Here is a 43,836-nt window from a genome sequence, read left to right as displayed (position 1 = left end):
ACGCCCGCCGAGCTGGCCGAGTGGCCGCGCCGGTGCGCGGACTTCGTCCGGGCGGTGGAGGCGGACCGGGGGGCCGGTTCGCCCGGCTGATCCGCGAAGGTCCGCAGGGGTCCGCCGGGGCCTCGCCGGGGCCTCGCCGGGGCCGGCGGGTCAGAGCCGGCGGCCGGCGGTGAGGGAGGCGGACATGAACTCGGCGACGACCTGCTGGGAGATGGCCACGTCGAGGACGAAGACGCCCTCGTCGTGGGTGGCCAGCCAGTCGGTGAGCGCGGTGAGGTCGGCCAGGGTGTGCGCCTTGGCCCCGGCCGCGCCCATCGCCCGGCCCACGGCGGCGAAGTCGACCTCGTCGATGAGCATCGCGGTGGGGTCCAGGCCCTTGGACGCGTACTGGTGCAGCTCGGCGCCGTAGGCGGAGTCGTTGAGCACCACGATCACCCCGCGCTTCGTGGCGCGCAGGAACGTCTCGAGGTCGGCCAGGCCCATCAGCCCGCCGCCGTCGCCGGTGACGAACACGGTGGTGCGGTCGGGGCGGGCCACCGAGACCCCGGAGGCGGAGCCGAAGCCGAGGCCGATGGACTGGAAGGCGGTGCCGACCAGGACCATGGCCTGCGGGTCCGGCACGGTCAGGTACATCGGGGCCCAGCCGATGAAGTGGCCGCCGTCCATCACCACGGAGCGCTCGGCGGGGAGGACGTGCTCGAGGGCGGCGACGACGGCGCGGGGGTTGAGCCGGCCGTCCGGGCCGAACTCGGCCGGGTCCTCGACCGGGGCGGAGCCGCGGAAGGCGTCGGTGGCGACCTCCGGGGCGGCCGCCCGCCAGGTGTTCTCCGGGGCGGCGGCGGAGATCCGGCCGGTGAGTCCCTGGAGGAACGGTCCCAGGTCCGCGCGCACGTAGTCGGTGACCGGGGGCGTGCGGTCCTCGGGCTCGTTGTCGATGCGGATCACCCGGGTGCCCTCGGCGAAGAGCGTGCCGTAGCGCAGCTGGAAGGCGTTCAGCGATGCCCCGGCGACCAGCACGACGTCGGCCTGCCGGGCGAGCTCCAGACGGTGGGCGCGGGTGAAGCCCCCGGCGATGCCCAGGTCCCACGGGGAGCCGAAGACCCCGGTGGCCATGGCGGAGGTCATGAACAGCGCCCCGAGCCGGTCCCCGATCTCGGTGAGCGGGGTGGTGGCCCCGGCCAGGAGCACTCCGCGCCCGGCGAGGATCAGGGGCCTGCTCGCGGCGCGCAGCAGCCCGGCGATGCGGTCGAGGTCCTCGGTGGAGGCGGTGAAGGTGGGCTTGACCGGCAGCGGCTCCAGGACGGTCTGCTCGGTGAGGGGGGCGGTGGCGTGGTCGTAGGGGAGGGCCAGCACCACCGGCTGCACGGTCTGGGCGGCGAGGTCGAAGGCCCGGTGGGTGATCGCGGTCGCGTTGTCCGGGGCCGCGACCAGGGTGGTGACCCCGGCGGCGGCGGCCGCGGTGGTCTGGTCGACGTCGAAGGCCCGCCGCCCGGTGGTCGGGGCGTCGCCGACGACCAGGACCAGGGGGATCCGGGCCAGCCGCGCCTCGGCCAGGGCGGTGTAGGTGTTGGTGAACCCGGCACCGTAGGTGGTCGTGGCGGCCCCGGTCCGCCCGGTGGCCCGGTGGTAGGCGTCGGCCATGGCAACGGTGGCGGACTCGTGCCGGGCGGAGGTGAAGCCGAAGCCGCGGGAGGTCAGCGAGCTGATCAGGTGCGCGTTGCCGTTGCCCATCAGGCCGAACAGGTGGTCGGTGCGCTCGGCGAGCACGTCGGCCACGGCCGTCGAGACCGTGGGGAGCAGGAGGCCGGTGGTCATGGAGGAGTCCTTTCGGCGGGGCTCCGGTGGGAGCCCGGGGTGGGAGCGGGGTGTGCTCGGGGTGCCCGCACGAGCGGAGCCGCCCGCCGGCACCCGTGGGTGCCGGCGGGCGGCTCGGTCCTCGGCCGGGGCGGCGCTCAGTCGCGCTGCTTCTCGGCGGCCTGGGCGGCCGCGAGGATCTCGGCGGCCTCGGGGTGCTCGGCGACGTAGTCCTCGTGCACCTCCTCGACGTGCAGGTCGATCTCCTGGATGTCCTTCGGCACCATCGAGACGGCGATGAAGGAGACGATCGCGATGCCGGCGATGTAGACGCCGATCGTCCAGGACATCCCGGTCTCGTTGAGCAGCAGCTGCGCGATCATCGGGGCGAACGCGCCGCCGATGATGGAGCCGAACGCGTAGCCGATCGAGACGCCCGAGTAGCGCACGCGGGCCGGGAACATCTCGGCGTAGAGCGCCGACTGCGGGCCGTAGGACGGGCCGAGTCCCACGGTGAGGATCACGATCGCCAGGGCGAACAGCGGCAGGGACGCGGTGTCCAGCAGGAACCACATCGGCACGGCCCACAGGATGATGATGGCGTAGCCGATCTGGAAGGTGCGCACGCGCCCGATCCGGTCCGAGATCCAGCCGCCGAACATCGTGAAGACGAGCCAGCCCACGCCGCCGATCAGGGAGGCGATGAGGGTCTGCGAGCGCGGCATGCCCAGCACGTTGGAGCCGTAGGAGGCGAAGAACGCGATCACCAGGTAGCCGGCGGCGTTGTTGGCGGCGAAGATCAGGGCCGCGAGGGTGACCGGCTTCTTGTGGTGCTTGAACAGCTGGCCCAGGGGAGCGGAGGACTCCTTCTTGCGCAGCTGCATCTCCTTGAAGACCGGGGACTCGTCGACGGTCTTGCGGATCAGGTAGCCGACCACGATCAGCACCACGGAGGACAGGAACGGGATGCGCCAGCCCCAGGCCTGGAAGTCCTCGGGGGACATCATCGAGGTGAGGGCGAACATGAAGGACGTGGCGAGCAGCATGCCCAGCGGCACGCCGATCTGCGGGTAGGCGCCGAAGAGCCCGCGCTTGTTCCGCGGGGCGTGCTCCACGGACATCAGGGCCGCGCCGCCCCACTCGCCGCCGGCCGAGAAGCCCTGCATGATGCGCAGGAGCACCAGGAAGATCGGGGCCCAGATGCCGATCGTCGCGTAGGTGGGGAGCATGCCGATCAGCATCGTCGCGGCACCCATGCCCACCAGGGTGAGGACCAGGACGATCTTGCGGCCGTACTTGTCGCCGAGGTGGCCGGCGACCACCGCGCCCAGCGGGCGGAAGAGGAAGCTGATGCCCAGGGAGGCCCACGCGACCACCTGGGCGAGGCCGGCGTTCTCCTCGGACAGCGGCGCGAAGTACAGCGGCGCCAGGACGAAGGCCGCGGCCTGGGCGTAGATGAAGAAGTCGTACCACTCGATGGTGGTGCCCACGAGGGTGCCGGCGAGGACCTTGCGCTCCTCGCGCGACATCTCGTGCCGCCCGGCCGGGGCGGAGGATGGGTGCGCCATGGGATCTCCAGGGAATCGGGGACGGCGACGTCCGCGGCGGAACCGAACGCATCATGACCGAACGTTCGGTATTGCATTGCGATACTACGGGCGGAAGTGACGCCTGTCACCCTCCGTGCGGAATAATCAAACCATGTATCACTAATGTGACACAGACCACCGGGGATGGAAACCGCCGGGCCCGGCCCTCGCAGGAGGACCGGGCCCGGCGGCGCGGCAGGGGCGTCGGGGACGCCGGGATGCGGCTCAGCGGTAGAGCCGCTCCGTGGCCAGGCGCGCTCCCTCGACGAGGGACTCGAGCTTGGCCCAGGCGATCTGCGGGTGCAGGCGCCCGCCCAGACCGCAGTCTGTCGACGCGACGACGTTCTCGCGGCCCACGACCGAGGCGAACTGCTCGATCCGGTCGGCCACCAGCTCCGGGTGCTCCACCACGTTCGTCGAGTGGGAGACCACGCCCGGGATGATCACGCGACCCTCGGGCAGCGCGTGGTCCTTCCAGACCTTCCACTCGTGGGCGTGCCGGGCGGAGGCGCCCTCGAAGGTGTAGCCGCCGGCGTTGATGGTCAGCATCAGGTCCACGAGGTGCTTCAGCTCGAGGTCCGTGGTGTGCGGGCCGTGCCAGGAGCCCCAGCACAGGTGGAAGCGGACCTGCTCCTCGGGGATCCCCCGCAGCGCGTGGTTGAGCGCCTCGACGCGCAGCCGCGTGAACGCCAGGTAGTCCTCGACCGTGGGCTCGGGGTTGATCTGGTCCCAGGACTCCGCGATGGACGGGTCGTCGATCTGCACGGTCAGCCCGGCGTCCGTGATCGCCAGGTACTCCTCGCGCATCGCGTCGGCGCACGCGTAGACGAGCTCCTCGTCGGTCCTGTAGTACTCGTTCGTCACGCGCGCGGCGGAGCCGGGGGAGAGGGCGGCCACGAACCCGGTCTGCGCCCCGGTGGCCGCCATGGCCGCCCGGAGGTTGCGGACGTCCGAGGCCACGGCCTCCTGTCCCGTGTAGGTCAGCGGCCCGGTGATCTTGGGCTGCGTGGTCGAGGAGCGCCCGGTGAGGATGCCCGACGCCGGGTCCTCGTACGCCTCCCGGAAGCGCTCGCGGTCCCGGCGGTCCGGGAAGCTCGTGAGCACGATGTGGCCGGGCGAGGAGCGCCTCTTCTCCGTGGACGCCCACCGGTCCTCGTCGGTCGGGGTGAGCCCGCCGAGGCGGGAGAAGGAGTAGTTCCACCACGCGCCGTAGTCGACCGCGCTGGACATCGTGTGCCCGTACTCGCCGTCGTTGACCACGTCCACGCCGATCTCGCGCTGCCGGCGCACCACGTCCTCGACGCCCACGGCGAGCTCGTCGGTGAGCTGCTCGAACGTGATGGCGCCCTCGGCGTGCCGCTGGTTGGCCTCGAGCAGCCGCGGGGTCCGCGGCAGGGAGCCCACGTGGGTGGTCTGCACGTGGTCGGTGTTCTGCATGGTCATGCGTGTCCTCCTGAGGGTCTGCGGGAAGGTCGGGGGCCGGTCAGGACCAGAGCCGGCGGGAGGCGAGCTCGGCCCCGCGGGCGAGGGTCTCGAGCTTCGCCGCGGCGATCTGCGGGTGGATCCGCCCGCCCAGGCCGCAGTCGGTCGAGGCGATCACGTTCTCGCGGCCCACCTGGCGGGCGAAGCGCTCGATCCGGTCGGCCACCAGCTCCGGGTGCTCCACCACGTTGGTGGCGTGGGAGACGATCCCCGGGATGATGATCTTGCCCTCGGGCAGCTCGTGGTCCTGCCAGACCTTCCACTCGTGCTCGTGCCGGGCGTTGGCGGCCTCGAAGCTGTAGCCGCCGGCCCTGATGGAGAGCATGAGCTCCACCAGGTGCTCGAACCCGAGGTCCGTGGTGTGCGGGCCGTGCCAGGAGCCCCAGCACAGGTGGAAGCGGACCTGCTCCTCCGGGATGCCCTCGAGGGCGTAGTTGAGGGCCTCGACCCGCTTGCGGGTGAACGCGAGGTAGTCCTCCACGCCGGGCTCGGGATTGACCTGGTCCCAGTTCTCCGCGATGGACGGGTCGTCGATCTGCACGATCAGCCCGGCGTCGGTGATCGCCCGGTACTCCTCGCGCATCACCTCGGCGCAGGCGGTCAGCACCTCGTCCTCGTCCGCGTAGTGGGTGTTCTCCAGCCGCGCGCACGAGCCCGGGGACAGCGCGGCGAGGTAGCCCTCGCTCGCGCCCGTGGCCTGCAGCCCGGCCTTGAGGTTGCGGATGTCCGCCTCCAGCGCCGCGTGGCCCGTGTACTCCAGCTTCCCGGTGATCTTCGGGAACGGCGCCTGCTTGCCCGTGGTGATGCCCGAGGAGGGGTCCGTGTACGCCTCGTGGAAGAGCCGGCGGTCCCGGCGGTCCCCGAAGCTCGTCAGGACCACCCTGCCGGGCGAGGAGCGCTGCGGCTCCTGCTCCCACAGGTCCACGTCGCCGGGGGTGAGGCCCGAGATCCGGGCGAAGACGTAGTGCCACCACGCGCCGTAGTCGACCTTCGCGGCCATGACGTGGCCGTACTCGCCGTCGTTGACCACGTCGATCCCGAGCTCGCGCTGTCGGCGGACCACGTCGACCACCGAGTCCTGCAGGAGCCGGTCGTACTCCGCCTCCGGGACGGCCCCCTTCGCCCGGTTGGCCTCGAGCAGCGCCGGGGTGCGCGGGAGGGACCCGGCGTGGGTCGTGCGGATGCGGTCGGCGCTTCGCAGCATGGGTCGTGCGTCCTTTCCATCGGTCCTGGCGGTAGCACCGGAGGCGGGACGGGGATGCCGTCGCCCGGGTTGCTGCGGCGTCGTCGAGCCAGATCTCTCGGCCGCTCTGGATGGTGACCCTGTCATCCAAGCGCACCCGTGCGCGCTGCGCCATTCGGCGCCCGGATGACGGACATGACGCCGTGTGACGCGACCCGGCGCGCACTCCCGGGAGGAGCTGTCCTTCGCGAACATGGCCTGGATCACATACCGTGGCGGTGATCCGTGCCCCTCACCCCGCGGGCACGACGGACCAGAGGAAGGACCCCCATGTCCCAGATGCCCCAGCAGCAGGACCTCGAGGGCCGCACGGCGCTCGTCACCGGTGGCGCGAGCGGCATCGGCCTGGCCGCCGCCCGGGCCCTCGCCGGCTCCGGCGCGCACGTGGTCGTGGCCGACGTCGACGAGGCCGGGGCGCAGCGCGTCGCGGACGAGCTCGGCGGCCGCGCGTGGGCCGTCGACCTGCTCGACACCGCGGCGCTCGCCGAGCTGAGCCTCGAGGTCGACGTGCTGGTCAACAACGCCGGCATCCAGAAGGTCGCCCCCCTCCAGGAGTTCGACCCCGCGGACTTCCACCGGATCCTGGTGCTGATGCTGGAGTCCCCGTTCCTGCTGGTGCGCGCCGCGCTGCCGCACATGTACGAGCGGGGCTGGGGGCGCGTCATCAACGTCTCCTCCGTGCACGGGCTGCGGGCGTCCCCCTACAAGAGCGCCTACGTCTCGGCGAAGCACGGCCTGGAGGGGCTGTCCAAGACCGTCGCGGTGGAGGGCGCGGCCCACGGGGTGACGAGCAACTGCATCAACCCCGGCTACGTGCGCACCCCGCTCGTCGAGAAGCAGATCGCCGACCAGGCGAGGGTGCACGGGATCCCCGAGTCCGAGGTGGTGGAGCGGATCATGCTCGGCGAGACGCCGATCAAGAAGCTCGTGGACCCGGAGGACGTCGGCAGCCTGGTCGCGTGGCTGGCCGGACCGCACGCGTCCATGGTCACCGGGGCCTCCTACACGATGGACGGCGGCTGGACGGCGCGCTGAGCCCGCCCCGGGCCGCTCAGCGGTGACCCAGCTCCCGGGAGAGCCGGTGGGCCTCCGTGAGCAGGGCCCGGCCCAGCAGCTGCCGGCGCTCGCCGCTGAACCGGGGCTCGATGCCCGTGAGGCTCAGCGCGTAGACCGGCGCGCCCGTCGCGTCGAAGACCGCGGCGGCCATGCCCCAGCTGCCCTCGACGATCAGCCCCGGGTTCACGGCGAAGCCCTCCCGCCGGACGTCCGCGAGCAGCTCCCGGATCCGCTCGGGCGTGTGCAGCGGGCCCCACTCGGCGCGGGCCCCGGCCGTGGCCGCGAGGACCCGGTCCACCTCCGCGTCCGGGAGGTGGGCCAGGACCGCCAGCCCCGCCGAGGCCACGCCGAGCGGCAGCCGCAGCCCCTCGTAGAGGACGTGGGAGCGGATGGGGAAGGCGCCCTCCACGCGCGCCAGGCAGACGGTCTCCAGCCCGCGGCGGACCGAGAGGAACGCACTCTCGCCGGTGGCCTCCGCGAGCCGGCGCAGCGAGGGCCCGGCCAGCTCCCGGATCGGATAGCGGTGGGCCGCCACCGCGCCCAGCACGTACAGCTCGGGGCCCAGCTGCCAGGCCCCGGTCCCGGCGTCGCGGTCCACGAAGCCCTCCTCGGCCAGTCCCGTGAGCAGCCGGTGCACGGTGGGGCGAGTCAGCCCGGTCTCGGCGGCGAGCTCCGCCACCGTGCTGCCCCGTTCCCGCCCCGCCACGGCCCGCAGCAGCTGCCCCACCCGGTGGACCACCTGGGTCCCCTGGCCCGTCGTCCGCTCCTGTCCCATGACTCCACTATATGGACAGTCGGGGGACGAATGGCCGGATGCTGATGAGAAGCGCCGTCGTGCCGCCGGATCTGTTGACCGGCATGTGGAGGCTCCCTAGATTGAGTGCTGGGTCACAGTCCGACGAGAGGAAGGGACAAGGGTGTCCAAGGTCAGAGACAACGCCGCCGAGCTGCTGGCGGAGAGCCTGCGGGACGGCATGACGCTCGCCGTGGGCGGGTTCGGGCTGAGCGGGATCCCCCGGGATCTCATCGACGCGGTGCGGGACTCCGGGGTCACGGACCTCACGGTGGTCTCCAACAACATGGGCGTGGACGGCAAGGGCCTCGGGGTCCTGCTCGAGAACCGCCAGGTGAAGAAGGTCCTCGCCTCCTACGTGGGCGAGAACAAGCTGTTCGCCCAGCAGTACCTGGACGGCGAGCTCGAGGTCGAGTTCAACCCCCAGGGCACCCTCGCCGAGCGGCTCCGGGCCGGCGGCGCGGGCATCCCCGCCTTCTACACGAAGACCGGGGTCGGCACCCTCGTGGCCGAGGGCAAGCCGCACGCCGAGTTCGACGGCGAGACCTACGTGCAGGAGCGCGGCATCGTCGCCGACATCGCCCTGGTCCACGCCCACACCGGGGACGCCGACGGCAACCTCGTCTACCGCTACACCGCGCGCAACTTCAACCCGATCGTCGCGACCGCCGGGAAGGTCACCTTCGCCGAGGTCGAGCACGTCGTGGCGGTCGGCGAGATCCACCCCGACCACATCGTGACCCCGGGCGTCTACGTCCAGCACGTCGCGCAGTACAGCGGCGCGCCCAAGGACATCGAGCAGCGCACCGTCCGCCCCCGCCCCGCCGGGCGGGCCGCCCAGCAGAACGGAGACCAGGCATGAGCTGGACCCGCGACGAGATGGCGGCGATCGCCGCCGTCGAGCTCTCCGACGGCGACTACGTCAACCTCGGCATCGGCATCCCCACCCTCGTGGCCAACAACCTGCCCGAGGGCGTCGACGTGGTGCTGCAGTCCGAGAACGGCGTGCTCGGCATGGGCCCGTTCCCCTACGAGGGCGACGAGGACCCGGACCTCATCAACGCCGGCAAGCAGACCATCACACTGCTGCCCGGGGCCTCCATCTTCGACTCCGCCACGTCCTTCGGGATGATCCGCGGCGGCCACGTCAAGATCGCGATCCTCGGCGCCATGCAGGTCTCCGGCACCGGTGACCTCGCCAACTGGATGATCCCCGGCAAGATGGTCAAGGGGATGGGCGGCGCCATGGACCTGGTGGCCGGCACCCCGCGCGTCGTCGTGCTGACCGAGCACGTCACCAAGGACGGCTCCGCCAAGATCAAGACCGAGTGCGATCTCCCGCTCACCGGGGTGCGCGTGGTCGACCGCATCGTCACTGACCTGTGCGTGTTCGACGTCGAGGACGGCGGGCTCGTGCTGCGCAGCCTCGCCCCCGGGGTCACCGAGGACGAGATCCGCGAGAAGACCGAGGCGTCCTTCCGCACGGACCTGCAGGACGTCACCCCCGACACCGTCCCCACCGAGACCGCCGCCGCCGGCGGCGCTGAGGAGAACCGATGAGCACCGCCACCGACGTCGTCGTCCTGTCCGGCGCCCGCACGCCCCAGGGCAAGATCCTGGGCCACCTGGCGTCCTTCACCGCGGCCGAGCTGGGCGCCCACGCCATCCGGGCCGCGCTCGAGCGCGGCGGGATCGCCCCCGAGCAGGTGGACTACGTGCTCATGGGCCACGTCCTGCAGGCCGGCGCCGGGCAGAACCCGGCCCGCCAGGCGGCCGTCACCGCGGGCATCCCGCTGAGCGTGCCCGCCGAGACCGTCAACAAGGTCTGCCTCTCCGGGCTCGTGGCCATCACCAACGCCGCCCGGATGATCCGCGCGGGCGAGGCCGAGATCGTCGTGGCCGGCGGCCAGGAGTCCATGACCAACGCCCCGCACCTCGCGATGGGCGTGCGGCAGGGCAAGAGCTACGGCGACCTCAAGCTCGAGGACGCGGTGGCCAAGGACGGGCTCGTCGACGTCGCCGCGTGCGTGTCCATGGGCTCGCTCACCGAGTCCGGCAACAGCGAGCGCTCGATCTCCCGCGAGGAGCAGGACCAGGTCGCCGCCCTGAGCCACCAGCGCGCGGCCCGCGCCGCGGAGGAGGGCGTCTTCCGCGACGAGATCGCCCCCGTGTCCGTCCCGCAGCGCAAGGGCGACCCGCTCGTCGTCGACACCGACCAGGGCGTGCGCCCCGACTCCAGCGCGGAGTCCATGGCGAGGCTGCGCCCCGCGTTCGCGAAGGACGGCACGATCACCGCCGGCAACTCCTCGCCGCTCTCGGACGGCGCGGCCGCCGTGGTCCTGACCAGCCGGGAGTACGCCGAGCGCCACGGCCTCGAGTACCTGGCCGTGGTCGGTGCCCCGGGCCAGGTGGCCGGCCCCGACACCTCGCTGCACTCCCAGCCGTCCCGGGCGATCGAGGCCGCGCTCGAGCGGGCCGGCTGGTCCGTGCAGGACCTGGACTTCATCGAGATCAACGAGGCGTTCGCGTCCGTGCTGATCCAGTCCCTGCGCGACCTCGACTACTCGGTGGAGAAGGCCAACATCCACGGCGGCGCTGTGGCCGTCGGGCACCCGATCGGCGCCTCCGGGGCCCGGTTGGCGCTGCACGCGGTGTTCGAGCTCTCTCGCCGGGGCTCCGGCCGGGCCGCGGTCTCGCTGTGCGGCGGCGGCGGCCAGGGCGAGGCGCTGCTGCTCTACCGCGACTGACCCCCGCCCCCTCCGCTGACCCGCGGGGGCCCGGGTGACCACGAAAAATCGTGGTCACCCGGGCCCCCGCGGGTCATTCGATGATCCTGCGGTCACGCGCGGCGAGCTCCCTACGCACGAGAGCCACCAGGTCGTCCGGCCGGTGCACCACGGTGGCCCAGTCCGTCCGCAGGATCCGCCACCCGGCGTTGGCGAGGTCCTTCTCCCGCCGCCGCTCCTGCACGAGGACCCGGTCGGTGGGGCCGTGGTCGTAGTACTTGGTGTCGCCGTCGAACTCCAGGAGCAGGCGCTGCGCCCGCCACCCGAAGTCCCCGCGATACAGGCCGCGCGGCGTCCGGATGCGCACCTGCAGCTCCGGCCGGGGGAGTCGCGCGCGAAGCAGCACCAGCCGGGTCAGCGTCTCGCCGGGCGACTCGGAGCGACCGTCGGCGAGGTCGAGCACCCGCCGGGCCCGGCGGCACCCCGGCGCGCCGGCCCGACGCTCGAGCAGGGCGAGCAGCTCCGCGCGCTCGGTGCCCCGGCGGAGGGCGTGGTCGGCGGTCACCACCGCCTCGCGGAGGGGCAGGGTGGACGCGCAGTCCAGCACGGTGCGGGGCACGGACGTGGCCAGCAGCCCGCCCACTCGGACGACGTGCTCCGGCGGCAGCTCGGCCCAGTGGCGGACGCAGGTCCGGTTGTTCCGGGAACCGCGGCCGGGCGGAGAGACGACGTGCGGTGCCGCCGGTCGGTGCAGCAGGTCCAGGCCGTGGAGCAGGGCCGCCGAGGAGTGCCCGAACACCGGGGCACTGGCGGCGCGCAGGGCCAGGGCGGCGTGCATCTGCCGCAGCCGTCCCTCCGCTCCCAGGTCCCGCCACCAGGACGGTGTCGCGTACACCCCCTGCCTGATCCGGAGGAGGTCGCCCCGGCGGACGGCCCGGGTGACGGTGGACGGCGAGAGGCCGAGGTCCTGCAGCGCTTCAAGGGTCAGGAGCCGGCCGGGCAGCGTGGTCATGGGGGTCAGGCTCACCGCGGCGGGGCCCGCCCGTCCGAGGTCCGGCCCGGCACGGGGACGGTGCCCGGGAGGGGGATGTGTGAGCGTCCGGCGTGCAGTGCGGACGGAGCTCGACGCGCCTGACCCCGGAATGACCCGATGACCCGCTGGGGCCCGCGTGACCACGGAAAATCGTGGTCACCCGGGCCCCAGCGGGTCATCCGGCGAGGGGGTGATCTGCGGTCCCGGCGGTGCTCCGCCCGCGGGGCTACTTGCGGGCGCGGGCGCCGATCCGCTCGCGCTGCTCCATGAGCTTCTCCAGCAGCGTCACGAGCGTGTGCTGCTCCTCCTCGGTGAGGGCCTCGGCCCACTGGCTCTCCCGGTCGTTCTGCGCCCGGAACGCCGTGCGGATCTTCTCCTGCCCGGCCTCGGTGAGGTGCAGGGTCACGGACCGGCCGTCGGCGGCAGAGGCCTCGCGCCGGAGCAGGTCCTTGCCGACCAGCGTGCCCGTCAGGTTGGAGACCGCCGCGCGGCTCATCCCCGTGAGGCGGGCGGCCTCGTGGGGGTTGAGGGGACCGGCCACCCAGAGGGCCAGGAGCAGCCGGAAGCTCGACCAGGTCCCGCCGGCGGGGCGGTGGATCGACGACTCGAAGTCGTAGACCGCGGTGGACGAGGACCGGTTGAGCGAGAGGAACACCCGGTTGGCCGCGAGGTCGGCGTCGGGAAACTCCTCGGAGATCCGGCGCTGGGCGGCCTGGACGAAGGACCAGTAGTCGGGCAGCGCGGCGGCGGAGGGCGTCGCGGTGGACGCCTCGGTGGACGCCCGGGTGGGCGTCGCGGGGGGCTCGGTGCGGTCGGCGAGGGGCATGGCGTCGATTCTAGGGGAGGGGTTGCCCCATATAATACAACGCTTTACTATCTGGGGGAGAGCTGGATCACAGACCGCCACACGCAAGGAGACGGCCATGGCCTACTACCGGCAGCTGGGCCCGGTGCCCCGGCAGCGTCACACCCTGTTCAAGGACGACGAGGGCAGGATCCTCTACGAGGAGCTCATGGGCGAGGAGGGCTTCTCCTCCGACTCGTCGCTGCTCTACCACCGGCACATCCCCTCGGCGATCGTCGGGACCCGCGGCTGGGAGCTGCCCGACCAGACCCTGACCCCCAACGACCCCCTGCTGCCGCGGCACCTGAAGCTGCACGAGCTGTTCACCGAGGAGCAGGCCGCCGGGACCGACGCGGTGACCGGCCGCCGGCTGGTGATGGGCAACGCGGACGTGCGGCTCTCCTACGCCTGGGTGGGGAAGACCTCCCCGCTGTACAAGAACGCCGTGGGCGACGAGTGCGTCTACGTGGAGCGCGGCTCCGCCCTGGTGGAGACCCAGTTCGGCCCGCTCGAGGCCGTCGAGGGCGACTACGTCATGATCCCGCGCGCCACGATCCACCGCTGGGTGCTGCGGGAGGGCGAGACGGCCCGGCTCTACTTCGTGGAGGCGAACTCCCACATCACCCCGCCGCACCGCTACCTCTCCAAGTACGGGCAGCTGCTCGAGCACGCCCCCTACTGCGAGCGCGACCTGCACGGTCCCACCGGCGTGCTCCTGCGGGACGAGACCGACGTGGACGTCTACGTCAAGCACCGCGGCCGCGGCCCCTCGGGCCTGGACGGGACGGTCCACGTCCTGCCGCAGCACCCCTTCGACGTGGTGGGCTGGGACGGGTGCCTCTACCCGTACACCTTCAACATCAAGGACTACATGCCGATCACCGGCAAGGTGCACCAGCCGCCGCCCGTGCACCAGGTCTTCGAGGGGCGCAACTTCGTGATCTGCAACTTCGTGCCGCGGAAGGTCGACTACCACGAGCTGGCCGTCCCGGTGCCCTACTACCACTCGAACGTGGACTCGGACGAGGTCATGTTCTACGTGGACGGGGACTACGAGGCGCGCAAGGGCTCGGGCATCGGCAGGGGCTCGATCTCCCTGCACCCGGGCGGGCACCCGCACGGCCCGCAGCCCGGGGCGATCGAGAAGTCCCTGGGCGTGGAGTACTTCGACGAGACCGCCGTCATGGTCGACACCTTCGCCCCGCTGGAGCTGGGCGAGGCAGGCCTGGCCGGCGACGACGGCAAGTACGTCACGTCCTGGACCCCCGGCCGGGAGTGGACCGGCGGGCTCTGGTCGAACTCGTGAGCGCCGCCCCGACCACGGAGACCGCCGAGCGGCGCGTCCCGGCCCAGTTCGTTGCGTTCTTCGACGACGCCGCGACCTTCCCGCCGGGACTCGCCCCGCTGGAGAAGGCGGTCACGGACCACGTGGCGCGGTGGGCGGACCCGCTCGTCGCCGCCGTGGGTCCGGCCGTGCTGAAGCTCGACGACCTGCCGGAGGCCCGGCGCATCGCCGCCGGCCTGGACCGCGGCGGCCGGGCGGTCGAGGTCTCCGTCGTGACGCCAACCGGGCAGCTGCAGGCCGCACTGGACGCCGTCGAGCAGACCGGGCCCGAGTTGCGGGTCGTCTCGGTCGAGCTCAGGACCGACCCGTCGGACACCGACGCCTGGCAGGCGCAGATCACCGAGGCGGCCCGGGTGCAGGACGTCCCGGTCTACGTGGAGCTGACCGCGGACCAGGTCCGCGGCGGGGCGCTGGAGCTGCTGGAGGGCACCGGGCTGCGCCTCAAGCACCGCACCGGCGGGATCGAGGCGCACCTGTTCCCCAGCCCCGAGCAGCTGGCCGCGGTGCTCACCGAGGCCGTGGCCGCCCGGATCCCGTTCAAGCTCACCGCCGGCCTGCACGAGGCCGTGCGGTACACGAACCCCGCCACGGGGTTCACCCACCACGGCTTCCTCAACATCGCGATGGCCACCGAGGCCGCCCGCGACCACGAGCCCGCCGAGCGGGTGGCCCGGCTGCTCACCGAGACCGACCCGGCACCGCTCGTCGAGCTCGCCCGGGCCTCCGACGGGTCCTGGCGCGGGTCCTTCACGTCCTTCGGGACGTGCAGCGTGGGCGAGCCCGCCGCGAGCCTCGAGCGCCTCGGCCTCTTCCCGCACGGCCTCACCTGACACGGCGCCCTCCCGCCCCGGGACCACCGGGGCGGGAGGGCGCCGCCGTCGCCACCGTCCCCCCACGTCCAAGGAGATCCACCCCGTGAGCACCGCCGCCGACCGTTTCGCCGCCGAGGGCTTCGGCCCCGAGAACCTGCCCTACGCCTCCTTCTCGCCCACCGGCGGGGACCCGCGCCTGGGGGTGCGCCTGGGGGACCGGGCGATCGACGTCGCCGCCCTGGCCGCCACGGTGGAGGGGCTCGACGACGCCGCGCGCACGGCGGTGTCGGCCCTGAACCTGGACGCGCTGCTCGCGGCCGGCCACGGGACCTGGACCGCGCTGCGGGCCTGGCTCGTCGAGGTCGTGACCGCCGACGGGCTCGCGGACACGGTGGAGCAGGCTTCCCATCCGGTGGACGGGATCGCCCTGCACATGCCGTTCACGGTGGCCGACTACGTCGACTACTACGCCTCCGAGCACCACGCCTCCAACGTGGGGAGGATGTTCCGTCCGGACCAGGCCCCGCTGCTGCCCAACTGGAAGCACCTGCCCGTGGGCTACCACGGCCGGGTCGGCACCGTGATCCCCTCCGGCAAGGACTTCCCCCGGCCCAAGGGCCTGCGCCCCGAGCAGGACGGGCCGCCCAGCTTCGGCCCCTCCCGCCGCCTGGACATCGAGGCGGAGCTCGGCTTCGTCCTCGGCGGGGCGGCCCCGGCCGGGGAGGTCTCCCTGGAGCAGGCGGCGGCAGAGCACCTCTTCGGGGTGGTGCTGTTCAACGACTGGTCCGCCCGCGACATCCAGGCCTACGAGTACGTCCCCCTGGGCCCCTACCTGGGCAAGTCCTTCGCGTCCTCGATCTCGCTGTGGGTCGTGCCCTGGCAGGCCCTGACCGCGGCCCGCGTGGCGCCCCCGGCGCGCGAGCACGAGCTCGTCCCCTACCTCGACGACGAGGGCAAGGAGCCGTGGGGACTGGACATCACCCTGGGCGTGAGCGTGGACGGCCGGACCGTCTCGCACCCCCCGGCGTCCACCCTGTACTGGACCGCACCCCAGATGGTCGCGCACATGAGCGTCAACGGCGCGTCCCTGCGCCCGGGGGACTTCTTCGGCTCCGGCACCGTCTCCGGCCCGGAGAAGGACCAGCGCGGGTCCTTCCTGGAGCTCTCCTGGGGCGGCAAGGAGCCGTTCGCCCTGCCCGGGGGCACCGAGATGACGTTCCTGGCCGACGGCCAGAGCGTGACCCTCACCGGCACCGCGCCCGGCCCCGGCGGCTCCGTCATCGACTTCGGCGAGTGCACCGCCACGATCCTGCCCGCCACCTGAATACTGGTCCCGTCCCCCGCCGGTGATCACGATCACCCCCGCCGACCCCGCCGCGCCGCGGCCGGCGGGGGAGGGCGTGGCCGCCCGCGCGCCCGCCGACAGCAGGAGTCCCCGCCATGAGCACCGGCACCCGTGAACCCGCGATCGCCCGGGCGATGCGGCCCGTCAACTCGGTCGTCGAGAAGTACATCCCGTCCGCGCTCAACTTCGCCATCCTGCTGAGCGTCGCCGTCGGGCTCATGGCCCTGCTGCTCACCGACGCCGGACCCGCCGACGTGCTGCGCGGCTGGGGCGAGGGGCTCGCCGGGCTGCTCGCGTTCATGACGCAGATGGCGCTGATCCTGCTGCTGGGCCACGCCCTCGCCAACACCCGTCCCGTGCGCCGGCTGCTCGGCGCCCTGGCGCAGGTGCCCCGGACGCCCCTCCAGGCGTACGTGTTCGTGTTCCTGGTGGCGGCGGTCGCCTCCCTCATCACGTGGGGGCTCGGCCTCGTCGTCGGCGCCCTGCTCGCCCGCGACGTCGCCGCCGCGGGGGACCGACGCGGCCTGGAGCTGAGCTTCCCGATGCTCGTGGCCTCCGGCTTCTCCGGGTTCGTGGTCTGGCACATGGGCTACTCCGGGTCCGGGCCGCTCACCGCGGCCACCCCCGGCTCCTTCATCGAGGAGCAGCTCGGACGCACCGTGCCCATCACCGAGACCACGTTCTCCGCCTGGAACCTCACCGCCGTCGTCGCCACCGTGGCCCTCGTCGCGCTGGCCCTGTGGCTCATCGCGCCCCGGGCCGTGGACCCCGCCCACCGGATGACCGCCGCCGCCCTCGCCGCCTCGGAGCAGACGGTCACCGAGGAGGAGGTCGTCACCCCCGCCGACCGGCTCGATGCCAGCCGGGTCCCCACCCTGGTCGTGGGACTGGCGCTCGCCGGCTACCTGGTGCTGCACTTCGCCGAGGGCGGGACGGTGACGCTCGACGTCGTGAACTGGATGTTCCTGGGCCTGATCTTCCTGCTCGCGCGCAACGCCTTCGAGGTCATGGCGCTGGTCAAGAACGCCGCCGCGAACGTGGGCGACATCCTCCTGCAGTTCCCGCTCTACGCCGGGATCATGGGGATGATGGCGGCGACCGGCCTGATCCAGGTGCTCTCCGACTCGGTCGTGGCCGTCGCCACGCCCCAGACGCTGGGGCTGCTCGCCTTCCTCTCGGCGGGGCTCGTGAACTTCTTCGTCCCCTCCGGCGGCGGGCAGGTGGCCGTGCAGGCCCCGATCCTGCTGGACGCCGGCGCCCGCCTCGACGTGGACCCGGCCGTGGTGATCATGGCGATCTCCTACGGCGACCAGTGGACCAACATGATCCAGCCGTTCTGGGCGCTGCCGCTGCTGGCCATCGCCGGGCTCAAGATCCGCGACATCCTGGGCTACACCACCGTGGTGCTCGTGGTCTCGGGCCTGGTGTTCGGGGCGACCCTGCTGCTCGTCGGCGCGGGCTGAGCGGGCCTCGGCCCGCGCCGCCGGCTCCGTGCCGCTGGATCCGTGCCGCGGCGGCCGGGGAGCGTGTGCTCAGGCGGTGCGCTCCGGGGCGCCGCGGCCGGTGCCGTGGCGCAGGAAGTCGGCGCTCGAGGGCACGCGCGGGTGGTACCGGCGGTCGAGGAGGGTGTTGGCCGCCCAGCTCAGCAGGTCCCGCTCGCGGACCGGCAGGTCCAGGCACTGGTGCAGGTACGCGCTGACCTCGAGCTCGTCGGCCGTCCCGCCCAGGTACAGGTAGCGGACCCAGAGCCGGCGGTGCCCGATCGACGCCCGCTCGAGCGCCTGGTGCAGTCCGACGGCCTGTTCCCGGCCCAGGGAGTCCTCCATCGTGGTTCCTTCCGTGCGGTGCGGGGTGCGGGGTGCGGGGTGCGGGGGTAGGGGGTGCGGAAGCAGGGTGCCCGAGCTCCGGAGGGAGCACGCACCCGCATCCACAGGCTCCACGGTAGGAAAGCGGCCGTGCCGGGACCACGGTATTAGCGGAGGTACACCATTGTGTCCGAGTGTGAGGGAACACCCGGCCGGCACCCAGGCGACGCCAAGCCGCCCGGCCGGGTCAGGAGCCGACGACCGCCCCGTAGAGCTCCTCGAAGCGGGCGCGCGCGGTGCGGTAGTGCTCCGCGCGTCCGGGCACCGGCCGGTGCTCCGGCCCGCAGGGCGGGGAGGCCCGCTCCACGTCCGGGGCGAGGCTCTCGAGGGCGAGCAGGGCGGTGCCGCGCAGGGTCGCCCGCTTGAACTCGGCCCGCGCCACCGGCTTGCCGAGGGCGTCGGCGAGCAGCTGCAGCAGCTCCGGCACGTCCTGCGACGCGCTGCCGGAGGCCACCACGCGGTCCACGCCGCCGGCGGCGTCCTCGAGCTGCTCGGCCACCCGGGCGTAGGAGACCGCGACGCCCTCGAGCACCCCGCGGGCCAGGTCGGCCCCGGTGCTGGAGGCCGAGACGCCGGCGAACACCGCCCGGGCGCCGCCGGCCCAGCCCGTCGAGCGCTCGCCCGTGAAGAACGGCAGGACCACGGGGGTGGATCCGGACACGTCCGCGGCGGCGACGTCCGCGAGCGTGGTTCCCTCCGGCAGGGCCACCGTGCGCTCGAGCCAGGCGAGCGCCCGGCCGACGTCGTTGAGGGCCCCGCCCAGCAGGCACCGTGCCCCGTCCACGCGGTAGCACCACAGCCCCGGCGGCACCCGCTCGGGGATCCGGTGCAGCAGCACGCGCGCGGCCCCCGAGGTGGCGGTGGAGACGACCATCGTCGAGGCGTCGGAGCCGCCCGTGCCGAGGTTCGCGCTCAGCCCGTCGGCCACCGGCGCGAACCACGCCGCGCCCTCGAGGACCGGCCAGCGCTCGGCCACGGACGCGGCGACGTCCGGGATCGGCTCGTGCGGGTCGGCGAGCGGGTTGAACTGCTCCGCGTCCAGCCCGCAGGCCAGGAGCAGGGGCTCGTCCCACCGGCCCGTGCGGCGGTCCAGCATCCCGGTCCACGCGGCCGTGGCGGTCCCGGCGCGCGCGGTGCCCAGCAGGCGCAGGTGCACGTACTCGCCCAGGGACATCCACCGCCGGGCCCGCCCCCACGCCTCCGGGTCCGTCTCCCGGAGCCACCGCAGCCGCGGGGCCAGGTACGAGGTGTGCAGGCGGGCGCCCGTGCGCTGCAGGGCGGCGGGCTCGTCGAGCTCGCCGCGCAGCCCGGCCAGCTGCTCGGCGCACCGGGAGTCGGCGTAGGTGAAGCACGTGGTGACCGCGGCGCCGTCGGTCCCGACGCCGACCAGTGAGGACGCGAAGGTGTCCAGGGCGACGCCCGCGACCCGGCCGGCCAGTGCGGGGTCGGCCAGGACGAGGTCGAGGACCGCCGCGAGCTCCTCCGTCACCTGGTCGGGGTCGATCACGGAGGTCCCGTCCGCCGCGGTGGTGAACTCGTGCTCGATCTTGTGCCGGTAGCCCCGCACGGGGGTCCCCGTGGCGTCGTGCAGACCGCCCCGGCTGCCCGTGGAGCCGACGTCCAGGGCCATCACCAGCGGGTCGAGGGCCTCGCGCAGGTCCACGCTGAACGCGGCGCCGTCGTCCGGCCGTGGGGGCGTCGGGTGGTGGCTCATGGTCGGCTCCTCCTGGGGGCTGCGCGGCTGGCCCCAGTGTAGGAGGCGGCGCGGCGCGACGGTCACATCGTGAGACGCGAGTCCGCCCACCAGGACGTTGCGGTCGAAAAGCGTATTCTGGACGGCGGACCGCCGGCGGCCGGCCCGGGTGCCCCACGGCCCGTGCGCCGCCCGCCCCGCCACCGGACATCCCCGACCGAGGAGACCCAGCTCCGCCATGCCCCACCTCCGCTCCCGCACCTCGACCCACGGCCGCAACATGGCCGGCGCCCGCGCCCTGTGGCGCGCCACCGGCATGGGCGACGACGACTTCGGGAAGCCGATCGTCGCGATCGCGAACTCCTACACGCAGTTCGTGCCGGGTCACGTGCACCTCAAGGACATGGGCGACCTCGTGGCCTCCGCGATCCGGGAGGCGGGGGGCGTGGCCAAGGAGTTCAACACCATCGCGGTCGACGACGGCATCGCGATGGGCCACGACGGGATGCTCTACTCCCTGCCCTCCCGCGACATCATCGCGGACTCCGTGGAGTACATGGTCAACGCCCACCGGGCCGACGCTTTGGTCTGCATCTCCAACTGCGACAAGATCACGCCGGGCATGCTGCTGGCCGCGCTGCGGCTGAACATCCCGGTGGTCTTCGTCTCCGGCGGGCCCATGGAGTCCGGCGAGGCCGTCGAGGGCGTCGTGGAGCACCGTCTGGACCTCGTGGACGCGATGTCCATGGCCGTCGACGAGTCCGTCACCGACGAGCAGCTGGGCCAGATCGAGCGCAACGCCTGCCCCACCTGCGGGTCCTGCTCGGGCATGTTCACCGCCAACTCCATGAACTGCCTCACCGAGGCCCTCGGCCTGTCCCTGCCCGGCAACGGCACCACGCTGGCCACCCAGGTGGCCCGCAAGGAGCTCTTCCTCGAGGCCGGCCGCCGGGTGGTGGACCTGTGCTGCCGGTACTACGAGCAGGACGACGAGGCCGTGCTCCCGCGCAACATCGCCACCAAGGCCGCGTTCGAGAACGCCATGGCCCTGGACATCGCCATGGGCGGGTCCACCAACACGATCCTGCACATCCTCGCCGCGGCCCAGGAGGGCGAGGTCGACTTCACCCTCCCGGACATCGACGCCCTGTCCCGCCGGGTGCCCTGCCTGTGCAAGGTCGCGCCGAACTCCACCCGGTTCCACATCGAGCACGTGCACCGCGCCGGCGGGATCCCCGCGCTCCTCGGCGAGCTGCGCCGCGCGGGCCTGCTCAACGAGGACGTGCACGCGGTGCACGCCCCGGACCTGGCCACCTGGCTGGACGAGTGGGACGTCCGCAGCGGCCGGTCCTCGGAGCGCGCCCGGGCGCTCTTCCACGCCGCGCCCGGCGGCGTGCGCACCACGCAGGCGTTCTCCACGGCCAACACGTTCGAGTCCCTCGACCTCGACGGCGAGGACGGCTGCATCCGCTCGGTGGAGCACGCCTACACGCGGGACGGCGGCCTGGCGATCCTCTACGGCAACATCGCCGAGGACGGGGCGGTCATCAAGACCGCCGGCATCGACGAGGAGCTGTTCCACTTCGTGGGGAGGGCCTTCGTGGTCGAGTCCCAGGACGAGGCCGTCTTCGAGATCCTGTCCAAGAACGTGGAGCCCGGCGACATCGTGGTCATCACCCACGAGGGCCCCAAGGGCGGTCCGGGCATGCAGGAGATGCTCTACCCGACCTCCTACCTCAAGGGCCTCGGCCTCGGCCGGGAGTGCGCGCTCATCACCGACGGCCGCTTCTCCGGCGGCACCTCCGGCCTCTCGATCGGGCACATCTCCCCGGAGGCCGCCGCCGGCGGCGCCGTGGGCCTCATCGAGACCGGCGACGAGATCGAGATCGACGTCGCCCGGCGCGTGCTGCGCGTGAACGTGGACGACGCGACGCTGGCCGCCCGGCGGCAGGCCAGGGGGCCGGCCCCGTGGTACCCCACGAAGCCGCGCGAGCGCCAGGTCTCCAAGGCCCTGCGCGCCTACGCCTCGATGGTCACCTCCGCGGACAAGGGCGCCGTGCGCGTGATCTGACCCGCTCCGGCCGTGATTCCGGCGCCCGCAGGACACCGAGACGCGGGTCACTTCCACTAGAGTTCCGTCGGGGCGCGCAACCGCTGCGCCCGGTCTTTCACGCGGGCCCCGCAGACCCCACGCCGGGGACCCGCGTCCGTCACAGTTCGGAGCTGCAATGGAACTCGTCACCGATCTCGTGGGCACCCTCGGCGGCTGGGTGTGGAACGTGGTCTTCGCCATCCTCATCGGGGTGGGCCTCTACCTGACCGTCCGCACCGGCGTGGTGCAGCTGCGGCTGGTCCCGGAGATGTTCCGGGTGCTCAACGACAAGCCTGGTCTGGCTGAGGACGGCCAGAAGGGCATCTCCGCGTTCCGTGCCTTCACCGTCTCCGCCGCGTCCCGGGTGGGCACCGGCAACATCGCCGGCGTCGCGATCGCCATCAGCCTGGGCGGGCCGGGCGCCGTGTTCTGGATGTGGGTGATCGCCGGCATCGGCGCGGCCAGCGCGTTCACGGAGTCCCTGCTGGGCCAGCTCTACAAGATCAAGGCGCCCACCGGCTACGTGGGCGGGCCCGCCTACTACATGGAGCGCGGCCTCGGCGCCCGCTGGATGGGGCTGCTCTTCGCGGTCGTCATCACCTTTACCTACGGGTTCGTGTTCAACTCCGTGCAGTCCAACTCGATCGTGGACGCGCTCGGCGGCTCCCTGGGCGTGGACATCGCGGCGGCGGAGGCCCTGTGGTTCCGGATCCTGGTCGGCGCCGTGCTCGTGGGGCTGACCGCCGCGATCATCTTCGGCGGCATCCGCCGGATCTCCGCGGTCTCCGAGATCGTCGTCCCGATCATGGCGGTGCTCTACCTCCTGCTGGGCCTGCTCGTGGTCTTCCTGAACCTCGGCGAGGTCCCCGCCGTGCTCGGCCAGATCCTCGAGGGGGCCTTCGGCATCCGCGAGTTCGTCACCGGCGGGCTGATCGGCGTCATCATCCAGGGCATGAAGCGCGGCCTGTTCTCCAACGAGGCCGGCATGGGGTCGGCCCCCAACGCCGGCGCCACCGCGTCCGTGTCCCACCCGGCGAAGCAGGGCTTCCTGCAGGCGCTCGGCGTGTACTTCGACACCTGGCTGATCTGCTCGATCACCGCGTTCATCGTGCTCCTCTCCAACCCCGAGTTCGGCGGCCGGGAGGGCGCGTCCCTGACCCAGTCCGCGCTGGCCCTGCAGCTGGGCAACTGGGCGGTGCACTTCCTGACCGTGGCGATCTTCCTGTTCGCGTTCACCTCCGTGATCGGCAACTACTACTACGGCGAGTCCAACGTCCGCTTCCTCACGGGCTCGCCCGCGGCGATGACCGCCTACCGCGTGCTCGTGCTGGTGTTCGTCTTCGGCGGCGCCGTGCTGGCCCTGGACCTCGTCTGGTCCCTGGCCGACCTGTTCATGGCGGTCATGGCCACCATCAACCTGGTGGCCCTGGTGCTGCTCGCCGGCGTGGCCGTCCGGGTGCTCCGGAACTACGAGGCCCAGCGCAAGCAGGGCCTCGAGCCGATCTTCCACAGCGGCGACGTCCCGGGCCTGTCCGGGCTCGGCGCGTGGGACGGCACCGACGTGGTGACCACCCGCGGCTACTGGGACGAGCTGGCGCAGAAGCCCACGAGGACCCGCTGACGGGCACGGAGCAGCAGGCCGGGGCCGGGACCGCGTGGCGGCCCCGGCCCCGGCCCCTCTACAGTGAAGTCATGGAATCTCGTACGGACATCGACGCCTCGGCCCTGCGGCAGCTGCAGGCCCCCCTCAAGGAACGCTACCGGGAGCACCCCGAGGAGGCCCGCACACCCCTGCACGCCCGCGGCGACTTCCGCGATCCCGGGCTCACGACCACCGTCGACTCGTGGGCCGGGCCGGTGCGGGCCGGCCTGCACGCCGCCACCGGCGGTGACGGCAGCGACGCCTGCTCCGGGGACATGCTCCTCGACGCGCTCGCGGCCTGCGCGGGCGTGACCCTGCGCAGCGTGGCGACGGCCATGGGCGTGCCGATCCGGTCGGCCGAGCTCCGCGCGGAGGGCATGTTCGACGCCCGCGGGACGCTGGGCCTGGACCGGTCCGTGGCCGTGGGGGTCCAGGACGTCGTCCTCACTGTCCGCCTCGACACCGACGCCGACGACGCCACTCTCCAGCGGCTGGCCAAGTCGACCGAGCGGTACTGCGTGGTCAGCCAGAGCCTGAACACGGACGTGGCGTTCGTCGTCGAGCGCGTGTAGCGGCCGCATCCTCGCCGGACGCGGAACGGCTCCGTGCGCCCCAGGGCGCACGGAGCCGTTCCGCGTTCAGGACAGGACCTGGCGCTTCGACGAGATGACCCCGGTGTTGAAGCCGGCCAGGTGGAGCCCGCCGTGGAAGCGGGCGTGCTCGATTTTCAGGCAGCGGTCCATGACCACGGAGAGCCCGCCCTCCTCGGCGATCCGGGCGGCCTCCTCGTGCCAGGACCCCAGCTGCAGCCACAGGGTCCTCGCCCCGACGGCCACGGCCTCGTGGGCCACGCCGGGGAGGTCGTCGTGGCGCCGGAACGCGTCGACGACGTCGGGCGTCTCCGGCAGGTCCGCGAGGGACGGGTAGACGGGCCGGCCCATGATCTCCCGCAGCGCCGGGTTGACGAAGTACACCCGGTACGGCGAGGAGGACAGCAGGTAGGTCGAGACGAAGTAGGAGGCGCGGGACGGCTTGTCGGACGCGCCCACGACGGCGATCGACTCGGTGCCGTGCAGGATGCTCAGCCGCTCGGGCGCGCTCGGCCCAGTCCATGTGCGGGTCTCGGCGGTCATCGGAGCGCTCCTTCGGTCGTAACGTCGGCGGCGTCGGCAGCAGCAGCGGCGTCGGCGGTGTCGTCGGCGGTGGTGGCGCCGGCCGGGGCGCCGGCCGCGCGGCCGGGGGTCTCCCGGGGCAGGCCGGTGGCCGCCGTGAGGGCCTGGTCGAGGTCCCAGAGGATGTCCTCGACGTCCTCGAGGCCCACCGACAGGCGGATGAGGTCCTCCCGCACCCCCGCGCCGACCAGCTGCTCGGCGCTCAACTGCTGGTGCGTGGTGGAGGCGGGGTGCAGGACGAGGGTGCGGGCGTCCCCGATGTTGGCGAGGTGGCTGGCCAGCTGCAGGTTCTCGATGAAGCGAGCGCCGACCTCCCGCCCTCCGAGCCGGTCCGTGGGGGAGACCCCGAACGCGAACACGGAGCCCGGGCCGAGGGGCAGGTACCGCCGGGCCCGCTCGTGATGGGGGTGGCTCGGCAGCCCGGCCCAGTTGACGTAGGAGACCCGGGGGTCCTCCTCCAGCCACCGCGCGACGGCCCGCGCGTTGGCCAGGTGCGCGTCCATGCGCTGCGGCAGCGTCTCCACGCCCTGGAGCAGGTTCCAGGCGGACTGGGGCGCCAGGGCGGGGCCGATGTCCCGCAGCTGCTCGGTGCGCAGCCGGGTCAGGAATCCGTACTCCCCGAAGTTCCCCCACCAGGTGACGTCGTTGTACGTGGGCACCGGCTCCGTCATGGACGGGAAGTTGCCGTTCGCCCAGTCGAAGCGGCCGGACTCGACGACGACGCCGCCCAGCGTGGTGCCGTGCCCGCCCAGGAACTTGGTGGCCGAGTGGATGACGATGTCCGCCCCGTGCTCGATCGGGCGGACCAGGTACGGCGGGGTCATGGTCGAGTCGACGACCAGCGGCACGCCGGCCTCGTGCGCGACCGCCGCCAGGCCCTCCAGGTCCGCGACGTCGCCGGAGGGGTTGGCCACGACCTCCGTGTAGACGGCCTTGGTGCCCGGGCGCACTGCCGCCCGGTAGTCGGCGGGGTCGGTGCCGGGGACGAACGTGGTCTCGATCCCGAAACGGCGCAGGGTGACGTCCAGCTGGGTGACCGTGCCCCCGTAGAGCTGGGCGGAGGCCACGATGTGGTCCCCGGCCTGGGCGAGCGCGGCGAACACGAGGAACTCGGCGGACATGCCGGAGGCGGTGGCCACGGCGCCGATGCCGCCCTCGAGGGACGCGATGCGCTCCTCGAACGCCGCGACGGTCGGGTTGCCGATGCGGGAGTAGATGTTGCCGTACTTCTGCAGGGCGAACAGGTTGGCGGCGTCGTCGGCGTCCTTGAAGACGAACGAGGTGGTCTGGTAGATCGGGACCGCACGGGCGCCGTGCTCGGCGTCGGGGGTGCCCCCGGCGTGCAGGGCGCGGGTGCGGAACCCGAACTGGTGGTCGGCCATGGGGAAGCTCCTCGTGCGAGTGGTGCCGCTGGACGGTCCCGGGCGTCAGGAGGGTCCCGGCGGGGGTGCCGGGGGTGCGGTGCCCCATCGGTCCTGGCGGTAGCACCGTGCGGTCTGCGACGTCGACCACGGTTGCTGCGGCGTCGTCGGTCCAGGTCCCTCGGCCGCTCGGGATGGCTGCCTCCCATTGTGCTGCCCCGGGCCGCCCCGCGCCAACCGCCGGCCCGGGGCGGCGCCGCCCGCACCCCGGGCGGGCCGGCCGGGGCGCTATGATCTGCGCCATGCGCGGAAGGCGCCCGCCTTTCCCGCGCCCACGACGCTGCGGAGGACCTGGTGACGAGGACACGGCACTACACCATCGACGTGATCGCCGGTGACGGCATCGGCCAGGAGGTCATGCCGTCCGCGCTGCGCTGCGTCGACGCGCTGGCGCAGGCGCACGGCTTCACCGTCGACTGGCGCGAACGGGGGTGGGGCTCCGACCACTACCGGGCCCACTCCCGGATGATGCCCGTCGACGGCATCGAGCAGCTCGCCTCCGGCGACGGCGTCCTGCTCGGGGCGGTGGGCGCCCCGGACATCCCCGACGACGTCACCCTGTGGGGCCTGCTGATCCCCATCCGCCGCGAGTTCCACCAGTACGTCAACCTCCGGCCGATCCGGATCCTCCCGGGCGTGACCTCGCCCCTGCGCGGGCTCGACGAGCTGGACCTCGTCGTCGTCCGCGAGAACATCGAGGGCGAGTACTCCGAGGTCGGCGGCCGGCTCTACCGCGGCCGGCCCGAGGAGATGGCCGTCCAGGAGTCCGTGTTCACCCGCGCCGGCGTCACCCGGATCGCCCGCTACGCCGCCGAGCTGGCCCAGCGCCGCACGGGCCGGCTGGTCTCGGCCACGAAGTCCAACGGCATCATCCACACCATGCCGTTCTGGGACGAGGTCGTGGAGGCCACGGTCGCCGAGTACCCGGGCGTGACGGTCGAGAAGGTCCTCATCGACGCGCTGGCCGCCCGGATGGTCCTCAAGCCGCGGAGCGTCGACGTGATCGTCGCCTCCAACCTCTTCGGCGACATCCTCTCCGACCTCGCCGCCGGGGCGGCCGGCTCGATCGGTGTCGCCCCCAGCGCGAACCTGAACCCGGAGAAGACCCACCCGTCCATGTTCGAGCCGGTGCACGGCTCCGCCCCCGACATCGCCGGACAGGGCATCGCCAACCCCGTGGGCACGATGTGGGCGGCCGCCATGATGCTGGACCACCTCGGGGAGACCGGGGCGGCCCGGCACCTGGAGTCCGCCTTCGAGCAGACCATGGCCGGCGGCACCCTGACCGGGGACCTCGGCGGGACGGCGAGCACGGAGCAGTTCACGCAGGCCGTGCTGGCCCGGTGCACCGACGCCCCCTGACGCAGGAGGTGGCACGACAGGGGGGCCCGTGGACACCCACGGGCCCCCCTGTGCCGGGACGAGGACGGGCTAGATCACCAGGCCCAGGGCGAAGGGCCCGATGAGCACGGTGAAGATCGTGATCAGGATGACGCCCACGATGTTGAGGACGATGCCGCCGCGCACCATCTCGGCGATCTTGACCTGGCCGGTGGCGAAGACGATGGCGTTGGGCGGGGTGCCCACGGGGAGCATGAACGCGCACGTGGCCGCCAGCGCCGCCGGGATGAGCAGCGTCATGGGGTCCACCCCGATGCCGACGGCGACGCCGCCCAGGATCGGGATGAACGTGGCCGCCGTGGCGGTGTTGGACGTGATCTCGGTCAGGAGCAGGACGATCGTGACCACCGCCGCGAGCAGCAGGACGATCGGCAGCGCGCCGAGCCCGGAGACCTGCGCGCCGAACCAGGCGTCCAGGCCCGTGCCGGCCACGGCCGCGGCGAGCGACAGGCCGCCGCCGAAGAGCAGGAGCACGCCCCACGGGAGGCCCTCCTCGGCGTCCTTCCACTCCAGGGTCATGTTGCCCTGCTTGTCGCCGGGGAGCAGGAAGAGCAGCACGCCGGCGCCGATGGCGACCACCGTGTCGTCGAAGAGGTCCAGCCAGGGCAGCTGCTCGCCGATGGTGCCGATGCCGGACAGCAGCCCCGGGACGATCCAGAAGAACGCGGCGATGACGAACACAGCCAGCACGGTCTTCTCGCCCTTGCTCATGGGCCCCAGGGCGGCGATCTCCTCGTTGATCAGCTCCTTGCCGCCGGGCACCTCCGCCAGGTTGAAGCGGAAGATGACGCGGGTGATGAGCAGCCAGGCGAGGCCGATGAAGACCACCACGATCGGCACGCCGAGCATCATCCACTGCGCGAAGCCCACGGTCCGGTCCAGCTCGTCGCTGATGTAGCCGGCCACGATGGCGTTGGGCGGGGACCCCAGCAGGGTGCCGAGGCCGCCGATGGTGGCGGCCCAGGCGATCGCCAGGACCAGGGCCACGCCGAACAGGCGCACGTCGCGGTCGTCGATGACGTCGCTGATGGCCTTGCCGCCGCGGATGTCCTCGCCCATGGCCTCGGTCTCGGCCCGGGTGCCGGCGTTGCGGCTGTTCTCGACCACCAGGGTCAGCACGGACAGCCCGATCGGCAGCATCATCAGCGTGGTCGCTGTGTTGGAGACCCACATGGAGAGGAAGGCTGTGGAGATCATCAGGCCGAGGATGATCTGCCGCGGGTGGGTGCCCACCCGGCGCAGGGTCAGCAGCGCGATCCGGCGGTGCAGGTTCCACTTCTGCATCGCGATCGCGATCAGGAAGCCGCCGAGGAACAGGAACACGATCGGGTTGGCGTAGGGTGCGGTCGTCTCGGCCACGGTGAGCGCCGTGAGCACCGGGAAGAGCACGATGGGCAGCAGCGAGGTGATGGACAGCGGCACCGCCTCGGTCATCCACCAGACCGCCATCAGCGTGGCGACCGCACCCACCACCCGGGCGTCGGCCGAGACGTCCGCGCCGCCGAGCAGGAACCAGACCAGGAAGGCCAGCAGCAGGCCGAGGCCGCGGAAGAGCCAGGTCTTCGCCGCCGGGCGGGCAGGTTCGCGGTCGTCGGGCTCGTAGTCGAACTCGCCCTGCTCGGGGACGATCTTTCCGGGGCGCTCGCTCATGTGATCCACCTCATGGTCTCGGGGGCGTGCCCGAAAGGTAGCAGTCACGTCACCGGGCGGCAAGGCGCGCCGCGCCGGGTCATCCGGGGTCCGGGGCGTCCCTGCTCCGGCGCGGGAAACGGTTGCGCAGGTTCTCCTGCGCCACCGCGGAGAGGTTCTCGATCGGCAGCCCGGCCGGGCAGACCTCCACGCAGTCGCCGAGCAGGGAGCAGGGCCCGAACTGCTCCTCGGAGGCGTCGATCACCCGGGCGGAACGCTCGCGGCGCTCGGCGTCGTCCTTGGCCAGCGGCGGCAGCTCCCGCAGCATCGTGCCCACGAACAGCTGGCCGGACCCGTTGGGGCAGGACGCCACGCACGCCCCGCAGCTGATGCAGCCGCCGTTGGCCAGGGCCTTCATCGCCACCGGGAACTTGCCCGCCTTCGCCACGAGGCGCAGCGCCTTCTTGTCCACGGAGAGGTCCCGCTTGACCGGGAAGGACGCCGCCCGCAGCGGCTCGATGCGCACGCGGTCCCCGTCCCGGTAGGCCCCCAGGTGCTGCATACAGCTCGCGGCGTTGCGCTCGGGGCCGTGCGCCACGCCGTCGACCGTCACCCCGCACTTGCCGCAGACCCCTTCGCGGCAGCCGTCGTCGAAGACCACCGGGTCCTCGCCGGCGGCCTCCAGCTGCGCGTTGATCCGGTCGAGCAGCTCGAGCACGGTCATGTCCGGGCTCGCGTCCGGGACGTCGTAGGCCGTGAAGTCCCCGGGCTCCTCCGGGGAGGGCTGGCGCCACACGTCCACGGTCAGGGAGAAGGTGCTCACTCGCTCGGATCCTTGTCGTCTCGAAGAAAGTCGTCTCGAAGAAGGTCGTCCTGCAGGACGTCGTCCCGCAGCAGGGCGTCCCGCGGGAGGTCGTCCCGCAGGCGGGGAAGGGCGGCCACGGGGCTCAGCGCACCGCGCGGGTCAGCACGGCCACCGGGATCGTGGTGTTGCCGGCGGCCACCGCGGCGCCGAACGCGTTCGCGGCGATCCGCAGCCGCCGCTGGAAGCGCCGGTCACCGCCCACGCCCACGTCATTGGCGATCTCCGGGATGCCGTGCACCAGGTGGGCGGCCAGCGCCGCCATGGACAGGGCGTAGGCGGCGGCCACCGGCGGGCGGGAGAGGCTGGCCACGAGATTGGCGTGGGCGCTGCCGTGCTCGAAGTCCCGGGCCGCGGCGGGCCGGGCGCCCAGGGTCAGGTCGAGCACGTGGAAGAGGGTGAACAGCCCGAGCACGCCGCCCGTGCTGCGCATCGAGCGCTTCGCCACCGTCCACGGGGAGCGACGACGACCTCGCGGACGCCGGCCGGTGCGCGGCAGCAGCGTCCCGTTCGCCGCCCAGGACCGCGCGGTGAGCACCGCGGCGGCGCCCGTGTGGACCACGAGGCCGGCTGCGAGCACGCCGCGGGCCGCCCAGAGCACCGTGCCGCGCGGCAGCACGGGGGCGCCCGCCGTGCGGAGGAGCTCGGCGTAGGCGTCGAACTTCTGCGCGCCCTGGTAGACCTTCAGGTTCCCCAGCATGTGCACCAGCACGTAGCCCGAGAACAGGGCGCCGGAGGCGGCCATCGCGAGCTTGAGGTCGGTGTTCGGCAGGGCGGGCAGCAGCCCGTCCGGCGCGGAGCGGGCCGTGCCTGCGGGGCGGGGGGAGTCGTTCACGGCATTCATCCTAGGGGCGGTGCGAGCTGAGACGTCACAAGTCTCAACGTCCTTGCGGAGGGGGTCGCGGACCGTCACGGAGCCGCGCCGAGGGGTCGTTTCCCGCCTCCGCGGCGGCGCGAGGGGTCGTTTTCCGCCGGTGCGAGCAGCTCATTCCGACCGAAAGCGACCCCCCGCGGCCGGAGGAGCGCCGGAAGCGACCCCTCGCGGCGGGGGCTAGCGCCGTGCGGCCAGGACGTCGGCGATGCGCTCGAGGGACTCCTCGTTCTGCAGCGAGGACCGGTCACCGAGCGGGGCGCCCTCCCACAGCTGCGCGAGCAGCCGCCGGGTGATCTTCCCGGACCGGGTCTTCGGCAGGTCCGGGACCGCCACGACCGCCCGCGGCTTGGCGATCGGCCCGATCTCGTGCGCCACGTGCTCGCGCAGGGCCGCGGTCAGCTCCTCCGCCGGGACCCGGGCGGCCTCGGGGGTCAGCACCACGTAGGCGAGCACCGCGTGCCCGGTCAGCTCGTCGCGCACCGGCGCGGCACCGGCCTCCACCACCCACGGGTGGGTGACGAGCGCCGACTCGATCTCGATGGTGGACAGCCGGTGCCCGGAGACGTTGATGACGTCGTCGACCCGCCCCAGGATGTAGATGTCCCCCTCCTCGTCGTAGCGGGCGCCGTCCCCGGCGAGGAACCAGCCCTGCTCGGCGTAGGCCTGCCAGTAGGAGGAGAGGTAGCGCTGCGGGTCGCCCCACACGGTGCGGGCCATCGAGGGACCGGTCCGGTCCACCACCACGAAGCCCTGCACCCCGGGCGGGACCGTCTCCCCGGCCTCGTCGACCACGCGGGTGGAGATCCCCGGGACCGCCCGGGTCGCGCAGCCGGGCTTGAGCGCGGTGCGCGGGGCTCCGTCGTCGAACGTCCCCGGGGGCGCGAACTGGGGGTCGTGCGGCCGCGGGGACATCACGGTGGCGCCGGTCTCGGACTGCCACCACGTGTCCACGAACGGCACCTCGTCCCTGCCCAGCTGCGCGCGCAGCCAGCGCCAGGCCTCGGGGTTGATCGACTCGCCCACGGAGCCGAGCAGCCGGATCGAGTTGAGGTTGTAGAGCGGCGGGACGCCCTTCGGGAACGCGCCCATCAGGGAGCGGATCAGCGTGGGCGCCGTGTAGTAGGCGGTGACCCCGTAGCGCTCGACCACCTCGAAGTGCCGGCCCCAGTGCGGGGTGTTCGGGGTGCCCTCGTAGATCACCTCGGACACGCCGTTGACCAGCGGCCCGTAGATCTCGTAGGTGTGCGCGGTGACCCACGCGAGGTCCGCGGTGCACCAGTGGACGGTCGAGTCCACCTTCGCGGGGTCGTTGACGGTGGCCAGCTCGTCCGGGCGCAGCACGCCGTCCTCGTCCTCGACGTCGGGCAGCAGGTCGAACAGCAGCGCGTGGGTGTAGGCGGTCTGCACGAGGTAGCCGCCCATCGTGTGCACCAGGCCCTTGGGCCGTCCGGTGGTCCCGGAGGTGTAGATGATGAACAGCGGCGTCTCGGCGTCGAACGCCTCGGGCACGTGCACGTCGGACTGGTCGGCGATCAGCTCGTGCCACCACACGTCCCGCCCGCGCGTCCACGGGACCGCGTCCTCCTCCTTGGAGTGCGTCCCCCGGGTGCCCCGCGGCAGGTCCGTGCGTCCGGGCCGGGAGGTGCGGCGCACGACGACGACGTGCTCGACCGCGTTGTCACCGCTGCAGGCCTCGTCGGCCACGGCCTTCACGGGCACCACGGCGCCGCGCCGGTGCTGCCCGTCCGTGGTCACGAGGACCTTGGCGCCGGTGTCCTCGACGCGGAAGCGCAGCGCCTCGGCGGAGAACCCGCCGAAGACCAGGGAGTGCACCGCGCCGATGCGGGCGCAGGCCAGCGTGATGATGACGGTCTCCGGGATGACGGGGAGGTAGATCACCACCCGGTCGCCCTGCTCCACGCCCAGGGCGAGCAGGGCGTTGGCGGCGCGGGAGACCTCCCGCTGCAGGTCGGCGTAGGTGTAGACCAGCCGGTCCCCGGGCTCTCCCTCGAAGTACAGGGCTACGTGGGCGCCGCGGCCGGCCTCGACGTGGCGGTCCACGCAGTTGTGGGCCACGTTGAGCCTGCCGCCCTCGAACCACGCGATCTCCGGGACCGACCAGGTGGGGCCGCCCTGCTCGTCCGTCCCGAGCCGCCGCGGGGCCTCGAAGCGGTGCGCGGTGGTCCACGGCCGCGCCCAGTCGAGGCGCGACGCCTGCGCCTCCCAGAAGGCGATCCGGGCCTCGTCCGAGACCAGGGCGGGATTGGGGGTGGGGGAGGAGGGGTCGCTCCAGCTGAAGCTCACGGTGCTGCTGTCCTTTCCGGCCGGCACGGACGACGGTTCCACTGTGCCAGGCGCACGTGTCAGGCCCATTTCTTGGCGGCCCACTTCTCGAAGACCCCCAGCAGCGCGTCCGTCGCCTTGCCGAGCACCGCGAGCAGCACGATGGCGAGGAGCAGGCGGTCGGTGCGGCCGTTGTTCTGCGAGTCGGTGAGCAGCCAGCCCAGGCCCATGGAGGCGCCCAGCAGCTCGGCGGCCACGAGGAACAGCCACGCCTGGGCCAGGGCCAGGCGCAGCCCCGAGATGACCGACGGCATGACGGCCGGCAGCTGCACCGTGGTGAGCAGGCGCAGCCCGTGCAGCCCGAACGCCCGCGCCGCCTCGATGAGGTTGCGGTCCACGTGCTGCAGGGCCGCGGAGACGGTGGTGTAGACCGGGAAGAACGCGCCGATGGCCACCAGCGTGACCTTGGAGTCCTCCCCGAGGCCGATCCACAGCAGCAGCAGCGGCACCCACGCCAGGGACGGCACCGCCCGGAACGCCCCGATCGTGGGGCCCACCAGTGTGGAGCCCCAGCGGGAGAGGCCGATGAAGGACCCGGCCACGAGGCCGAGCCCGGCGCCGATCAGGAAGCCGATCAGCACGCGCTGGGTCGAGATGCCCACGTGGGTCCACAGGTCCCCGCCGGCCAGCAGGCCGATCCCGGCCTCGAGCACCGCGAGCGGGGCCGGCAGCTGCACGGCGCTGAAGACGCCGGCGGTGGACAGCACGTGCCACAGCACCAGCAGCGCGGCGGGCAGCAGCAGGCCCAGCCCGGTGCGCAGCAGCGGCCGCCGCCGGGGGGCCGCGGCGGGGGCGTCCTCGAGACGCTGCGCCTCCTCGGCGGGGGCCAGGGGCTGCGTCACTGCCCGGCCCCGACCAGCTCGGCCGCGCGGGAGGCGTCGGCGTTCTCGGCGTAGGAGCTCTCCACGATGCTCCCGAGCGCCTCGTCGATCTGCTCCTGGCCGGCCACGTCGTCGGACTCCACGAAGATCGGCCCGACCTTCTCGAGGACCGCCAGCTGCTCGTCGCCCGGCACGTGGTCGATGTCCAGGTTGGTGCGCTCGAGCACCTTCTCGGCCACGGACAGCTCGATCCCGGCCGCCTCGGCGAGCAGCTGCGAGGTCTCCTCCGTGTTCTCCTGCGCCCACTGCCGGGCGTAGGCGTAGACGTCCACCACGGTCTGGGCGGCCTCGGGCTGCTCCTCGAGGAAGCTCTCGTGGGCGTTGAGGAAGCCGTAGGTGTTGAAGTCGACGTTGCGGTAGAACAGCTCCGCGCCGTTCTCCTCCGCGGCGGCCATGATCGGGTCGAGCCCGGACCAGGCGTCCACCTGGCCGTTCTCCAGGGCGGCGCGGCCGTCGGCGTGCTGCAGGTTCTGGATCGTGACGTCCCCGGCGTCCACCCCGGCCTCGTCGAGGGCCTGGAGCAGGAAGAAGTACGGGTCGGTGCCCTTGGTCGCGGCCACGGTGCGGCCCTCGAGGTCCGCGACCTCCTGCACCTCGCTGCCGGCGGCGGTGACCAGGGCGGACCACTCCGGCTGCGAGTAGAGGTCGATCACCCGGATCGGGGTGCCGTTGCTGCGGGCCAGCAGCGCCGCGGAGCCCGCGGTGGAGCCGATGTCCACCGCCTCCGCACGCAGCGCCTCGTTGGCCTTGTTCGACCCGGCGGACTGCACCCACTCCACCTCGATGCCCTCCTCGGCGAACGCGGTCTCGAGCCAGCCCTTCTCCTTGATCACCACGGAGAGCGGGTTGTAGGTGGCCCAGTCCACGCGGACGGTGCCGTCCCCGGCGGCCTCCGCGGGCGGCTCACCGGAGCCCTCACCGGCCATGCACCCGGTCAGGCCGAGGGCCAGGACGGCGGCGAGTGCGGGGACGGTGCGGACGGAGCGCTGGGGCAGGGGCATGGCGGAGCCTTTCGTGGTGGACGGACGGTGCCGGGCGGCGCGGGCGGGTGCCGCCGCTGGTCCGGGGAGGGGAATCGGGGTGGGGGCGGGCCGCGTCAGCGGGTCGCGGGGTGGTGGGTGTCGACGCCGAGGTGGCCGAGGAGTTGCACGCGCAGCTCGGCGAGGACCTCGGAGGCCCGGTCCCGGGGGCGCTCGCCGGGGACGGCGAGGATCGTGCTGATCGAGGCCGGGGCGGTGGGCCCGGTCCGGCCCAGGACCACGATCCGGTCCGCGAGCTGCAGCGCCTCGTCGACGTCGTGGGTGACGAGCAGGACGGTGGTGGGCTGGGCCGCGTGGATCGTGAGCAGCAGGTCCTGCATCTTCAGGCGGGTCAGGGCGTCGAGCGCGCCGAAGGGCTCGTCGAGCAGCAGGACCCCGGGATTGCGGGCCAGGGCCCGGGCCAGGGACGCGCGCTGGGCCATGCCGCCGGAGACCGCGCGGGGACGGTGGCCGGCGTGCGCGGTGAGCCCCACCAGGCGCAGCAGGTCGTCGATCACGGCGTCCCCCTCGTCCCGGGGGAGTCCGCGGGGCAGGCCCAGGCGGACGTTCTCGCGCACCGAGCGCCACGGCAGCAGGCGGGGCTCCTGGAAGGCGACCGCGCAGCGCGGGTCGATGCCGGACACGGGGGTGCCGTCGATGAGCACCCGTCCGGCCGAGGCGGTGTCGAGCCCCGCGGCGGCCCGCAGCAGCGTGGACTTGCCGCACCCCGAGGGCCCCAGGACCGCCAGGACCTCGCCGGGCCGGGCCGTGACGTCGACGTCCTGCAGGACGTGGTGGGTCTCGCGGCCGGACGGGAAGGCCTTGCCGACGTGCTCGAAGGCCACGGAGAAGGCGCGCTTCGCGGTGCCCGGTGCGGTGGCCGGCGCAGAGCCCAGCAGGGAAGTGCTCATGATCAACTCCATCGGTCCTGGCATTAGCACCTCGCACGGAGGATCAGACGGATCCGTGCCGGTTGCTGCGACGTCGACGAGCCAGGTCTCTCAGCCGCTCCGGATGGTTACACCACCAATTGAACGTCCTCGGCGTGTTCCCTGGCAAATCCGTCGCATCCGTGGTGATCGCGACACATCGCTGGCACGGGAGCCCTCCGTGCCCCACCATGGACCCATGACGAGCCGCAGAAGCCCGGCCCGGGCGGACCTGGTGCGCGACGCCTGCGCGGCGTTCGGCGCGGTCCTCGACGGGCTCGGCGACGACGACTCCTGGGCCGCCACTGGCTGCCCGGGGTGGTCGGTCCGGGACCTCACCCACCACTGCGCGATGGACGCCCTGCGGGGGCTGGTCGCGCTGCACACGCCCACCACCGCCCGCCCCGACCGGGACGCCGCGACCTACTGGACCGACTGGGGCGGCGATCCCGCGGGGGCCGCCGAGGCCCGGCGCCACACCCGCGTGGCCGCGTCCATGGTCCTGGACTGGGAGCCGGTGCGCGCCCTCCACCGCGAGACCACCCGGGCGCTCGTGCACGCCGCGCAGCACTGCGGCGACGGCGCGGTCCGCACCCAGGGGCACGTGCTGCGCGTCGAGGACCTGCTGAGCACCCTCGCGGTGGAGGCCACGGTCCACCACCTGGACCTGATCCAGCACCTGGACGGCTCCCCGGGTCCCGCCGTGGACGGGCTCGCCGAGGTCCGCCGGGTCCTCACCGACCTGTGGGAGCGGGAACCGCTCGAGCACTGGAGCGACGAGCACTTCGCCCGCGTGGGCACCGGCCGGGCGGAGCTGACCGCCCAGGAGCGTGCGGAGCTGGGCGCGCACGCGGACCTCCTGCCGCTCTTCTCCTGACCCTCCCCCCTCCGCGAGGTCGCCGACACGTGCAATCCCGCGGAGGAAGAAGGAGGGGGAACGGGTTCCGTGCCAGGCTGGGGGCATGAGCCGCAACGACCCCGCCGTCATCGACCGCCTCATGGCACGGCCCGGCCGGTGGGCCGTGGTGGGGCTGACCGGCAACACGGCCCGTCCGGCGCACTCGGTGGCGAAGCGGATCCGGGACGACCTCGGCATGACGATCGTCCCGGTCAACCCGAAGGGCGAGCCGGTGCACGGCGAGTCCGGCCACCGCACGCTCGCCGAGGTCCCGGGGCCGATCGACGTGGTGGACTGCTTCGTGAACTCCCGCCGCGTCGGCGCGGTGGTGGACCAGGCCATCGCCGTGGGCGCCGCCGCGGTGTGGCTGCAGCTGGGCGTCGTCGACGAGGACGCCGCCGCCCGGGCGGAGCGGGCCGGCCTCGACGTGGTCATGGACACCTGCCCCCTGATCGAGCTCCGGTCCCTGCTCCGGCGGGGCTGGACCCTGGACCCGGGCCGGACCCCGCCGCTCGCCCCGCCCGGCTGAACGACCCGGCTGAGCGACCCGGCGGAGCCGCCCGAACCGGGTGGGCGCAGGCCCGATGCGGGCCGGGACCGTCCCCGTGCGGCGGGACCGCACAGGGGTTGCACCCGGTCAGGGGCCACCCGCTAAGCTGTCCCCCGACGACGATGACGAGTCCCGACACGAAGCTCTGGCTGGTCGGGCGGCAACCCTCTCCCGTAGCGGGGTGCCCCAGATGAACATCGGGCCGCGGTGCACGTGCTCCGCGGCAAGTACGGCGCCCACCAGTGCGTCGGACCCGCGGGCAGGTCTCCACGACGCACGGGCGCGGGTCGGCATCGACCCGGGAGGAACACCCCATGAGCAAGCGCATCGCCCTGAACGCCTTCGACATGACCTGCGTGGGCCACCAGGCCCCCGGTCTGTGGAAGCACCCCCGCTCCCGGGCGGACGAGTACAACACGATCGAGTACTGGACGGACGTCGCCCAGGTCCTGGAGAAGGGGCTCTTCGACGCGCTGTTCCTCGCGGACGTCGTCGGGTACTACGACGTCTACCAGAACTCCGCGGCCCCGGTGATCCGGGACGCCACCCAGATCCCGGTCAACGACCCCTTCATGCAGATCTCCGCGATGGCGGCCGTGACGAAGCACCTCGGCTTCGGCGTGACGAGCGCGATCACCTACGAGCAGCCGTACCCGCTCGCCCGGAAGTTCGCGACCCTCGACCACCTCACGAAGGGCCGGATGGGCTTCAACGTGGTGACGTCCTACCTGAAGTCGGCCGCCGAGAACCACGGGCTGACGGAGCAGATCTCCCACGACGAGCGCTACGAGATCGCCGAGGAGTTCATGGAGGTCTGCTACAAGCTCTGGGAGGGCTCCTGGGAGGACGGCGCGGTCCGGCGCGACCGGGTCAACGGGGTCTTCGCCGACCCGGCGCTCGTCCACCCGATCCAGCACCACGGCAAGTACTTCGACGTCCCCGGCATCGGGCTGACCGAGCCGTCCCCGCAGCGCACGCCGCTGATCTTCCAGGCCGGGGCCTCCTCCCGCGGGCGGGCGTTCGCCGGCCGCCACGCGGAGGCGGTGTTCGTGGGCGGCATCCGCCCGGACCTGACCCGGGTGGTGACCGACAAGCTGCGCGACGAGGCGGAGGCCGGCGGGCGGAACCGGGACGACCTCAAGATCTTCGCCATGCTGCACGTGATCGTCGACGAGACCGACGCGAAGGCCGAGCAGAAGCGCCGCGACTACGAGCGGTACGCGGACACCGACGGCGCGCTGGGCCTCGTGGGCGGCTGGTCCGGGCTGGACCTGGGCCGCTACGACGAGAACGACGTCCTGGAGTACATCAAGACCGACTCGATCCAGTCCTTCCTGACCCCCTTCACCACGGCCGACCCGCACAAGAAGTGGACGATCGAGGAGGTCGCCAAGCACATCTCGATGGGCGGCATGGGCGTGCCGATCGTCGGGTCCCCGCAGACCGTGGCCGACGAGCTCGAGCGGTGGATCGACGAGGGCGGGCTGGACGGCATCAACCTCGCCTACCACGTGTCCCCGGGCTCGTTCGAGGACTTCGTGGAGTGGGTCGTGCCGGAGCTGCAGAAGCGCGGCCGCTACCGCACCGGCTACGAGGGCACCACGCTGCGCGAGAACCTCTACGGCAAGGGGCAGACCAAGGTGCTCGGCACCCACCCCGCCGCCGCGTTCCGGGGCGCCTACGCGGGCAGGCCCTCCGCCGCGGACACCCCCGCCCGCCAGCTGGCCCTCTGACCCCCGTCCCCTGACCCCGCGGCTCCGCCGAGAGCACGGGGCAGGGCACGGACGAGGGGCCCCCGCGTGCGGGGGCCCCTCGTCCGTGCCGGGTCAGGACGCCGGTGCGGCGCTCCAGCGCAGCAGGGCCGCGACGTCCGTGCCGTGGGGCAGCGCCCCCGGCGGCACGAAGACGGGGCGGCCGTCGGTCAGCACCGCGGCGCGCACCAGCGCGGCGTCGGCGGAGACCCGGCCCAGCACGCCGGCGCCCACGGCCTCCGACTCCTCCAGGGCGATCCACGGCTCGGCGTCCAGGGCGATGAGCTGCTGCTCCGTGTCCAGGTGGGTGTCGTCGATCAGCAGCGTCTCCGCCTGGGCCTGCTGCAGGGCGGAGACCACGGGCGCCATCCCCGAGACGGCGGTGGGGTCCGCGCGTCCCTGCTGCTCGGCGAGCCGCTCGAGCAGCGCCTGCTGGCGGTGCGCCACGACCTCCGCCACGCGCTCCTCGACCTGGTGGTCGAAGTCGGCGGACTTGCTGCCCTCCGCCCGGGTGTTGGCGTCCACGACGCTCAGCATCCCCCGGCTCGCCTTGGACAGCTGCTCCTCGACCAGGCCCCGGGCCCGCAGGTCCCCGGCCAGGACGACGAGCTGGGCCCCGCTCTCGGCCACGACCTTGTCGATCTGCTCGGCCACCTGCTCGGTGTTGCGCCGCCACACGTCCTCCGTGTGCCGCTGCCAGCGCCCCTGCGACCAGCCGCCCCCGGGGAACTTCTTCAGGTGCTCGGTCTCGCCCTCGATCTGCTGCTCGTCCGCGGCCCGGACGCGGCTGGCGTGCTGGAGGCAGATCTCGCCGCCGTCCCGGCCCACCTCGGCGACCACGTACGGGAAGTCGTCCGGGCGGTGCCGGAACAGGGGAGTGAGATCGGGGACGTCCTCCACCTGGACGACACCGCTGCCGGCCCGGGGCCCGGGGAGGACCTCGTCGATCTCCACGGTGCCTCCGCGCACCAGCAGGTACCGGCACACCGGGTCCGGCACGCCCTCGGCCGGGCGCACGGCGGCCTCCACCGCGGCGAGGTCGGCCTTGCTCGCACCCTGGCGCTCCAGCTCTCGGCAGATGTTCTCCGGAAGCACGTCGATGGCGTGCAGCGAGTCGACGGTGCCGGTGCTGATGTCCGTGTACACGGTGCACCAGGGGCCCTTGCTCTTGAACAGTTCGGCGTAGCGGTGGAATCGGCTCGTCATGATCGACAACTCCTGCTGTTGAGCGGTGCTTCCTGTGGTGCAGACCACGTTATCCGACCACCAGGGGGCTGGGAACAGACGACCCGACGAGTAGGGTCGGAGGCACACGACCGGCCCCACGGCCGGTGGTCCCGCAGGTCCCACGACGCAGGAGGCAGTCATGAGCGACGTACCCGAGTACGACGAGGCCGACCGGCTCGAGCAGTCGATCGACGCCGATCAGCAGGATCTCGACGACCAGGACGAGGAGGCTCCGGTGCACGCGCCCGACCGCTCGGAGGCGTCCTCCCTCGAGGCGAACCCCGACGACCTCGTGGAGCAGGACCAGGAGGTCGTCCTCGACGAGCCGCAGGAGGTCTCCACGCTCGAGGAGGAGTGAGCCGCGCACCGCGCGGGGGCACGGACCCCGCGCGGTGCGTCACACCGCGGACCAGCCGCCGTCCGAGGGCATGATCACGCCGTTGACGTTGGAGGCGTCGTCGCTCGCGAGGAAGGCGATGACGGCGGCGACCTGCTCTGCCGTGGCCGTGGCGCCGGGGGCGACCGCGTTGGTGCGGATGCCGTCCGCGGCGTGCGTGAGGGCGGTGCTCTTCGTCAGCCCGGCCACGGCGTGCTCGGAGGCGGTGTAGGCCGCGCCCGCGGCGGAGCCGCGCAGGGCCGCCTCGGAGGCCACGTTGACGATCGCATCCCGTCCGGAGGCCCGGAGCAGCGGGATCGCCGCGCGGGCCACGGCGCCGCCCTCTTCATGGTGGTGCGGAACGGGCCCGGAAAAACTTCTCGGAAAAAATGTGACCTGCTGCATCCACGGAGGGGTCCACGGCGGTAGTACGGGTGCAAGGTCGATTCCGCTTCCGCCAGGGAGCCCGTTCAAGGAGCAGTTACCATGCGCAAGACCCTTTCCGCCGCAGCAGTCCTCGGCCTCGGTGCCGGTGCCCTCAGCATGAGCCCGGCGTTCGCCGCCGAGCACGCCGAGCTCTCCGTGCTCCACGGCGTCCCCGACACCGTCGTGGACGTCTACGTCAACGGTGAGCTCACCCTCGACGACTTCGAGCCGGGCACCCTGGCCGGCCCGCTGGAGCTGCCCGCCGGCAGCTACGACCTGGCCATCACGGCCCCCGACGCCGCCGACGCCTCGGAGCCGATCATCGGTCCCGTCACCGCCGAGCTGCAGACCGGGATGAGCTACACGGCCGCGGCCCACCTCGACGCCGAGGGCAACCCCACGGCCGCGCTGTTCACCAACGACATGTCCGAGATCGAGGCCGGGAAGTCGCACCTGACCGTCCGGCACGTGGCCGCGGCCCCGGCCGTGGACGTCCTCGCGGGCGACCAGGCGATCATCACCGGGCTCGAGAACCCGAACGAGGAGACCCTCCCGGTCGACGCCGGCACGGTCTCGGCGTCCGTGGCCGCCGCGGGCACCACCGACCCGGTCATCGGCCCCGCCGATCTCGAGCTCGCCGAGGGCACCCACAACATCGTGTACGCGTGGGGCTCCCTCGAGGCCGGGAACCTGGACCTCGCCGTCCAGACCCTGGAGGGCATGGAGCAGGCGCCCGAGGCCGTGCCGGGCGGCCAGTCCGGCCTCGCGGCCCAGGAGCAGCGCACGATGCTGACCGCCGGCCTCGCGGCCGCCGGTGCGCTCGGGCTGATCGGCGCGGCGTACGGTGCCCGCCGGGTGCTCGCGGGGAACCGCCGGTAGTGAGCGGTCCTGACAGGCACGGTCCGGGTGCGCGGCAGGCTGCGGCCCACCGCGCGCCCGGACCGACAACTCCCGGCACCCGTCGTCGTCGTCTGGCGGCGGTGGGTGCCGGGGCGGTCGCCTCGGTGTCCCTGCTCGCGGCAGCGGCCGTCACCGCTCTCCCGGAGAGCGGGGCCGTGCCGCCCGCGAACTCCCTGGCGGCGGGACCGTACCAGGGCGAGGAGGCGGTGCCGGCACTCGCCGGCCTCGACCGTCCGGTCTCCGCGGAGGCCCCGGCGCAGTCCGCCGCGGCACCCGCGGAGATCCCGGTCGCTCCCGCCACCCAGGCGCCCGCCGAGAAGGTACCCGCCCCCGTGCGGGTGGTCGTGGACGGCTCCCCGATCGACATGCCGGTGGTCCCGGTGGGGGTCGAGGACAACGGGGCCATGACCATCCCGGACAACCACGTGGAGCTGGGCTGGTACCGGTACGGTCCGTCCCCCGGGGCGGACGAGGGCGCCGCGGTCGTCGCCGGCCACGTCGACACCCTCACCGAGGTCACGCCGATGGCGCGGCTCAAGGACGTGCCGGTCGGGGCGGAGGTCCGCGTGGAGCGCGCGGACGGGAGCGTCCAGCGCTACCGCACCGAGTCCGTCCAGCACGTGCACAAGAAGTCCCTCGCGGAGGCGGACCTGTTCCGCCGGACCGGCGAGCCGGTGCTCCACCTCGTGACGTGCGGCGGGGAGTGGCTCGAGGAGATCGGGGACTACGAGGACAACGTGGTGCTGCGGGCGGTCCCGGTGCCCTGAGCGGCGGAGGGAGGCGAGAGGCGCATGACCGGATGGCCGGTGTCCACTAGGCTGGGCACGACTCGTGCGCCCGGGCACCGCCCGGCCGCCCGCGACCACGACCTCCGCCCCACGAGGAGTCCTTCCACGATGCCGCCGCCGCCCCCGGACTGGGGACCCGAGCTCGACGCCGCGTTCGCCGCGGGGGACGAGCAGGCGCTGAGTGCCGCGTACCGGCACTGCGCCGGGGTCATCCGGGGTCTCGCCCTCCGGGCGCTGCGCGACGACGCGGGTGCCGACGACGTGGTGCAGGAGGTCTTCATCCGGGCGTGGAAGTACCGGTCCGGCTACCGCCCCGAGCACTCCTCGGCCCCCGCCTGGCTCATCGGGATCGCGCGCAACTGCATCGCCGACGCCGCGAGGACCGCCGGCCGCGAGGCGGAGCGGCGCCAGGCGGACGCGGTGCGCACCGACCGGGAGCCGCGGCACGAGGAGTCGGACCTGCTGGTGGACCGGCTCGTGGTGCGGGCGGAGGTCGAGCGGCTCGGGCCCCCGAAGTCGACGATCATGGCGCTGGCGTTCTACGAGGAGCTCACGCACCAGCAGATCGCACAGCACCTGGACCTGCCCCTCGGCACGGTCAAGAGTCATCTGAGGCGCGGCCTCACGAACCTACGAACACGATTGGGAGACGGTCATGGCACACCTGAGTGAGGAGTCGCTGACGCTCCTGGCTCTGGGTGAGGCCCTCGACCCCCAGAGCCGGGAGCACGTCGCCTCCTGCCCGGACTGCACGGCCGAGCTCGCGTCCCTGCAGCGCGTCGTGCACGCCGGCCGGGCCGAGGCGCCCGCCGTGACGGCGCCCGGCCCCGGGGTCTGGGCTGCGATCCACGCCGAGCTGGGCCTCTCCGACGAGGTCGCGGCGGATCCGCTCGCCGGTACCCGGGACGGCGCCCGCGGCGACACCGCCGCCGAGGACAGCGCCGGCACCGTCGGCGCCCCCACGGGCTCCGCGGCCGGCCCGCGGGGCGACGACGGCGCAGGGCGCGGCGGGGCGACCGTCGTCGACCTCGACGC

General features: G+C 73.1%; 40 protein-coding genes, 1 pseudogene and 3 riboswitches. Of the genes and pseudogenes, 20 read left to right on the top strand and 21 right to left on the bottom strand.

Going from position 1 to position 43,836, the window contains the following annotated elements; genetic code table 11:
- Nucleotides 1-150: 150 nt before the first annotated feature.
- From CRM73_RS06835 to CRM73_RS06820, 4 genes are all read right to left on the bottom strand, one after another.
- Nucleotides 151-1,815 carry a thiamine pyrophosphate-binding protein gene (locus CRM73_RS06835; RefSeq protein WP_126350410.1) on the bottom strand — a complete coding sequence of 555 codons (1,665 nt, stop codon included), beginning with the start codon at nt 1,813-1,815 and terminating at the stop codon, nt 151-153.
- Between the two features lie 137 nt (nt 1,816-1,952).
- Nucleotides 1,953-3,362, bottom strand: coding sequence for an MFS transporter (locus CRM73_RS06830; RefSeq protein WP_035927938.1), 1,410 nt, complete (start codon nt 3,360-3,362; stop codon nt 1,953-1,955).
- A gap of 246 nt (nt 3,363-3,608) precedes the next feature.
- The gene (locus CRM73_RS06825) at nt 3,609-4,826 is read right to left on the bottom strand and encodes a cobalamin-independent methionine synthase II family protein (RefSeq protein WP_052132989.1); all 1,218 of its coding nucleotides are present in this window, start codon (nt 4,824-4,826) and stop codon (nt 3,609-3,611) included.
- 40 nt (nt 4,827-4,866) lie between these two features.
- Nucleotides 4,867-6,069 (bottom strand): cobalamin-independent methionine synthase II family protein, encoded by a 1,203-nt coding sequence (locus tag CRM73_RS06820; RefSeq protein ID WP_229587230.1) that lies wholly within the window; start codon nt 6,067-6,069, stop codon nt 4,867-4,869.
- A gap of 13 nt (nt 6,070-6,082) precedes the next feature.
- A riboswitch (SAM riboswitch) is annotated at nt 6,083-6,186 on the bottom strand.
- 192 nt (nt 6,187-6,378) lie between these two features.
- On the opposite strand from CRM73_RS06820, the gene CRM73_RS06815 reads away from it, so the two are divergent.
- Nucleotides 6,379-7,143, top strand: a complete 765-nt coding sequence (locus CRM73_RS06815) for a 3-hydroxybutyrate dehydrogenase (protein ID WP_229587229.1) — start codon at nt 6,379-6,381, stop codon at nt 7,141-7,143.
- 16 nt (nt 7,144-7,159) lie between these two features.
- On the opposite strand, the gene CRM73_RS06810 is transcribed toward CRM73_RS06815, so the two are convergent.
- Complete coding sequence (locus tag CRM73_RS06810) at nt 7,160-7,939, bottom strand: IclR family transcriptional regulator (RefSeq protein ID WP_229587228.1); 780 nt, start codon at nt 7,937-7,939, stop codon at nt 7,160-7,162.
- Between the two features lie 142 nt (nt 7,940-8,081).
- Here CRM73_RS06810 and CRM73_RS06805 point away from each other — a divergent pair, with 142 nt between their 5' ends.
- Genes CRM73_RS06805 through CRM73_RS06795 form a run of 3 tightly spaced genes read left to right on the top strand, consistent with a single transcriptional unit; the run spans nt 8,082 to nt 10,704 of the window.
- Nucleotides 8,082-8,819: a CoA transferase subunit A gene (locus tag CRM73_RS06805; protein ID WP_017833113.1), complete on the top strand. Its 738-nt coding sequence runs from the start codon at nt 8,082-8,084 to the stop codon at nt 8,817-8,819.
- Nucleotides 8,816-9,517 (top strand): CoA transferase subunit B, encoded by a 702-nt coding sequence (locus CRM73_RS06800; RefSeq protein ID WP_115163072.1) that lies wholly within the window; start codon nt 8,816-8,818, stop codon nt 9,515-9,517. The genes CRM73_RS06805 and CRM73_RS06800 overlap by 4 nt, the downstream gene beginning before the upstream one ends.
- A complete protein-coding gene (locus CRM73_RS06795; RefSeq protein ID WP_229587227.1) occupies nt 9,514-10,704 on the top strand; it encodes an acetyl-CoA C-acetyltransferase in 1,191 nt (396 codons plus the stop codon). The genes CRM73_RS06800 and CRM73_RS06795 overlap by 4 nt, the downstream gene beginning before the upstream one ends.
- Before the next feature lie 73 nt (nt 10,705-10,777).
- Here the strand turns inward: CRM73_RS06795 and CRM73_RS06790 are convergent, their stop codons facing one another.
- Together CRM73_RS06790 and CRM73_RS06785 are read right to left on the bottom strand one after the other, a co-directional pair.
- Nucleotides 10,778-11,695, bottom strand: a complete 918-nt coding sequence (locus CRM73_RS06790) for a type IV toxin-antitoxin system AbiEi family antitoxin domain-containing protein (RefSeq protein WP_229587226.1) — start codon at nt 11,693-11,695, stop codon at nt 10,778-10,780.
- Between the two features lie 247 nt (nt 11,696-11,942).
- On the bottom strand, nt 11,943-12,542 hold the full coding sequence (locus tag CRM73_RS06785) for a MarR family winged helix-turn-helix transcriptional regulator (RefSeq protein WP_017833116.1): 600 nt from the start codon (nt 12,540-12,542) through the stop codon (nt 11,943-11,945).
- A gap of 97 nt (nt 12,543-12,639) precedes the next feature.
- On the opposite strand from CRM73_RS06785, the gene CRM73_RS06780 reads away from it, so the two are divergent.
- From CRM73_RS06780 to CRM73_RS06765, 4 genes are all read left to right on the top strand, one after another.
- Nucleotides 12,640-13,866: a homogentisate 1,2-dioxygenase gene (locus tag CRM73_RS06780; protein ID WP_035927917.1), complete on the top strand. Its 1,227-nt coding sequence runs from the start codon at nt 12,640-12,642 to the stop codon at nt 13,864-13,866.
- Nucleotides 13,863-14,735, top strand: coding sequence for a hypothetical protein (locus tag CRM73_RS06775; RefSeq protein WP_229587225.1), 873 nt, complete (start codon nt 13,863-13,865; stop codon nt 14,733-14,735). Before CRM73_RS06780 ends, CRM73_RS06775 begins: the two co-directional genes overlap by 4 nt.
- An 85-nt stretch (nt 14,736-14,820) precedes the next feature.
- Nucleotides 14,821-16,041, top strand: coding sequence for a fumarylacetoacetase (gene fahA / locus CRM73_RS06770; RefSeq protein WP_229587224.1), 1,221 nt, complete (start codon nt 14,821-14,823; stop codon nt 16,039-16,041).
- 116 nt (nt 16,042-16,157) lie between these two features.
- The gene (locus CRM73_RS06765) at nt 16,158-17,525 is read left to right on the top strand and encodes a TIGR00366 family protein (protein WP_229587223.1); all 1,368 of its coding nucleotides are present in this window, start codon (nt 16,158-16,160) and stop codon (nt 17,523-17,525) included.
- 69 nt (nt 17,526-17,594) lie between these two features.
- Here CRM73_RS06765 and CRM73_RS06760 read toward each other — a convergent pair whose 3' ends face one another.
- Both CRM73_RS06760 and CRM73_RS06755 read right to left on the bottom strand, forming a co-directional pair.
- Nucleotides 17,595-17,888 carry a hypothetical protein gene (locus tag CRM73_RS06760; protein WP_052132987.1) on the bottom strand — a complete coding sequence of 98 codons (294 nt, stop codon included), beginning with the start codon at nt 17,886-17,888 and terminating at the stop codon, nt 17,595-17,597.
- 226 nt (nt 17,889-18,114) lie between these two features.
- A complete protein-coding gene (locus CRM73_RS06755) occupies nt 18,115-19,641 on the bottom strand; it encodes a gluconokinase (protein ID WP_229587222.1) in 1,527 nt (508 codons plus the stop codon).
- 217 nt (nt 19,642-19,858) lie between these two features.
- Between CRM73_RS06755 and ilvD the strand changes: the two genes are divergently transcribed.
- From ilvD to CRM73_RS06740, 3 genes are all read left to right on the top strand, one after another.
- Nucleotides 19,859-21,691: a dihydroxy-acid dehydratase gene (ilvD, locus tag CRM73_RS06750; protein ID WP_229587220.1), complete on the top strand. Its 1,833-nt coding sequence runs from the start codon at nt 19,859-19,861 to the stop codon at nt 21,689-21,691.
- Between the two features lie 157 nt (nt 21,692-21,848).
- On the top strand, nt 21,849-23,333 hold the full coding sequence (locus CRM73_RS06745; protein ID WP_017833124.1) for a sodium:alanine symporter family protein: 1,485 nt from the start codon (nt 21,849-21,851) through the stop codon (nt 23,331-23,333).
- A gap of 71 nt (nt 23,334-23,404) precedes the next feature.
- Complete coding sequence (locus tag CRM73_RS06740; RefSeq protein ID WP_206539742.1) at nt 23,405-23,926, top strand: OsmC family protein; 522 nt, start codon at nt 23,405-23,407, stop codon at nt 23,924-23,926.
- Nucleotides 23,927-23,992: 66 nt separating this feature from the next.
- Here the strand turns inward: CRM73_RS06740 and CRM73_RS06735 are convergent, their stop codons facing one another.
- A complete protein-coding gene (locus CRM73_RS06735) occupies nt 23,993-24,487 on the bottom strand; it encodes a CoA-binding protein (RefSeq protein ID WP_017833126.1) in 495 nt (164 codons plus the stop codon).
- Complete coding sequence (locus tag CRM73_RS06730; RefSeq protein ID WP_229587218.1) at nt 24,484-25,908, bottom strand: O-acetylhomoserine aminocarboxypropyltransferase/cysteine synthase family protein; 1,425 nt, start codon at nt 25,906-25,908, stop codon at nt 24,484-24,486. Before CRM73_RS06730 ends, CRM73_RS06735 begins: the two co-directional genes overlap by 4 nt.
- Before the next feature lie 333 nt (nt 25,909-26,241).
- On the opposite strand from CRM73_RS06730, the gene CRM73_RS06725 reads away from it, so the two are divergent.
- Nucleotides 26,242-27,309, top strand: a complete 1,068-nt coding sequence (locus CRM73_RS06725) for a tartrate dehydrogenase (RefSeq protein ID WP_017833128.1) — start codon at nt 26,242-26,244, stop codon at nt 27,307-27,309.
- 69 nt (nt 27,310-27,378) lie between these two features.
- Here CRM73_RS06725 and CRM73_RS06720 read toward each other — a convergent pair whose 3' ends face one another.
- The 8 genes from CRM73_RS06720 to CRM73_RS06690 form a co-directional block, all read right to left on the bottom strand.
- Nucleotides 27,379-28,998, bottom strand: coding sequence for an SLC13 family permease (locus CRM73_RS06720; protein ID WP_109268521.1), 1,620 nt, complete (start codon nt 28,996-28,998; stop codon nt 27,379-27,381).
- Nucleotides 28,999-29,077: 79 nt separating this feature from the next.
- Nucleotides 29,078-29,800, bottom strand: a complete 723-nt coding sequence (locus tag CRM73_RS06715) for a 2Fe-2S iron-sulfur cluster-binding protein (RefSeq protein ID WP_017833855.1) — start codon at nt 29,798-29,800, stop codon at nt 29,078-29,080.
- Nucleotides 29,797-29,919, bottom strand: coding sequence for a hypothetical protein (locus CRM73_RS19735; RefSeq protein WP_017833856.1), 123 nt, complete (start codon nt 29,917-29,919; stop codon nt 29,797-29,799). Before CRM73_RS19735 ends, CRM73_RS06715 begins: the two co-directional genes overlap by 4 nt.
- Nucleotides 29,920-29,924: 5 nt before the next feature.
- The gene (locus CRM73_RS06710) at nt 29,925-30,683 is read right to left on the bottom strand and encodes a succinate dehydrogenase (protein ID WP_229587216.1); all 759 of its coding nucleotides are present in this window, start codon (nt 30,681-30,683) and stop codon (nt 29,925-29,927) included.
- 207 nt (nt 30,684-30,890) lie between these two features.
- Nucleotides 30,891-33,017 (bottom strand): AMP-binding protein, encoded by a 2,127-nt coding sequence (locus CRM73_RS06705; protein WP_109268520.1) that lies wholly within the window; start codon nt 33,015-33,017, stop codon nt 30,891-30,893.
- Between the two features lie 59 nt (nt 33,018-33,076).
- Nucleotides 33,077-33,898 (bottom strand): ABC transporter permease, encoded by an 822-nt coding sequence (locus CRM73_RS06700; RefSeq protein ID WP_095649792.1) that lies wholly within the window; start codon nt 33,896-33,898, stop codon nt 33,077-33,079.
- On the bottom strand, nt 33,895-34,938 hold the full coding sequence (locus tag CRM73_RS06695) for an aliphatic sulfonate ABC transporter substrate-binding protein (protein WP_229587214.1): 1,044 nt from the start codon (nt 34,936-34,938) through the stop codon (nt 33,895-33,897). Before CRM73_RS06695 ends, CRM73_RS06700 begins: the two co-directional genes overlap by 4 nt.
- Nucleotides 34,939-35,033: 95 nt before the next feature.
- Complete coding sequence (locus tag CRM73_RS06690) at nt 35,034-35,867, bottom strand: ABC transporter ATP-binding protein (protein ID WP_017833861.1); 834 nt, start codon at nt 35,865-35,867, stop codon at nt 35,034-35,036.
- Nucleotides 35,868-35,872: 5 nt separating this feature from the next.
- Nucleotides 35,873-35,977: riboswitch (SAM riboswitch) on the bottom strand.
- Between the two features lie 107 nt (nt 35,978-36,084).
- On the opposite strand from CRM73_RS06690, the gene CRM73_RS06685 reads away from it, so the two are divergent.
- The 3 genes from CRM73_RS06685 (at nt 36,085) to CRM73_RS06675 (ending at nt 39,066) form a co-directional block, all read left to right on the top strand.
- On the top strand, nt 36,085-36,762 hold the full coding sequence (locus CRM73_RS06685) for a maleylpyruvate isomerase N-terminal domain-containing protein (protein ID WP_017833862.1): 678 nt from the start codon (nt 36,085-36,087) through the stop codon (nt 36,760-36,762).
- Nucleotides 36,763-36,847: 85 nt separating this feature from the next.
- Complete coding sequence (locus CRM73_RS06680; RefSeq protein WP_229587213.1) at nt 36,848-37,312, top strand: CoA-binding protein; 465 nt, start codon at nt 36,848-36,850, stop codon at nt 37,310-37,312.
- Between the two features lie 142 nt (nt 37,313-37,454).
- Nucleotides 37,455-37,569, top strand: a riboswitch (SAM riboswitch).
- Nucleotides 37,570-37,647: 78 nt separating this feature from the next.
- On the top strand, nt 37,648-39,066 hold the full coding sequence (locus CRM73_RS06675; protein ID WP_229587212.1) for an LLM class flavin-dependent oxidoreductase: 1,419 nt from the start codon (nt 37,648-37,650) through the stop codon (nt 39,064-39,066).
- A 93-nt stretch (nt 39,067-39,159) separates the two neighbouring features.
- On the opposite strand, the gene CRM73_RS06670 is transcribed toward CRM73_RS06675, so the two are convergent.
- Nucleotides 39,160-40,290, bottom strand: coding sequence for a Vms1/Ankzf1 family peptidyl-tRNA hydrolase (locus CRM73_RS06670; protein ID WP_017833865.1), 1,131 nt, complete (start codon nt 40,288-40,290; stop codon nt 39,160-39,162).
- Between the two features lie 160 nt (nt 40,291-40,450).
- Here CRM73_RS06670 and CRM73_RS06665 point away from each other — a divergent pair, with 160 nt between their 5' ends.
- A complete protein-coding gene (locus tag CRM73_RS06665; protein ID WP_017833866.1) occupies nt 40,451-40,669 on the top strand; it encodes a hypothetical protein in 219 nt (72 codons plus the stop codon).
- Between the two features lie 39 nt (nt 40,670-40,708).
- Here CRM73_RS06665 and CRM73_RS06660 read toward each other — a convergent pair whose 3' ends face one another.
- Nucleotides 40,709-41,092 carry an SDR family oxidoreductase gene (locus CRM73_RS06660; protein ID WP_370658529.1) on the bottom strand — a complete coding sequence of 128 codons (384 nt, stop codon included), beginning with the start codon at nt 41,090-41,092 and terminating at the stop codon, nt 40,709-40,711.
- Nucleotides 41,093-41,173: 81 nt separating this feature from the next.
- On the opposite strand from CRM73_RS06660, the gene CRM73_RS06655 reads away from it, so the two are divergent.
- The 4 genes and pseudogenes from CRM73_RS06655 to CRM73_RS06640 form a co-directional block, all read left to right on the top strand.
- Complete coding sequence (locus CRM73_RS06655; RefSeq protein ID WP_229587211.1) at nt 41,174-41,992, top strand: DUF4397 domain-containing protein; 819 nt, start codon at nt 41,174-41,176, stop codon at nt 41,990-41,992.
- A gap of 101 nt (nt 41,993-42,093) precedes the next feature.
- Entirely contained in the window at nt 42,094-42,780 is a 687-nt protein-coding gene (locus tag CRM73_RS06650) for a class F sortase (RefSeq protein WP_229587210.1), read from the top strand.
- Nucleotides 42,781-42,909: 129 nt separating this feature from the next.
- Nucleotides 42,910-43,473, top strand: a complete 564-nt coding sequence (locus tag CRM73_RS06645; protein ID WP_035927855.1) for an RNA polymerase sigma factor — start codon at nt 42,910-42,912, stop codon at nt 43,471-43,473.
- Nucleotides 43,457-43,836, top strand: a pseudogene (locus tag CRM73_RS06640) (anti-sigma factor); the annotation flags it as partial. The gene CRM73_RS06645 and the pseudogene CRM73_RS06640, both read left to right, overlap by 17 nt.

The sequence above is a fragment of the Kocuria sp. CCUG 69068 genome, assembly GCF_020833785.1.
Lineage (GTDB): Bacteria > Actinomycetota > Actinomycetes > Actinomycetales > Micrococcaceae > Kocuria > Kocuria rosea.
The sequence above is the reverse complement of the archived record's forward strand: the minus strand, read 5'-3'. Positions and strand labels throughout refer to the sequence as shown.

Coding starts and splice junctions, on each gene's coding strand:
- CRM73_RS06835 (WP_126350410.1), bottom strand. CDS start 1,815: ATGACCACCGGCCTCCTGCTCCCCACGGTCTCGACGGCCGTGGCCGAC.
- CRM73_RS06830 (WP_035927938.1), bottom strand. CDS start 3,362: ATGGCGCACCCATCCTCCGCCCCGGCCGGGCGGCACGAGATGTCGCGC.
- CRM73_RS06825 (WP_052132989.1), bottom strand. CDS start 4,826: ATGACCATGCAGAACACCGACCACGTGCAGACCACCCACGTGGGCTCC.
- CRM73_RS06820 (WP_229587230.1), bottom strand. CDS start 6,069: ATGCTGCGAAGCGCCGACCGCATCCGCACGACCCACGCCGGGTCCCTC.
- CRM73_RS06815 (WP_229587229.1), top strand. CDS start 6,379: ATGTCCCAGATGCCCCAGCAGCAGGACCTCGAGGGCCGCACGGCGCTC.
- CRM73_RS06810 (WP_229587228.1), bottom strand. CDS start 7,939: ATGGGACAGGAGCGGACGACGGGCCAGGGGACCCAGGTGGTCCACCGG.
- CRM73_RS06800 (WP_115163072.1), top strand. CDS start 8,816: ATGAGCTGGACCCGCGACGAGATGGCGGCGATCGCCGCCGTCGAGCTC.
- CRM73_RS06795 (WP_229587227.1), top strand. CDS start 9,514: ATGAGCACCGCCACCGACGTCGTCGTCCTGTCCGGCGCCCGCACGCCC.
- CRM73_RS06790 (WP_229587226.1), bottom strand. CDS start 11,695: ATGACCACGCTGCCCGGCCGGCTCCTGACCCTTGAAGCGCTGCAGGAC.
- CRM73_RS06785 (WP_017833116.1), bottom strand. CDS start 12,542: ATGCCCCTCGCCGACCGCACCGAGCCCCCCGCGACGCCCACCCGGGCG.
- CRM73_RS06780 (WP_035927917.1), top strand. CDS start 12,640: ATGGCCTACTACCGGCAGCTGGGCCCGGTGCCCCGGCAGCGTCACACC.
- CRM73_RS06765 (WP_229587223.1), top strand. CDS start 16,158: ATGAGCACCGGCACCCGTGAACCCGCGATCGCCCGGGCGATGCGGCCC.
- CRM73_RS06760 (WP_052132987.1), bottom strand. CDS start 17,888: ATGGAGGACTCCCTGGGCCGGGAACAGGCCGTCGGACTGCACCAGGCG.
- CRM73_RS06755 (WP_229587222.1), bottom strand. CDS start 19,641: ATGAGCCACCACCCGACGCCCCCACGGCCGGACGACGGCGCCGCGTTC.
- ilvD (WP_229587220.1), top strand. CDS start 19,859: ATGCCCCACCTCCGCTCCCGCACCTCGACCCACGGCCGCAACATGGCC.
- CRM73_RS06745 (WP_017833124.1), top strand. CDS start 21,849: ATGGAACTCGTCACCGATCTCGTGGGCACCCTCGGCGGCTGGGTGTGG.
- CRM73_RS06740 (WP_206539742.1), top strand. CDS start 23,405: ATGGAATCTCGTACGGACATCGACGCCTCGGCCCTGCGGCAGCTGCAG.
- CRM73_RS06735 (WP_017833126.1), bottom strand. CDS start 24,487: ATGACCGCCGAGACCCGCACATGGACTGGGCCGAGCGCGCCCGAGCGG.
- CRM73_RS06730 (WP_229587218.1), bottom strand. CDS start 25,908: ATGGCCGACCACCAGTTCGGGTTCCGCACCCGCGCCCTGCACGCCGGG.
- CRM73_RS06720 (WP_109268521.1), bottom strand. CDS start 28,998: ATGAGCGAGCGCCCCGGAAAGATCGTCCCCGAGCAGGGCGAGTTCGAC.
- CRM73_RS06710 (WP_229587216.1), bottom strand. CDS start 30,683: ATGAATGCCGTGAACGACTCCCCCCGCCCCGCAGGCACGGCCCGCTCC.
- CRM73_RS06695 (WP_229587214.1), bottom strand. CDS start 34,938: ATGCCCCTGCCCCAGCGCTCCGTCCGCACCGTCCCCGCACTCGCCGCC.
- CRM73_RS06690 (WP_017833861.1), bottom strand. CDS start 35,867: ATGAGCACTTCCCTGCTGGGCTCTGCGCCGGCCACCGCACCGGGCACC.
- CRM73_RS06685 (WP_017833862.1), top strand. CDS start 36,085: ATGACGAGCCGCAGAAGCCCGGCCCGGGCGGACCTGGTGCGCGACGCC.
- CRM73_RS06680 (WP_229587213.1), top strand. CDS start 36,848: ATGAGCCGCAACGACCCCGCCGTCATCGACCGCCTCATGGCACGGCCC.
- CRM73_RS06675 (WP_229587212.1), top strand. CDS start 37,648: ATGAGCAAGCGCATCGCCCTGAACGCCTTCGACATGACCTGCGTGGGC.
- CRM73_RS06670 (WP_017833865.1), bottom strand. CDS start 40,290: ATGACGAGCCGATTCCACCGCTACGCCGAACTGTTCAAGAGCAAGGGC.
- CRM73_RS06665 (WP_017833866.1), top strand. CDS start 40,451: ATGAGCGACGTACCCGAGTACGACGAGGCCGACCGGCTCGAGCAGTCG.
- CRM73_RS06660 (WP_370658529.1), bottom strand. CDS start 41,092: ATGCAGCAGGTCACATTTTTTCCGAGAAGTTTTTCCGGGCCCGTTCCG.
- CRM73_RS06655 (WP_229587211.1), top strand. CDS start 41,174: ATGCGCAAGACCCTTTCCGCCGCAGCAGTCCTCGGCCTCGGTGCCGGT.
- CRM73_RS06645 (WP_035927855.1), top strand. CDS start 42,910: ATGCCGCCGCCGCCCCCGGACTGGGGACCCGAGCTCGACGCCGCGTTC.